Below are 57671 nucleotides of genomic sequence, written 5' to 3'. Positions count from 1 at the left end.
AAGACGCGATTGCCATTAAAGACAACTTCCGGGAGCCTATTGCTCGTGGGCGCGGCGTCCGCCACGGCTTCCCAAGCAGTCCGTTCGATCGCGTGCAGGCGCTCGTATTCTGCGAGAGCCTCAAGCAGCGGATCATCGTCCGCGACGACGCCAGCAATGGCAGGAAGCCCTGCGACGGGCGCAGCGGCGAGGCCGGCGAGCATGGCCCGCCGCGATGGTGTATGAGACAGTTTAGCCATGATGTGAAGCTCCGTTTGCGTTGTGGTCAGGCCGGGAGTGGGGTTCGCGAGATCTCTTCCCGGCCGCTTATCATGCGGTCCCTCTTGAAGTTCAGGCCGCGAATGATCCGGCGAGGCGGCCGGAATGCGTGGTGTAGAGGCGGCATAGGGGCATGCGCGGCGCAGGCCGGTCGGCAACGCAGGAACGGACCGGAAGGCCGACGTTGCTTTCCTCGCGCAGGCGAGACGCCTTGGCCTTCTTCCATTCGGAGGACAGCGCCTTGGCGAACCATTCCCGACAGGAGCCGCCGACGCTCTGGCCAACTCCTCTTCCACCTCGTCAGCCGGCTCTATGAGCGCACCTCAGTGATCGTCACAACCAATCTCGCCTTCGGCGAATGGCCCAGCGTCTTCGGCGACGCCAAGATGACGACCGCTCTCCTCGACCGCCTCACCCATCACTGCGACATCGTCGAAACCGGCAACGAAAGCTGGCGCTTCGAAAACCGCGCCTGAGGCCGACGCGCCGCCCAGGCCGCTGCCGTAGTCGGCGTAACTCCGGTCGGGCTACGCCCTCCCTCCGTCACGCCGACTACGGCACAAAACGCATGCCTGAAAAGGGGTCCCTTTTCGGCGCCGATCTGGGGTCCCGGTTCAATGCTGATTGACAGCTTGGGAGCGGGCATTGGCGTTCGCATATCCTAGGAGAGCACAATGAGATTGCCGAGCCTGTGGTCCCGTCAGGACATAGACCCCTTTCGTTCGCTCCGACGCGAGATGGAAGATGCGTTTCGTATCTTCGATACCGGTCTTCCGACCCTGAGTGTCGGAGCGAAAGCGCCTGCGATTAACGTCGCCGAAACGGTTAACGCCATCGAGGTGACGGCCGAACTTCCCGGCGTCGAAGAAAAAGACATTAAAGTAGGCTTAGAAGGCAACCGGCTCACCATCGCCGGCGAGAAAAAAGAAGAAAGCCAAAGGGACGAGAAGGAGTGGCACGTCGAGGAGCGCAGCTACGGCTCGTTCTATCGCTCAATGTCCTTGCCATTCACTCCCGCTGACGGAGCCGTGGAGGCGCATTTAGACAAGGGCGTTCTCCACGTCACCGTCAAGAAACCTGCCGAAGCCGCTAGCGCCGCCAAGACAATCGAAATCCAGGCCGGCCAGCCTCCGAAGCAATCCTGATTGGAGGGCGCAAGACAAATACTCGCACGCGAGTAAATCTCGCGTGCGCTCAGGCAACTGCGTCGTGATTCCTTCTTGCGACAAGCAGGATTGCGCCACCCGCACAGTTTGCAACTCCTCTGAGGTCCCCGCGAGTAGCAGGCGCTGGATTGACGCCGCCGCGGTAAGCGACACTCGGCGGACACATGAATTTCGGCGGCGTCGATTCTGCTGGCGATTTTTCGCCTAAAGGGCCTATGCCTGAAGCGCTTTCATGATTTTCCGCTTAGCCCGCCCTCAGCTGTTGACGGACGAATCGGCTGAATAAACCCCGCTCCTTTGGACTATTTATTGAGGCGTCGCGCTTTTTTTGGCGGTCCGGGACGCCGAAAACCAAGACCCTGTCCGTTTCTAGCCTCTCCAGGAGATCAAGAAACCGATCTGGAAGCGGCTCACCAAGGATGTCACCGTACATGGCGCGGAGCTGTTCGCCGATTAGGTCTTCGACCTTTTGGGGGAGCAAGCGAGGTTGACCCATCTGACACCTTTAGGCGACATAAATGACAGACTCAGGGTCAGCTCGGGTTGCGGCCACAATATGAAGAAGTGACAGTGGCGTGTAAGTGAGCGCCGATTTTTAAAATTTATGACAAATTGGCTGCGGGTATGGGCATCTAGACTAGCAAAGCACGGCGTTGTGGGTGATTGCTGCGAAGGCGGAGCTCAAGCTGAAGTGTTGAAAACGAAGACTCCACAATTATGATGCGGCGCTGCCCGCCAGTCGCTGTTTCAAGCCACGCGCCCGCCGCGGACTTAGCGACGACCAACGTTAAGCTGCCGAAGACTGAAACCGAGGAGAGCTTTGCGCGACGATTGTGGCGCGCGCATTTGGAGGCGTCTATGTTGAACTTCGTCGTCGCTTTCGCCATCTTGTTCCTTGCCGCCTCGGCCAGCGCCAAGGCGGACGAAGTAGAGATCAAAGGCTTTCACCAGAAAATCAAAGCTGAACTCTCGGACCTTGGCCAACTCGCCGAGCTCAACGGCAAGTACCGTATCCGCGTGACGCAGACGACCATCGACCCAGGGGGCTACATGCATGCGCATCTTCACCTCGGGCCGGGGCTGCGCTGCGTCCTTTCCGGGGAGATGACCTATACGCTCGGCGGAACGCCGACCATTTACAGGGCGGGCGATTGTTTCGCAGAGACCGGCTCGGTCGCCCATGAATCGAGCAACACTGGCGCAGCTCCGGTCGAACTTCTGACCTTCGAACTGCTGCCCGCCAGCGCGCCGGAAGGCAAAGGTTCGGCGATCCCGGTTCCGGCGAAATAAACCAGAACCCCGGGATGGTTCAGATGCAAAGGGCAAGTCTCGTTGTCGCAGCTGCGTGCACCGTGCGAAATGATAGACCTTTGAGATGAGCGGGAAGTTCAATAAATGAACCATAAGCATCGGACAATTCTGCACGCCTTGTTCGCGCATCCAATGAGTAGCAACATCGATCCAAAGATCGTCAAGTCAATGTTGGAAGAGCTGGGAGCTGAAATAACTCGTACTCGGCACAACCATTTATTGGTGACGCTGAGCGGCTTTTCCCATGGATTCCACGACGTCCATCATAGCCTTCCAAAAGACGAAATTGCCGCCCTGCGCAAATTCCTGACGGACGCCGGGATCGATCCTGCGCGCGACTATCCTCTTTAAACCAGCGGTGAGCGACAGGTCACGACATGTGATGGCTCGTCGGGGCCTGTCGCGCCTCGTCGAGGATCGTCGCGATCAGACGCGGTGCGTTCTATTATGATTTACGACGGAGAAGCTTTGCCAGGTCGTGCGCGGCGGCGAGCAAGTCGTGAGATAGACGCCACCACAAAAGCCGGAATGGCGCATGTGCATGCGTTCGCCGAAAATATTCCTCTCGCTCCTGGGAGGAGCGCTCCCAGTGCCGATACGTGCGCGCCATGAACTCGTCAAAGGATTCCTGCCGTGGCGGTGGGGAAGTGCTCGCGGAAGAGCCCGCCGGCCGTCCGCATCGGGCGAGCGCGTACTCATAGGCTGCGGTCAGTTGGACGAATGCTTCGTGCGATCCGCTCTTCTTGTCGGGGTGTCGCTCGTGCGCGAGCAGCCGATACGCCGCCTTGATCTCCACGGCCGTCGCAGATCGCGCGACGCCGAGGATACTGTATGGATCGGTGCTCGTCATGCTACCGACGGTGGGAAACGTTTCTAATTGCCGCGCACGGTTAGGCGCGCATCCGTCTGCAATGGGACCGCGAGAAAATTGTTTTCGTTCGCGACCATGACGGTGATCGTAACGGGCACGGTCGTCATGCCCGAAACGTCACTCGGCTTGCAGCTCGTGTTTTCCATCACGATCGTTCCTGACACGCGCGCCTTGTCGGGAACGAAGCGCATGACACGATCGCGATACGATTTGTTGCGCTGCAACTGGATCGCCAGTGCGTCATCGAATAGTTCGAGCCCCGAGCCGCTTTCGACCTCTGAGCAAGGACCAGCTGAGATGCCCCTGCGCTTAACGGCCAAGCTCAGAGGCATGCCTGAATTATTTTCAATAGTGTATGCAATGCGAGCGGCAATAGGAATTGGATCGCCTGTGGGCGTCCCTTGAATGTAGAGCGTATTGCTTTGCGCCAGCATGCTGTTGACGGTGAGCTTCAGCGCGTCGGCCTTGAGCCGGTTAGCGAAGCTGTCCGGCGTGATGTCATCGGCAAAAGCTAGCGACGGAAGAAGCGCAAATAAAACGGCGATGATCCGCGTGTGATCCCCCTCAAATATCGGGGAAGGGAAGCGCGGCTTTGCTAACGAGTCAAGGCGTCAGAAGCCGCGCGCACAGCAGACAAAAAAGGAGCGCCCGAAGGCGCTCAGTAAAGATCGATCGAAGGCACGTCCTTCTCGTCCATTAAGAGGCGAGCACGTTCACGCCGTTAATGGTGATATCGGCGAGGAAGGCGACGACATTAGCGACGCCATGCGCGGAAGCCTGCAACACCTGCAACGGGTCCCGCGCGACATAGGCCATCGCCCCGTTCCGGCATGGGCTCGACACGCGCAGCCTCAATTGTGCCGTCGGCGTTCCAAAACATCAGAAGGTCTGTCCACAGAGCATCAAGCTGATCTTCCCAACGGGAAAGAACCCTTTTTTAAAAGGCTTGCGGGGGAGCGATGCGCCTTCAGATGCGTCGAGTCGATCATGATGCGCTTGGACTTGGGGCGTTCGCCGACGACCGCCGCGAAGATGCGGTCGAAGACCCCGAGCCGCTAGCGGATGAACCGGTTGAAGAGAGTCTTGTGCGGCCCACAGTCTTTGGGCGCATCCATCCGTTGCAGACCATGCTTGATCACATAGACGATTCAGCTGACTACCCGACGATCGTCAACCCGCCGCACTCCGTGCGCCAACGGAAAATACGGCGATATCCGTGCCATCTGGCGCGCGCTGAGCAAAAAACAAATCATTCATCAAAGCCTCCATCTCGGAGACTTTGAATCGCGCCTCAATCAAAATTGATAGGTCCTGAGCCTAGCTGTCGGTCTGTTTGACCTTTGAAAAGTCAGCCCGCCTGAACCGCACACCGACGCTCGCCGCATCTTCTCGCTCGACGAGCCCGAAGGCTCGGACAAGTATTCATGGGCCTGGCGCTTAAAGGCGCTCATACCCTCGATTGTTATGGATGACGAGGCAGAAGAGGGCGGCTCAACACAAGCATGGGCGCATGGCACACTTGAAGCCAATTTTGGCAAACTTGGCCCCCTGTGGGTGATCAAGCCTTCGTTAAATCTGTGCAACATAGCTCATCACGAGCGAGAGCGGGTGAGAGTATTACTATGCAAACAGGCGCTAAGAGCCAGCGGCTCAATGGAAATGTCCTATACGCGATAGCTGTTGCAATCTGGATCGTGGCGATATGGGTCACCGCATTTTACGTTGCAAGTGCAGCTATAGCAGATGAAAGCGCCGGTGTCGGAGGCAATAGCTTTCTACTTGGCTCTACCATGGCGACAGCCGGGGTCCTCACTTTCTTTTCGATTCGGGAGTTTCTTGGGGCGTACAGGCAATGTCACGTGACGGAGGCTTCACGTCCTGTCGGCGCTGACCGCTGTAATCCAGATCAAGCTAAGGAGAAAGTCCAATGACTAAGCCAGGATTGTTTGTTGCTCTTGAAGCCAAGGTGGGAAAAGAGAAGCAATTAGCTACCTTCTTGAGAGACGCGCTGCCACTCGTCGAGGCAGAACCAAATACCGCCAGCTGGTTTGCAATCCAGATGAGCCTGTCAAGGTTTGGTATTTTCGATACCTTTCCGGACGAGAAGGGGCGCGAGGCCCATCTCTCTGGAGGAGTAGCCAAAGCACTAATGGCGAACGCTCCGGATCTCCTGGAGAAGCCTCCATCAATAGAAAAAATTGAGATCTTGGTTGAAAAACTCCCCAACCGATGACCAAATGAACGAGCGTCAACGCCGGACCAGTAAACCGGAGGCGGAATTGGTGTCGGGGGCGGCGCTGTGCTGACCCCAAGCAGGCTGGCTATGGAAATTGTCGTGCTCGGCTTCAACGGCTGCCTAGGAGCCGGATTCGTTGGCTCAGTCGATATGCTGAAGCTCAGCTCGCTAATGATCAGCAAAGAGGACAACCGTCAGCCTTTCAAGACTTTGACGGCGAGTTTTAATGGCAAGCCATTTGAAGATAGTAGCGGGCGCGCTCTAAGTGTAGAAAAGAGCGTCACTGCGATCAAGGCGTCAAGCGCGATAGTGGTACCTGGCTATCTATGCGACGACAATGCTGACTTCCTGTCAACGCCGCAGATTGGTACATTGGCCGCGTGGCTTCGCCGTCAACATGCACTTGGTGCTTTGGTATGCGCTTCGTGTAGCGGCGTGTTTATTCTTGGCGAAGCTGGGTTACTTGATGGTCGCCGTTGCACAACCACGTGGTGGCGTCACGATGAATTGAAAAGCCGCTATCCGCGAGCCGACGCTATATGGGGCGCTCCGCTCATCGAGGACGAGAGGATAGTAACGTCGGGCGGGCCTTTATCGTGGGTTGACTTGTGTTTGCATGTCATTCGTTCGCTGTGTGGTGGAGATGCTGCAAAGATAGCTGCTGATTTCGCGGTCGTCGACACGGCCCCCTCGACGCGCTCGGTATATGCTCCACTTAGTCATTTTGCTGCGGCGAACGCCTTCTTGCTTGAAGCGGAGCACGTCGTCCGGCTAGCTGGAGAGGACCCTATGACAGCGCAAGACCTCGCACGCGCACTTGGCATGTCGAGTCGGACTTTGAATCGGCGGCTAAAAGAGGCGACCAGCGAGACGCCAAAGCAATTTATTGATCGCGTGCGCTTCGAAACCGCTCGAATGCTACTTGAGACGACAAAATGCTCGCTGAAGCAACTGGCTGCAAGCTCTGGGTATTCGGATGCAGCGAGCTTTCGACGAGCATTTTATCGATACTCCGGCATGACGCCTGGGGCTTACCGTACCCAGAGTCGCAATCGACAAACTTAGGCTCCGGACCCATAAAGAGTCCCATCGGTTCGAATTTCTGACTCGGGGCTTCGGAGAGGGAGGCAGCTAATGATTCGCAATTTTTTCTGGCTTGACTGTCACGGAACGCACGTCAAAGACAGTTCCGTAAGCGTCGAATGCGTGTGCTGCCACAGTCACCCTCCAGCATGAGCCACGCCTATGTTCGAACTTCTTCCGCTCGAGCACAATGTGCCCGCTGAGAGGGGCTCGTTTAGCGACGTGGGCGCTCCGGTCTGCTTTGTTCGCGTGCAAATAAGGTCATATCTCTCGGCGGGAGGCGAGAGGGGCCTGTCATCATCACTACAAACCTCACCGAATGAATCACGAGTACACGTTTCACGCAGTCCCTCGGCGCGCTTTTATCCATGCCCTATAGGCACCTGGGGTCATTCCAGAATACCGCTGAAATGCGCGGCGAAAGCTAGTTTGATCTGAGTATCCTGAGGTCTGCGACAACTCTTTAACGGAATGTGCAGTCGTCTCGAGCAGCGTTCGAGTGATTTCAAAACGTACTCGATCGATGAAGCCTTTCGGAGTTTCTCCTGAGGTTTCTTTAAGGCGTCTGTGGAGCGTCCTCTCTGAGGAATTGAGCGCAACTGCGAGTTGCCGGGCTGTTAGCGGTGCATCACCGGCCTGGCGAACCACCCTCTCAGCTTCAAGCAAGAACCGGTTGGACGCTGCCAAATGTCCGGGAGGGACATAAATGGTTTGAGTTGATGGCGTCGTGTCAACAACCGTGAAATCTGCAGCCTCTTTCGCGGCGTCACCACCGCAAAGAGAGCGAATGACGTGGAGCGAAAGGTCGATCCATGAAAGCGGCCCGCCCGCAGTTACAACACGATTTTCTTCAATAAGAGACGCACCCCACGCGACCTGTGCGCGTGGATAATTGGCCTTCAAATCATCGTGCCGCCACCACGTTGTTGTGCAACGGCGACCATCAAGTAGCCCAGCCTCGCCAAGAATGAAGACCCCGTTGCAGGAGGCGCACACAATTGCGCCAAGCGCATGTTGATGCCTCAACCAGGCCGCGATTGCACCAATTTCGATAGAGAGTGACAGACGATTATTACCATCACATATGTAAGCTGGGACGATGACAGCGCTGCAAGACTTGATCGAATCAAGGCCCTTATCTACCTCCTGCCGCCTACGGTTTCCGTCATCAAAAGGCGCGCCATTAAAGCTCGCGGTAACGACTTCAAACGGCAGCGGTCTACCTGGCTTCGTGAGCATCCGAAGACTCATCGTAAGCATGTCATAGGGACCCAGAAACGCAGACCCGATGCAATCGCGATAGCCAAGGACAACAACATCCATTGCGACGCCCTGACGTTTGGCAGACTTTGTCTCGAGTTTGGCAAACTCGATGGCAAGCCCGGTATTCTTATTGTCAAACGAGACTAGCTGTAATCGATCTCAAGGTCGAGCACATTTCCCTCACGGGAGGAACCAAGACCGCCCGGATCAATCGGAGGATGAAAAATGAGTGTGACAACAGAAGTTGCGGGCCGGTCCCGTGCAGAAGTGGAAAAAGTTGTCGACCTAAGGGGAATGTGGATCGGGCTCGCCGTTCTGAACGGGTTCTATCTGATCGTGCGCATATACGAGCAGATTTACGGCTGGCGGGCTGGCCTCGATTCATTCGCGCCGGAGTTCCAGACCTATTGGATGAGCATTCTGTGGACGGAAATTCCGCTGGAGCTCATCTCAGGCATCGGCCTCGCCGGCTGGCTCTGGAAGACGCGCGTGCGTGACATGTCGACCGTGACGCCGCGTCAGGAGATGAAGGCCATCGCCGACAATGCAGCCTGGCTCGTCGTCTATGCGGCGGCGATCTATTGGGGCGCGTCTTTCTTCACCGAGCAGGACGGCACGTGGCACATGACGGTGATTCGCGACACGGACTTCACCCCGTCGCACATCATCGAGTTCTACATGAGCTATCCGATCTACTCGATCATGGCGATCGGCTGCTTCTTCCATGCGAAGACGCGAATCCCCTACTTCTCGAAGGGCTATTCGATTGCCTATCTGATCGTCTCGATCGGACCCTTCATGATCATTCCGAACGTTGGCCTGAATGAGTGGGGCCACACGTTCTGGTTTATGGAAGAGCTGTTCGTTGCGCCGCTGCATTGGGGCTTCGTGTTCTTCGGCTGGATGGCGCTCGGCGTGTTCGGGGTCGTGATCCAACTCCTGCTGAACATCCATCGTGTCATCGGCAAGGAAGGCGTCGAACTGCTGACCGGCGCGTAAGGCTCAAGATTCTCGCGCCGCGGCCGCGTTTGGACCTCCTGACGAACGACGGCGCGGCGCGGGAGGGAATGCGAAAAACTCCCAGAATCGAGCTCATTTCGTCGCCTCTCGCCGCCTTCTGCGGCGGGAGGCGATGGACGTCAGACCAAAAATTGCGGCATTCTCGAATCTAGAGACGCGGTGCCGGAAGACGAGTGGAGGCATGCTCATGATGAGGCTCCTATTGATTCTCCTCGCGGCGATCGGCTTGATCGCCCGCGCGGACGCACAGGCGGTGCGCAGGGATTCCGCCAAGGCTTTCCAGAAAGTTCGCGAATGCGCGACCCAGATGGGGCCTAACATCATAACCTTCAGCTTCTATCAGCCGACGCAATCGCGAAGCCAGTTCTGCGAGGACATTCCTGAGACAGGACCGACGACCATCGTGGTCGACACGATGCAGGACGAATTGCGGGACATGATGGTGGAGATCCGCATCGTTGAGGCGGACCCGAAGGGGGACGACGAGGCTGCGCCGAACGAAGCCTACCTGCCGCCCGCGCAGTTCCAGACCGGCGTTATCCAGCTCGAACACGACTTCAGGAAGCAAGGCGACTATGTGGCGCTCGTGCGGGCGCGCAGCGAAGATGGGCGCAAGGAATACAACGCCCGTTTCCCCTTCTCGGTCGGGGAAGCGTTTCTACGCGATTGGACTGCGGTCGCCGTCGCTACCGTCGTAGCGCTCGCTCTGGGCGCGGGCTGGTACGCGCATGTCTTCGGCAAGCGATCGTCGAAAAAGACCAAGCTCCGCCACGCGTGATGGCGACCGTTTGCTCCCTTGGAGCGAACGGTCTTCGCGCTGGATCGTATCGCGAGCGCAACGAAGCAATCCACTTTTTAGTGCGACTCCTGGATTGCTTCGTCGCTTACGCTCCTCGCAATGACGGTCTTTGCATTCCAAAAACGGCGTGCATCTATGTCGACGCTGTGCCCGGCTCCTCGAAGGCCAAAGCCGCTCCCTGCCGCATGGGCGTCGCGCCGGCCGCCAGCACGTAGCCGAGGCGGTCGAGGCTGGCATGCCCTTCTTCTCGATCTCGGGCTCCGACCTCGTCGAAATGTTCGTCGGCGTCGGCGCGTCGTGTGTGCGCGTCATTGCCGCCGCCAAGGCCGGCGGACAAACTCGGCACGGTCGCCTATGCCGATACGCACCAGGAACATTTCCTCGGCTATTCGATCCGGCACCAGACGATCTCCAAAGCGACGTAGCAGACGATCGACGCCGAAGTGCGGCGGCTGGTGCAGGAAGCCTATGATGAGGCCAAGCGCATCTTGACCGAAAAACACAGGCAACTCGATACGCTCGCGAATGGGGTGCTCGAGTTCGAGATGCTGACGGGCGAGGAGATGAAGGTTCTACCCGAGGGCAGGCTACCGCTGCGGGAGTCCATGGAAGTCAGGTCACCAGATGATAGGCGGCCAATAGTCGATCCATCCGGTTATGACTCGAAACTGCTTCATTATTGCTCATATCGTAACTGCATTTTTCCCGAATCTCATCCTAGCAGGCTTAATGGCGTGGGATGTGCTACCGGCCGTTCATCAGTGAATCCGTGCCGGACATCCCAACGCCGGCCGGCGTCGTCGCCAAGACGGAAACGCCGCGCCGCGTCCTTTTCGAGCTCTCGCTGCAGAACCAACGGCCCGTGATCGGCGGGCGCGGCACTTCCGCCGAAGCGATCATCGAATTGGGGGGAGGAGTCAACGCGGCGGGGGCGATCGAGGGTGACAAGCCGATGGCGGACGAGGCCATCATCGCGGCGGCGCCTGACATGGTCGTGATGATGCGTCGCGACGGCACGGCCTCGGAGGAGAACCATGGAACTCAGAGGAGTTAGGCTCCGTTAGTACGCCCTTGGCGTCGGCACTCGACGGGATTCTATGTAGGCTACGTGCTCGCCACCATTGATGGACGACAATCGTCAGCACGCCGCTGCGCGTCTACTTTTGGTCAAGCTCCTGTTCCAATTTCTCCAATAGCGCTTGTAACTCGTCGGGCAGCGGTTCCCCGATGATCTCTGTGAGCTTAATCCGTAGCTCCTTGCCGATTTGCTGGAGACCGGCGAAGGGCAATTCCTGGAGTTCGCGAGCGAGCGGGTCGCTTCTTTGGTTGTTTTTTTCTGTCATCACGGCCCGCCCGAGGCCGCAACTTTTCTGCGGTGGCTTTGTTCCATGATTTCTTAACAGTCGGATTCGCGCCATGTTCGGCCCGGTCAAGGCCAGGTTGCTCGGGCCGGCGTCCAACCCAGGCGCGCGCAGTATGCTAAGCACGACGCCACTCCGTACCGAAGACAGCTTGCCGCCGGCGGCAGTCGTCTATGACCGCCTCGATCGGCAGCGCGTCGCGCAGCTCCGCCGAAAAAAATCCAGCGCGCACAAATTCGCCAAAAGGCTGCAATCCGCGTCGCGCCATAAGGTCGCGGAGAGAGCGGTAGGCTGCGGCCGCCACGGTATGGATCGCCAGTTCGTCTTCTTCCGCAAACCAAAAGCGGATCGCGGCGTCCAGTTTCTCCTGGCAGCGGCCGCGTTCGTCACGGGCATGCCCGCGCCGTCAGCGTCCAACTACATGCCCTTGCTCAACCAACGATACGCTATCCCCAAGTTGGATTTGCCAGACGCAACATCGCCTCGCCTAACCCTTGGCGGCGATCGCAGCGACGCAGACGGAGGCAAGTTTGTCCCTTCGGGTTAGGGCGCGCGTGTGGCGGTGAATGGCGCTGCGATAACCGTCGTCGCCCGCGCAACGCCATAAGGCGGCAGTTTCGCCAGAATGTCCGCGCCCGCCGGGTAAACAGCGACTTGACCGCCGGTTGTCAGAAGGCGAGAGGCAGCGTTACGCGTCGGTTAGCGCATGAATTTTGGTCACGCGTCTTGCGCGCGACTGGCGATTGCCTGGGCGTGTTTCTTTGCCGCTGCGCTCGCCGAAGGATGCGCCTACGCCGCTGAAGAGCCGACAAAGACTTGAGTCGGCGGGTTGCCTGACGATTCCGACGAAGGCGCCCGTCTGTAACGGGATAATGCCGCCCGGGGATTCCGGGATAATGGCGCCCCCCTTTTACGAGATGATCCCGCCCGGGCGCCGCGTTCGTTGACCGACGAGATTTGTCTCACCTCCGATTGTTTTTGGTCAAGTCGTTTTGGGTCCTTTGGCGCGGGCGCGGCGCAGGCTCTCGCCGACGAGTTCTACGCGATGCGCGTTGTGCACGAGGCGGTCCAAGATCGCGTCGGCGTAGGTGGGATCGCCGATGACCTCATGCCATGAGGTCACGGGAAGTTGGGATGTGACGATCGTCGATCGTCGCCCATAGCGCTCTTCGAGGATTTCCAGGAGATCGTGGCGGGCGCCGGCGTCGAGCGGCTCGAGGCCGAAGTCGTCGAGGATCAGGAGATCGGCGCGGCCGAGGGATTTGATAAGACGCGGTGGCGCCCATCGCCGCGCGCGAGTGCAAGGTCTTCGCAGAGCTTCGGCCAGCGATGATAGACGACCGAGCGATTGTCCCGGCAAGCCTTCTGGCCGATGGCGCAGGCGAGCCAGCTCTTGCCGACGCCGGACGGACCGACGAGGGCGAGATTGTCGTGGGCGTCGATCCATTGGCCCTCGGCTAGCTTCTGGAACAGGGCGCGGTCGAGCCCGCGCGCGGCGCGGTAGTCGACATCTTCGATGCTGGCCTGCTGGCGGAGTTTTGCGGCGCGCAGCCTGGCCGTCAGCCGCTTGTCGCGTCGAAGAGACGCTTCTCGATCAAGCAGCAGCGCGAGCCAGTCGTTGCGGTCGATCCCTTTCGCCTCATCTGTCTCTGCGAGTTCGGCGAAAGCCTTGGCCATTCCGTAAAGGCCGAGGGCGTGAAGCTGGTCGAGGGTGGGATGTTTAAGCAAGTCGCTGTCTCCTAATGATAGTAGCGCGGGCCGCGGATATTGGGGTGAAGGATCGGAGCCGCGTCCGCGGCGCGCTTTGCCGCCGGCTTCCGATCGAGCTTGTTGTCGAGGATGGATTTGACCGAGCCGTAGGTCTTCGCGCCGATCTCGATGGCGCGCTCCGCCGCGGCCTCGACGCGCTCGGACCCGTAGGGGCCGACAAGGCGGACGATGCCCAGACAAGCGCGATAGCCCTGTTCGGGATGAGGCCGCGCCTCCAGAATCTGCTCGCAGAGCGCCGCCGTCGCCGGGCCGATCTTGCGGGCGTCCTCGCGGATGCGTTCAACGGTCCAGCCGGCATAGCGCCGGTGGCTCGACGGCATGTGCTCGGGAATGGTCGTGTGCTTGCGGTTGCCGCTCATCCGCAGATGGACGGCGATGCGCTCGCTCTTGCAGAAAATCTCGACGCCGCGGACGGTCAGGCGCGCTTCGACCTCCGCCCGGGCGAAGCGATAAGGCACGGAGTAATAATGCGCGTCGATCTCGACGTGATAGTCGATGCCGACGCGGCGCAAGCGCCATTCGCAATATTCGTAAGGCTCGACTGGAAGCGCCTTCAATGCCGGGCGGTCGATCTCGTCGAACAATTGGCGACGGGTGACACCGAGCCGGCGGATGGGGCGCTCCTCGTTGAGAGTTTTCAGCATCCCGTCGATGGCGGCGTTGACCTCCGCGAGGCTGTAGAAGGTTTTGCGACGCAGCCTGCCGAGCAGCCAGCGTTCGACGATCAGCACCGCCGATTCCACCTTCGCCTTGTCGCGCGGTTTTCTGGGCCGGGCCGGCAAAAGCGCGGCGCCGTAATGCGCCGCCATGTCGGCGTAGGTGCGGTTGACCTGTGGATCGTAGAAGCAGGCTTTGACGATGGCGGTCTTGGCGTTGTCCGGCACGATGAGCTGCGGAACGCCGCCGATCGCCTCAAGCGCGCCGACATGGGCGTCGATCCAGTCAGGAAGCGTCTGCGTCCAGCTCGCTCTCGCGAATGTGAGGCTCGACGCGCCCAGCACCGCGACGAATATCTGCCCCATGCGCACTTCGCCGGTGAGCCTGTCGACGACGACGGGAACGCCGTCGCCGGCGTAATCGACGAACAGGCGCTCGCCGGCGGCGTGGGTCTGCCGCATGGTCACCGACAGCGTTTTCTCGAAGGCGCGATACAGCTCGCAAAAGCGCGAATAGCGATAGCCGCCGGGGTTCTCGGCGATGTATTCGTCCCACAGGATCGTCAGGGTGACGTGCTTGCGCTTCAGCTCGCGATGCACGTTTGCCCAGTCCGGCTCTTCGACGCGCCGGTGACCGCGCTTGCTGCGCCGGTTGGCGTAAAGCGCCGCCTCCAGCGCGTCGTCGTTCATTCCCTCCGGCAGCGGCCAGGAGAGCCCGGCGCCCTCCGCGCGTTCGAGCGCTTCCCGAACCGTCGAACGCGGCATGCCGAGACGCCGGGAAATCTCGTGCGCTGAAACCGACGCGGTCTTCAGCCGAATAATCTCGCGCGCCTGGCGCATCGTAATCCGCTCCGCTGGCATGAATCGCTCCCCCTTGGATTGCCAAAGGAGCGACTTGATCAGGCCAACGGCCGCGGTGAGCCACTGCACGAAATCACCCGGGCGGGATCATTCCGTTGCAGGGGGCGGGATCATCTCGGAATCGGGGGGCGCCATCATTCCGTAACGGGTGGGCGCCTTCATCTCGTTTTAGGGGGCGCCATCAAGCGGAATCAGCAACGCTGCAACTCCGGGAGCCAAACCACGCCTATCCGAACACGTGCGAGCGCATCAAGCTCCGGGACAGACGGCAAGGGGGCAGCTCGCGGAAACTAGAGGAGCCGCTATGAGAGACGAATGACGACCCGCGCCCACATGTTCGCTGGGTGGGCGGGGGCGTTATTGGTGGTCTTGCTATGCAGGTCTTGGCGGCCCTTAGAACACAATCGCTGCGGTTGTCGTGAAGCTCGTTGGCGGAGCTGCTTAGGGTTTTTGTTCTAGTCGGGGCTGAGCCGGCGAGCCGGCGCAGGGTCTTTCGAGCCTGCGCCGATACATCAGGCGAGAATGACTGGCTATCGATGCCTACGGCTCATCCAGTCGGCGCGTGCACGGCCGGCACTCGCTTAAACTCGCGCGTTCAGCGTCACATAGGCCGAGCGCGGGGTGCCTGGCGTGTTGTTGTTGTTATGCTCGAAGACATAGTACGTAAGCGCTTAGCCGATCCCCTTCTGCCGAAAATGTTCTGATCATGCGAAGAAGCCCCTGCTTTCGAGGGTGGCTGTAATGACCAGAGACGTCAAAATGGACGCCCAAATGGGCGTCTCGAAAGAAGGCTACGCGGGACGGATTGAGGTGGTTGCCGGCCCCACGGGCCGTCGGCGACGCTCTGAGGCGGAGAAAGCTCGGATCGCCGCCGAGAGTCTGACGCCGAACGCCATCGTGGCCGATATCGCTCGCCGATACGGAGCGACGCGCTGGCAGATCTACGATTCATAGTACCGCGCGCCAGCCAGATTCTCGACGTTGAGCTATCCCGAGACATTCTCGCTCAACCTGATGAACAAGGCGCCGTCCACGCGCGCGTAAACGGGCACCACGACGAAATTGTCGATCGCCGGATAGAACTTGGAATTGTACCACGCCGGCGCCGACGCCCAGAACGCCAGGGCCCGCCGAAGCCGCTCACGTCGTTCACGTCCTGGTAGCCGGCGAGCCGACCTAACCCAGACCGCCGTAAATTGCCAACCAAGAGCATGCTCTTGCCGGTGCAGGCGCCGGCAAGAGTCTCGCCCGCCATGCCGCTCAGGCCAAGCGCGTCGTCGAGTTCTCGATAAGGCGACCACGCCAACATCAGAGGTCACGACCGAACCCCGAATTGCATCTTTTAGACGGCGGTCAAAATCGAGCCTGAGAGCCTCTCCATCCGATTCACCCGCCGCGTTCGTCATCGCCGCCTCACTCAACGAGCCTAACCTTCTAAAAATTGCTATAAATGACGAATTGTACAGTGAAATCAGAGTTCATCCGGCGAGTGCGGGCCAAAATGTTTGCTCTCATAACGCGGGCGAGAGTTCCGCCAATGACAGATGCTGTGAGTGTGGCAAAGTGGTGAGAGAACAGCCGGCGCTGTGGGAGTGGTGACTGCCCCCGCACCGAATAGTCCTATAGCCCTCTGCTTAGGTCGTATATGGCGGCATCTCAATTTTTCGCTCGGGGTCCAACCTGGCTTGCTTCAGTCGCAGGGAATTGACGACGACGCTTACAGATGACAGCGTCATCGCTGCGGCGGCGATCGTTGGTGATAAGAGTAGCCCGAAGATCGGATAGAGCGCGCCAGCGGCAATGGGCACGCCCGCGGCATTATAAATGAACGCAAAGAACAGATTCTCGCGGATGTTGCGCATCGTCGTCTTGGAGAGGCGTCGACCACGCACGATGCCCCCGAGATCGCCCTTCAGCAAAGTCACCCCCGCGCTTTCGATCGCGACATCGGTTCCGGTTCCCATGGCGATTCCGACATCGGCAGCGGCCAGTGCAGGGGCATCATTCACGCCGTCTCCCGCCATGGCGACGATTCGACCCGCCTCGCGCAAGCTGGTCACGACTTTGCTCTTGTCCTCAGGGAGGATCTCAGCTTCGATCTCGCCGATTCCCAAGCGTTTGGCGACGGCCCGCGCCGTTGTCCAGTTATCGCCGGTTAGCATCACGACATCGACGCCATCTTCGCGCAGCGATTTCAGCGCGGCGTCCGTCGTCGCTTTGATTGGGTCAGCGATGCCGATGACGCCGGAAATTCTTCCGTCTATGGCGACAAAGATAGCAGTCGCGCCGTCTTCCCGCAGGCGTTCAGCGTCGCTATCGAGCGGCGTCGCATCGACGCCGAGCTCCACAAGGTATCGACGATTGCCGATCGCGACCACATTGCCTTCGACCCGACCGATGACGCCCTTGCCCACGGGGGAATCGAAATCCGTCGCACCTTTGAGCGCGAGCCCGCGCTCGGCTGCGGCCTGAACGATTGCGAACGCCAGGGGATGCTCGCTGGCGCGTTCAAGACTCGCCGCCGTCGCCAACAGATCTTCCTCGGAGATCCCGGTGACGGCGAGGATGGCCGTGACGCGCGGCTTGCCTTCGGTGAGCGTCCCGGTCTTGTCCACCACCAGCGTGTCTATTTTTTCCAAGCGCTCCAGCGCCTCGGCGCTTTTTATCAGCACGCCCGACTGCGCGCCGCGTCCCACGCCGACCATGATCGACATCGGCGTCGCAAGACCGAGCGCGCAAGGGCAAGCGATGATGAGAACGGAGACCGCTGCAACAAGGCCATACGTCATGCGTGGTTCCGGTCCCCAGATTGCCCAGGCAAGAAATGCAATAACGGCGATGAGAATGACGGCGGGCACGAACCATCCCGCCACTTGATCGGCGAGGCGCTGTATTGGCGCGCGGCTTCTCTGCGCGGATGCGACCATCTCGACAATCCTTGAGAGCACGGTGTCGCGGCCAACCTTCTCCGCGCGCATCACAAAGCCGCCAGTCTGATTAAGCGTGCCGCCGATGACTCTGTCGCCTGCAATCTTCGTCACCGGCATGGATTCGCCGGTGACCATGGACTCATCGACCGAACTGCGGCCCTCGACGAGTTCGCCGTCCACAGGAACCTTTTCTCCTGGACGGACGCGCAGGCGCTCGCCGACCTTCACAAGATCCAGCACAACTTCTTCGTCGGATCCGTCAGCGTTAATCCGAGTCGCCATTTTTGGCGCGAGATCGAGGAGCGCGCGTATGGCGCCGCCGGTCTGTTCCCGCGCGCGCAATTCAAGAACTTGTCCAAGCAGAACAAGGACGGTGATAACCGCCGCCGCCTCGAAATAGATCGGGACAGAGCCATCGAGGTTGCGGAATGCCGGCGGGAAGAGCGACGGCGCCAATGTTGCGATGACGCTGTAAATCCAGGCGATGCCCGTTCCCATGGCGATGAGCGTGAACATATTCAGATTACGTGTCACGAGCGATTGCGCGCCTCGAACCAAAAACGGCCAGCCAGCCCAAATCACGACCGGCGTCGCCAAAATAAGCTGAAGCCAGTTCGACGCCTGCGGCGCTAGCAAGTGATGGAGATTGAATAAATGTCCGCCCATCTCCAAGACGAGCACCGGCGCCGCCAACGCCAGCCCGATCCAGAACCGCCTAGTCATGTCGACGAGTTCGGCGTTCGGTTCGGCTTCGGTCGAAGCGACGAGTGGCTCAAGCGTCATGCCGCAGATTGGACAATTTCCGGGCCCGATCTGACGAATCTGCGGATGCATCGGGCATGTGTAGATAACGTCCGCTACATGGGATGGGTCTTGATGCGCATCCTCGATTGTGACACCGCCACGGGCCGTCTTCGATTCCTCATGCGAGGCGCGATCATGCCGATGCTCGTGGGCCACTCGGTTCATCCTTCCTTGCGCCGTCAGAAGCGGCATCGTAATTGATCTAGGCGTCCTTTGCGCAAGGTCGATCGTCGTTGCTCACTCGGCAATACGGCCGCCCCGCTTCCAGAAATGGCGGTTCCTTCAGTCACGGCCTCGACACCATTGGCTGCGGAGGCTCCCGCTCGACCGATGTCGTCGTGTATCGTCGCTCGAAAAGATCAACAACGCAAAGTTTAACGGCGGAACTGCAAGTCACTGGATGCGGTCCGCCATTTTGCTCGACGGTTTATGAGGGGCGCGGACTCCTTGGATGATATCACGCCGATGAGACCTTCCGCGCCTCGTACTGTTGCCTAAGGAACACGGCCCGACAGCAAATCGATGGTCGGACCGTTCCATTATTGTCGACGACAATTACCGTACGTCAGCTTCGCATCGAATATGCGTTCAATCACGAAGCTCTCTCCATCAGCGACAGACCCACACCCATTTTCCATGATGGCGGTGCCAGCACACATTATGTCTGTGTTGGCCAGGAGTGCTCCAATCACGATGCATGTGACGGCCATGCCCGCCGGGGACCATTCCGTGAGTCTGCGGGTCGTGCTCCTGGAGCTCTTGGGCCATCGCGGGAACGGATAGGGCCAGCATCGTCGCTAAGGCAATAGAGAGTCTAAGCATTAGTCTTTCCTCCTGTGAAGATTGTTGTGCATTGTTCTATGGAGCTGCGTGGATAGTTCCCCCCAACTCCTGTTTGACCTCTCCTTTTTGAGGCAGGCCAAACCCCTTGATCAGCGCATAGATCGCCGGAATGACAACGAGCGTCAGAGCCGTCGAAGACACCATCCCGCCAATCATCGGAACGGCGATGCGCTGCATAACTTCTGACCCTGCGCCAGTGCTCCAGAGGATCGGCACAAGCCCCGCCATGATTGCGACGACCGTCATCATCTTCGGCCGCACGCGCTCGACCGCGCCGAGCATAATCGCTTCTCGCAAATCGGCGCGAGTGAAGATCTTCCCTTTGGCCACGCGCTTGGCCGCGACCTCGCGCATTGCCGCATCGAGATAGATCAGCATCACGACGCCGGTCTCGGCGGCGACGCCAGCAAGCGCGATGAAGCCGACCGCAACCGCGACGGACATATTGAAGTTCAAGAGCCACATCAGCCACACGCCGCCGACCAGCGCGAAGGGCAGCGACAGCATGACAATCAATGTCTCGGTCAAGCGGCGGAAATTCAGGTAGAGCAGCAGGAAGATGATGAGCAGCGTCACCGGTACCACGATCTGCATGCGCCCTCGTGCGCGCTCCAGATATTCGAACTGACCGCTCCAGACGACATAAGCGCCTGCCGGGAACTCGATCGCATCGACGACCGCCTGGCGCGCTTCTTCGACAAAGCCGCCGAGATCGCGGTCGCGGATATCAACGAAGATGTAGACTGTGAGCTGGCCGTTCTCGGTGCGAATCGAGGTCGGGCCACGAACGAGTCCGACACTCGCCACTTCGCCGAGCGGAACCGTCCCGCCGCCAGGTAGGGGAATCAGCACTTCGCTGGCGATCGCTCTCGGATCGGAGCGGAAGTCGCGCGGATAGCGGATGTTGACGCCGTAGCGTTCGCGTCCTTCAACCGTCGTTGTGACGGTCTCGCCGCCGAGCGCCGTGGCGATTATCGCTTGCATGTCGCCGATCATGAGGCCGTAGCGCGCGAGCATCGCGCGATCAGGAACAATATCGAGATAATAGCCGCCGATGACGCGTTCGGCGTAGGCGCTCGAAGTTCCGGGCACGCGCTTCAAGACGGCCTCGACTTGGCGCGCGAGCCCCTCCATTTGCGACAGGTCGCGGCCAAAAATCTTGACGCCGATCGGCGTTCTGATCCCGGTCGCCAGCATGTCAATCCTGTTTCGGATCGGCATGGTCCAGGCATTCGACACGCCGGGGAATTGCAGCGCCGCGTCCATTTCGCCAATGAGCTTGTCGATCGTTATTCCAGAACGCCACTGATCCTTCGGCTTCAACTGGATGACGGTCTCTGACATTTCGAGCGGCGCCGGATCGGTCGCCGTGGAGGCGCGCCCAGCCTTGCCATACGCGGTGTGAACTTCGGGGAAGGATTTGATGATACGGTCCTGCTTTTGCAGGAGCTCGGCGGCCTTGGTGACCGAGAGCCCGGGCAGCGTCGTCGGCATGTAAAGGAGCGCACCCTCATTGAGAGTGGGCATGAATTCGCTACCGAGCTGGCGGGCCGGAATGATGGTCAGCGCTAGCGCGCCCAGCGCCAGCAGAATAGTGGCGACTTTCGCTTTGAGCACCAGACGTATGATCGGCCGATAGAGCCAAATGAGCGCGCGATTGATGGGGTTCCTCGTCTCGGGAATAATTTTTCCGCGCACGAAGACGACCATCAGCGCCGGCACGAGCGTCACGGAAAGAAGCGCCGCCGCCGCCATGGCGAACGTCTTGGTGAAGGCGAGCGGGCTGAACAGACGCCCCTCTTGCGCTTCGAGCGTGAAGATGGGCAGGAACGAAACCGTAATGATCAACAGGCTGAAGAACAGCGCGGGGCCAACCTCAGTCGCAGCATCGATCAATATCTCGATACGCCGCTTGTCGGGCAGCGCGCGCTCCAGATGCTTATGCGCGTTCTCAATCATGACGATGGCGGCGTCCACCATTGCGCCGATAGCGATGGCTATGCCGCCCAAACTCATGATGTTGGAGCCGATTCCCAGCGCCTTCATCGCGGCGAACGCCATGAGTACGCCAACGGGAAGCATGATGATGGCGACGAGTGCGCTGCGCACATGCATTAGAAAGACGACGCAGACGAGAGCAACAATGACGCCTTCTTCGACGAGTGTGCTCCTGAGCGTCTCGACGGCTGCATGAATGAGCTGGGAGCGGTCGTAAACCGAGACGATCTCAACGCCCTTGGGCAAGCTTGTCGCCATCTGCGCAAGGGTCGATTTGACATTGTCGATCACTGTGAGCGCATTGGCGCCATAACGCTGTAGCGCGATGCCGCTCGCAACCTCGCCCTCACCATTGAGTTCGGTGACGCCACGCCGCTCGTCGGGGCCGAGCTCGACGCGCGCGACATCCTTCAGGAGAAGTGGTGTGCCGTTTTCGACGCGCAGGACAATACTTTTCAGGTCGTTCACGCTGCGCAGATAGCCTCGTCCACGCACAATGAATTCAAATTCGGAAAGCTCGACCGTGCGACCGCCTACATCGGCATTGCTGGCGCGGATGGCGCCGCGCACTTTCGACAGCGGAATGCCGAGCGCGCGCAGTCGGTTAGGATCGACAACGACATTATACTGCTTGACGAAGCCGCCGACGCTCGCGATCTCGGCGACGCCTTCGGCCTTGGCGAGGCCGTAGCGGATCGTCCAATCCTGGATCGAGCGCAATTCGGCGAGCGTCATATCCTTGGCGATGAGCGCATATTGATAGACCCAGCCGACGCCCGTCGCGTCGGGACCGAGAACTGGCGTCACGCCCGCCGGCAATCTCTTACTCGCCGCGCTCAAATATTCGAGGACGCGCGAGCGCGCCCAATAAATGTCGACGCCATCCTCGAAGATGACGTAGACGAAGGATACGCCGAAGAATGAAAATCCGCGCACCACTTTGGAGCGCGGAACGGTCAACATCGAACTGGTGAGCGGATAAGTGACTTGATCCTCGACGACTTGCGGCGCCTGACCGGGATATTCGGTGTAGACGATCGCTTGCACGTCGGAGAGATCGGGAATGGCGTCGAGCGGCAGTGTGCGCAAGGCATAGACGCCGCCTGCGACCGCGAAGGCAGCGCCCACGAATATGAGCAAAAGGTTGCGCGCCGACCAGGCGATGAGACGCGCAATCACTTGCCCGCCTCCCCTTGGTCGAGAGCTCGTAACGCCGCCTTCAAATTGCTTTCGGCGTCGATGAGGAAGTTCGCGGCCGTGACGACGCGTTCGTTTTCGTTCACACCGCTCTTGATTTCGACGAAGCCTTCGCCACGCCGACCGATCTTGACTTCGCGTGGCTCGAAGCGCCCTTCGCCCTTGTCGACAATCGCCACTTGCCGCTTCCCGGTGTCGATGACCGCGCTTTCTGGCGCCGTTAGCACTTTTTCGTTGCCGCCGGCTGCGATCTCGACCTCGGCGTACATGTCTCCCCGCAGCAACCCATCGAGGTTCGGCAGTTCGATCCTGACGCGCGCCGTTCGTGTCTCCATATTGAGATGGGGATAAATCAGAGCGACTTGCCCCTTAAAGGCTCGATCTGGGTAAGCCCGTGGCCGCACATCGACCTTTTGTCCGGGCTTGATCAAGGCGATGTCCCGCTCGGCGATGTCCGCCAGCACCCAAACTAGGGAATGATCGACGATGCGAAACAGCATGTCGCCCGGCGCGGCGCGCATGCCGTTAATTGCCGCTCGCTCCAAGACATGGCCGTCTTGCGGCGCGGGCCATGCAATCACACGTGGAACGCTGCGGGCGCGCCCGATCGCGGCGATGGCGCTTTCGTCGAGGCCGAGATTGACGAGCCGCCGCTTGGCTCCCTCCAGACGCTGGGCGTCGATCCCGCCGCCACGCCGCATGTTGAGGACGGCGACATATTCGGCGGCTGCGCTCGAAAGATTCGGCCCATACACGCGCATCAGCGTCTGGCCCTTGCGAACATAATCGCCCTCCGCAAACTTCCCGACCGATTCGATGAAGCCTTCGAAGCGCAGGGAGACGATCGAGATACGTCGCGGGTCGAAGTCGATCCTGCCCGTCGCTCGAACAGGGACGCTCAGCGTCCGGCGTTGGACGGGTTCGGAGCGAACGCCGGTCTTTTGCAGCTTTCCGGGGCTGATCGTGATGGTCGTGCCGTTCTCCGCCTCGTCCTCGTAGACGGGTACGTAATCCATTCCCATCTCGTCTTTCTTGGGAACGGGCGATGTGTCAGGCAGGCCCATTGGATGGCGATAGAAGCGCACGCGTCGTTCGCCACCAATCTTGGCGGAGCCTGCAGGAGGCTTGTCCTCGAAACTCACATCCTCGCTGGCGCGCACCGGCAGATAATCTTTGCCTGCCGATGTCTTCTTGGGCGTCGAGGAATAGGCTGGGCGACCGTCGGGATCCCTGTAGTAAATGATCGGGCCTGTCGTTGCAGGCGGCTTACCCGAGATACTAGGCCCGGCGTCACCCAGCGTTCCTGTAGGTGTGACCCATTTGAAACGTCCCTCGGCCAGCCAAGCGAGGCTGGCCGCGACGACGACAAAGCCCAAAAGAATTGCGAAGTGACGGCGAGTCATAGAGAGCCTCCCGCCAGACGTTCAAGCTCCGCGTATCTGGCTTGCTCTTCGACTTTGAGCTTAAGGATTTCGAGTTCGATCGCTCGCAGGCGTCGTTCGGCTTCCAGAGACGTCGCCAAGTCGGCGGCTCCGGCCGCAAAGCCGCTTCGCGCCGTCTCCACCGACAGCCGCGCCGGACTGAGCTGGCGTTGTTCGACGATCCGGATCGCCTTGCGCACCGCCTCCAGCCCGAACCACGCTTCGGCCACATCGCCGTCGAGCCGGATTCGGATGGCGTCGTAGCGCATCTGCGCGGCGCCGAGCCGCGAACTGGCGGCGCGCTGTTCGGCGTCTTTCGCTTCATATTGCAGCGGCACCTTGAATCCGAGCATGAACATGCCGCTATTGTCGCCGGTGGGACGCTGCACGAAATTCGCGCCAACGGTGACGTTCGGATAGTAATTCAGGTCCGTGAGTTCTTTAGTTCCGATCGCTGCGCGGACCTGCGCGCCGGTCGTGGCGAGGGCTGGATTGGCGACTCTCGCGAGCTCCTGAACGCCGGCGAGCGTCAGCTTTGTTTTCAGCGGCCGAAAGCCTTTGGGCATAGCGAGTGGCTCTTGCGAGCCGCGACCGACCAAGGCATTTAAGCGAGCGGCGGCGGCCTTTGCCTCGCCTTGACGGCGCGCGACCTCTGTTTCAGCCGTCGCCGCCTCGATCTCGGCTTTGATCACTTCCTGCTGGTCGACCGAGCTCGCGCCATAACGCAAGCGCAGGAGCGCGAGAATTTCGTCGAGCCGGCGCTTTAATCCAAGCGAAAGGTCGATCGCCCGATGCGCGGCGCCGTATTGCGCATAGGCGGCTTTGACGCGGGCGATCAAATCTGTGGCGACGGCGCGACTCTGATGCCTCGCAGCCTCGGCGTCGGCCTCTGCGACGCCGCGCTCCAGATCGAGTTTGCCCCAAAGTTTGAATTCCTGCTCGAAGCCGATCCAACGCTGGCCGATGCCGCGTCCATTCACATCCCATGCTTGCAGCGTTACCGTCGGATCGGCCAGCACGCCTGCCGCGCCCACTTTATGCGCTGCCGCATCGGCATCCAGCGCGGCCGCCGCTAGTTCAGGGCTTAGCTGATTTGCAAGGGCGACGACGCTTTCGACGTTGGCGCCGGGCAAGTTTCGCTCGGTTGCCGAAAGCGATGTTGAGCACATCAATACCGCCGCCGATTCCACAAATGAGATGGCGCGAAGGCGCCGTCCTCGACTCATGGCGCCACCTTTAGAATTAGTCGGCCTTGGACCGTGCCGCTCTCGCCCTGCACCTTTGCAGCGAGTGATATCCGCCACGTTCCCGCATCAGTCAGATCGACCTTGAATCGATAAATTCCGGGATCGGGGCTTTGCGCCGGTTCGATCATGCTGGTCATCGTCTCCATGCCATCTGGAGCCATATCGAGACGCATCGCGAAGATCACCGCGTCTGGCGCCGGCTTGTCGTCGGGCTTATGGACGAGACGTACCGATACGATCGCTTGCCCCGTCTTGAATTGCGCTGCGACGAGTCGGAATTCGTAGTCGTTGATATTGGCGCGGGCGAACGGCGCTAGGCCTAGGATGGCAAGCGCGACCAGCGCGAATAAGCGCGCCTTGCTCGAGGTCACGAGCATCATCAGATTCTCTCCGTATCCCATTAATGCGCATGGTCGTCGGGCGGATTGCAGCCGCGCTCAATCCCGACGAGGGACGTCATCGCGCCTCACGCGTCGATGCGACAACGGCGCTGGTTCCTGCGGGAATGGGATCGTGGATAACGATCCCCCTCGGCTAGCCGCAGCGACCGCTTGAGGTCGCGCCAAATCTGCTCCGGGCGCAACCGTGAGCGAGATTGGACTTTCGGCTTTAGACGATTGGAGGCCGAAGAGCGGGCGGGCTTCGCAATCCACCGAGCTCAATGTCGTCGGAGGGAATTAGCGGCGGCGCACACACCCAAAGAACGGCATCAACGAATGGTTGAAACTGCGGAAGCGCTGCTTGACTGGGCCCGCAGAGGATCTCAGCGCACACGGGGAGTGCTGCGCCGTCATGGCCGTTGTGGTCGGGACAATCGTCCATGCTCATTTCGATGCAAGCATGGTTCATCTTCGCGGCAAAAGCTCCGCCCGCCCCAGCTAAAGCTGTAGCGAGAATAACCACAGAGATCAAAAGGCGAAGGCAGCGAAGCATTTCTCTACTCTGTCAGCCGCAAACTACCATGGCAAGCGCCACGCCCAAACCATTTTCTGATCCGGCGAAGGTCGGCTACGGACGGTGTGCGCCCGGATAGCTGGACTCCGCTAGATTGTCTCTCGCCAGTGGCTGGCCGGAATAGGATTGGACTTGAAAAGCGTACTAAAGCGTGAAGGTGCTGAACTAAAACTTCGGAGCGGCATGATTTCGTGCTCATACCGTCGACTGTCGACCTATCGTGCGATGAGATTGTTGAAGAACTTTTGGCGCAAAGTTGTTTCATGCGCATGCCAGATACCGGCGCAAAGACCATCGTCGCTTGTCTGGCCGTGACAACGACCCAAATCGGAGCGATAGGCGATGCCCATAAGAAGGGCGAGAAGAAAGCGCCCGAGATCGACCGAAGGCGAAGGAAGGGCAGTTGCGGTGTTTGCCTGGAATGCGCCCTCGGCGTCCTTTCTCAAACGCGGTCCCCTGAGTTCCTGCCCCCGCGCACGCGAATCGGCCGTGTTCATGTTCCAAATCCAGCGACAGAGCTTCCTTGGTTAGCTCGGCTCGCCGACGTCCTTGTGATTTATCAGAGAAGATGCGCGTTCAGTAATAGCCTTAAGAGGAAGCCGAAGTTCGAAGATCAACCCGTTTGGGTTAAAATCGATCGTTGCTTGTCCACCGAACGGCTTTCCCGACTCGAGTAAGATGGTATTGCCGAATCCGTTCGCTGTCGGTCGAGGATGGATGGGCGGCCCGCCGGCTGGCGACGACATACGACGCCAGCCCCGTTTTTGCACGCGCAGTACAAGCGTGATGAATCTGTAGCCCAGAGTTTTCGAAAAAGGCATCTCGCTCTCTTTTTTTGTCCGCACCTAGTCCCTCACATCGCCCATCCTACGCCTATCGATGATGCACTTGGGTAGCGCGGCTCGAGAGAAGATGCCAAAGACGCTTAGGCTCTGCCTATGACAGAAAGGGTTCTTTCGATGTGGGTCAACCCCCGAGTTTCTTACGAGGACAAATTGAAAGCCCTCACATTAGCTTGCCTCCAAGCCAATCCGGAGCTGGTCAAAAGAATTGAAAGCCGTCCAAATTGCGCTGCAAGCGCGAGCGACGTAATCGGCATTGTCGACATTAAGGTGCTGCTTATGAAGGACGTCTCTGATCGCAGGTGCCTGTCAAATATTGAGACCCTGTCGTGTTGGTGGAATTTCAAGAAAGACGCGTTGAGTTCTCAATCAGACGAATGCATCGGTTTTTTATATGAAACTCTCCTCTATCTCACACGCTAAATTCAGATTCGCCATTCTGAACGAATCCGGGGCACGGCCAGGATCGCGGTCCTTTTTGTGGTGCGCATTGCGAGCCGGCGGGAATGGTCGATGGTAAGCAGCAGCGCCTCGTGCTGTAAATTAGAAGAGGTCGGCGAGTCGGACCCCTCAGAGGTTTGCAGACAGCTTTTCGTTGGCCCGAGCCCATAGGCCGCAGCTCGCGCGGCAACGCGTCAATGCTACGCCCTCGCCACGTCGGCCGCAGGGCGTCGGCGTCGTCATCGAGGCGGAGCACAGCTGCACGACGCTGTGGGGGTCAACACGACGGACTCGCTCCTGACGATGAGCCGGCTGCTCGGCGTGAACCGCGACCACTCGCGCACCCGCAAGGAATTCCTTGCCATGGTGCAGGGGAGGCGAGCGCTGCGCCTAGCAAGTTGTGGAAATTAGCGCCGCGCCGGCGGCGGTACTTGCAAGGCGCCCAGACGAGTCGATGTGATTTATTGGCAAGAGCGCCGGCGCAGCCATAGCTCATGGACGGGATTGTGGTCGCGAAGAGCTGGCGCGTTTAGCCAGGAGCGGGTCTTCGTGGACCGCGCCGTCCCCATCCAGGACGAAGCGCCAAAGCAATATTCCGCGCCGGAAGGTGAGGCGAGTTTTGCCATAATCCTCGCCTTCTCCCCGCTCGCAGGTCGCCACGATTGTTCCCCGCTGCAGTTCCGTGCGAAAGGCTTCGACGGAGAGTCCGAATTTTGGCGCAACGAAAGTCGCGTCCACAACGAAGTCTTCGCCGTCACGGACAATGTCCGCACATCTGGGATTGGCCATCCTGTCCTCCGCTCGCCGGGTCAAGGCCGGCACCCAAAATCAAGTGCCGTTGCTTTATAGCCGACGAGGCAGGGTCGTGTCGCGGCGAAAGAGGCGTGCTTCGATTCAGCGGTTCATCAAAACGCCTTTAGGCTCGGCTTCGGCAACAATGGGGCTGACCTGAGCTTAAAGGAGGTCGATTTTCGCTGGACCTACATCTCATCGCCGCTCAATCGCCGCCACGTGCCGTCCGGCTGAACAGCCGCGCGATCTTGCGTGCTAACGGCGCGCGTGAGCGCCGCAGAATGCGCTTCTCCGCTCTTTTCCTGCGCACGCGCCGCGGCCTTGGGCTCCAAAGCGCGCCGCAGACGCCGATACGCTCAGCGATCACCGCGTCCTGCCTTGGAGTGAAGATGACTCCTGGGAGCAGGTTGGAATGAAATCGGCGGAACGTGAGAATAGCATGGCTCTGCTCCTCTTCGAAATCTCAGACCTCATCAAAACTCACTCAGAGGGCTTATCTCATGAACAGGAACACCTTGGCGATTATAAGGGACTGGGTTGGGCGCTGGTCAGACGAACGTTTCGCCGGGGCGCTCAATCGAATGGTCATCCCTCCGGCAAGGGCAAACCTCAAGTGCGCTCCCGTGCGTCGCGCGCGGTATCCAAGCCTATAATCTTCAGAATGGCTGACGATGACCGAGGCGGCTCAGGCGTCGAGCATAATGAAAGATAGGTTGAGCCATCTTAGCAAGGCTGGCTATTTTCGCCCGCGGCAGGTTGTTTCCGCAGTGCGTAACAAATCCGTGTTAACAGGACCGATGAAATGGCGGGGCTCGAAAAGGGCGCCCGTATCGCATCGCCAACGAGAAGACGCTTCCAGTATTTTACTACGCACGCACCATGATGGGTGTCATCGCAGCTTCGACACGCGTTGTTGTTTTGGATGCTCCGCTTGAGACAAAAGAGCTCAGCCTCTCACAAAGGCGAGTCCAGTCTTGAGACGTCGATCTGCTCGTCGTGCATCCCGAACAGCCTGCCGTCCCGTAGCTGATGGATGTGATCGAAGCGATCGAAAATCTTCTCGTCATGCGTTACGGCGATGATCGCGGCGTCGTGCTCGACCGCGAGCTTGCGCAAGAGGTCCATGACGATGCCGGCGCGCTTGGAGTCGAGGGCGGCCGTTGGTTCGTCCGCGAGAATGATGCGAGGGCTGTTCGCTAGCGCCCGCGCGATGGCCACCCGCTGCGCTTCGCCACCGGAGAGCTTGGCCGGCATCGCTTTTGCGCGGTGGCCGATCTCGAGATAATCGAGCAAAGCCACGGCCCGCTTGCGCGCATTAGCAATGTCGACGCCGGCCAATTGCAACACGATCGCCACGTTATCGGTCACATCGAGGAACGGCAGCAGGTTGTGGAACTGGAAGATGAACCCGATCTTGTCGAGCCTGAGACGCCGCAAATCACCCCGAAGCCGGCGGCCATCGCGGACGACCAGTTCGCCGTCGAGCTCCATGCACCCCGAGGACGGATCCAAAATGCAGCCGATGATGTTAAGGAGGGTGGTCTTGCCGGAACCGGAGGGGCCAAGCAGCGCTACGACCTGTCGGGGGTAAACCTCTAGCGAAACATCGCGCACTGCATCGACGCGGGTTTCTCCCTCGCCAAAGTGTTTTGAGATGCGATCCAGCCGAACAAGCGGCGCGCCAGAGCTTGTGGTTTGCATCTCAGCCCCCAAGCGCGGTCGCCGGATCGACCCTGAGCGCGGCGCGGACGCCAAGGACGCTCGATAGAAGGCATACTACGAAGACAATGGCTCCCAGAATGACAACATTATCCGGCTCCAGCACCACACGTCGTGGAAAGTAGTCCTGAATATTGACGATAAGTGCGCCACCGATTGCAAATCCGATGAAGCCGAGCGCCATGGCTTGCTGCACGATCATCCCGATGATCGTTCTGTCGGGCGCTCCAATCAATTTCAAGGTGGCGATCTGCTTCAGTTTCTCCATGGTCATCGTGTAGATAATAAGCGCGATGATCACCGCGGAGACGACCAGCAGCAGGCCTGTAAAAAGCGCGATTTGTCGGCGCGCACGGTCAACGAGCGAAAGTGTCAGAATGTTCTCTTGAGCTTCCTGGGTAATGGCCGCGAGATGCTTCCACCGCTTGATTGTGCTAGCGACGGCCTCCGAAGAAGAGTTCGGATGCAGACGCGCCACGACCGCATTGACGGTGTCCCGAGTTGATCCGCCCTCGCCACGAGCGAGTTTGAGTCGCGCCGCCGACGGCGCGAGATCGAACTGCAGTTTCTGCGCGTCCTGCAGCGTGACGTAGACGGCCGGGTCGCCTCCCGAACTGACCTGGTGCTGCGTGAGACCAACCACCGTGAACATGCTTCGGCCGAGCGCGACCCGATCGCCGAGGACAAGACCGGCAGCGCGGTCGGCGACTATCTCATAGTGGCTGCGAGCAACTCCGCGACCTTCGATGATTACTGGCGGACCGCCTGGTCGCGTCGGCTCGTAACCGATGACGTAGAGCCGGAGCTTGTTGCCCATGTGCTCACTCTCTACCGTCTGATACGTGACGCTTCCGGCGGCGTCCACGCCCGCGATGCGGGCGATCGCCTCCCGCGTGTCTCCTGGAATGCGAGATATCTCCGCGAAGGGACCGCGCGTACTGGATTCCACAACCCACAAATCGACAGCCGGCGCTCGGGCGATGGTCAGCGCCTCAACGACGAGCCCGCGATAGATGCCGATCATTGCGAGCACGACTCCGAGCAGGAGGCCAAGTCCCAGGCAGGTCAATAGGAACCGACCGAGATTGTGCATAATGTCGCGATATGCAAGGTTCATTTCTTGCTGGCCTCGATCGTCCAAATAAAGCGGCCTTCGCGTAAGCCGCTCTCCAGGTTCGCCACGACACGCGCATCTCCGGGCAGGCCATCCACGATCTCAAGACGCGCGTCCTCCGTGCGATGTCGGAATTTTACCAGACGCCTCCGCAACCGGCCGGACTCGACCGTCCATACCCGGCCTTGCCGTCCGTCGTAGCCCTGCACGACGGCCTCTGGAACGAGGATCGCTCTATCAAGCTGAGCGACGGTGATCCAGACCTCCACCTGCTCGCCGAGATAGACTCGGAATGGCGGATTGTCGCCCTTAATGAGAACGCGCCGTTCCTCCGTAATGCGATCGCTTTCGAGGCCAATGCGGGCGACCCGTCCTGTGAACGCATCCTGCGGACGCGAGCGAAGGCGTGCATCGACATGTTGCCCTTCCTGGATAAATCCCGCGCGCGCTTCGTCGACATGAGCGAGACCCCAGTACGTGTCAGCCGCAATGAGCGTGAAAATTGGATCGCCAGCCTTGACGACAGAGCCCAGTTCCTTGTGGCGCTCCATAATCACGGCGTCGTAGGGAGCCGTGAGCGTCCTATGGCGCAACATCGTTTCTTCGAACTGATACTGAGCTCGCGCATCGGCCAGTTGCGCCTTCGCGCTGGCAATCTCGCTATCTGCAACGGCAACATCGGCGCGGGCTACGGCCTCGTCTCTGAAAGCCTCCTCTGCGACTTGCTTTGTGACGATGCTTCGCGCAACAAGCGCCTGCTTGCGCCGATTGGCTTCCTGTCTTTGCGCCATCACCGCCCGCGCCCTCTCGAGATTGGCATCCGCCCGGTTGATGTTCGTCTCGGCGATCAAGAGCGCAGCGCGCGCCTTTGCGACCTTGGCCTCTTGTTCGCTACTGGCGAGGCGCGCGAGGACCTGGCCCTTCGTCACGCGGTCGCCGTGGTCCGCGTGCAGTTCGACCAGCGTGGCCCCCACTTCGAAACCGATTTTCGACATCACACGGGCCTCGACCGTGCCAAGCCCAAAGACTCGGATCGGCACGTTCTTTTCAATTGACGCGACCTCGACGGCGATCGGACGGTTCGCGTAAACGATTAGAGCCACGGCGATGGCAAACAGTACGCCGGAGGTCGCCAGGGCGTATCTAGCGATACGCCCGCGAAGCGCTGCGGCATACAAGAGGCTGGCTCCGGTCTTTTCGCCAATAGACGTGTCAGGCCCCCTGGCCGATCGTTCGGAGGACTCATTCATGATCAGTCTCCCGGTCGCATAGAGTTCCGCTCCAATGAGGGACTATCGTTCATTCATTGCCGCCACGTCGGAGATCCTCCAGCCCTCGGCCAGCGTGCGAATGCGTTCCATGCCGGCCGGCAGTGGCGCGTCGCTCTCCCACTTCCTTGTCACGTTGAGCATGGATCGAGCCCGATTGGCCTGATCGGTAGTGTTTTCGCCATGTCGCGTCGGAGCCTCCCGACATGCCGAGCTAGAACGCCAGCGCGGCTCCCAAGTTCGTTCCCGCTTGCCATGAACTTGCGCGCATCATCGCCTGATCTTTCCTCTTGGAGTTCTTGCATTCAGCGTCTCAGCATCGGAGGCGCCTGACTTCACGCCACGGAGGTAGATGCCGAGAACTCCATGAGCATGGGTGCGAACGCCTTTGATGTCGCCCGACAGCAATGATTGCATCACCAGACCCTGGATCATCCCGATGAACAGGATCGCCGCCGCATGCGTGTCCAGATCATTGGCTGCTTCTCCAGCCGCCTTGGCCTCCTCAAGCTTTTTTGCAAGCCGCTCGGCATAGCGCTTGATGAGCATCCGTGCGATTTTCGTGGCGGGTGCGGCTTCGGCGCGCTGCAATTCACCGAACATCATTCGAGGCACGCCAGGATATTCGATCACGAACTCGATATGACTCATGAACATCGCTCGCAATCCGTCCATCGGCGAGCATGCGCCTTCTGCCGCATGATCAATGCGATCCAGCAAACGATTGGTCACCCACTCCATCACCGCCTCCCAGATCGCATCCTTCGTGGGGAAGTGACGAAACAAGGCGCCCTGCGTCACGTTCATGTGCTTAGCGATCGCTGCTGTCGTGATCTCGCTGGGGTTCTGCGCGCCGGAAAGTACGACAACTGCTTCGACGGTGAGTGATCGGCGCTCCTCGGCCGGAAGATACTTGGACTGCATGCTGCGGCTTGGCTCGGATAATAGTAAGCAATTACTATTATTGGTTAGCCGACTGCGTTGTCAAGGGACAGGCCTTCCTCTCCCGTGGCGTCGCGCTTAAGTAGAGTTGGATACGTTAGGAGCGCGGCGAGCGGGAGCTGATTACTCACTTTTCCGCTGAGCGGAACAAGCGGAGAACCGTGGCATTGATCCTCTCCATAGAGCGTTGGCTGGAAAAAAGGGGACGCCATGGCTGAGCTGCCCAGACGGCGATCAGGTTTTCTGGTTCAGCGAGATCTTAATCGAGCGATCGGAGACGTGGGATATAGGGCCCCATTAGCGTAACCGCCCCCATAACCAAGCTCTATCTTGATCTTTGTGGCTACCTTTTCATATCGCAACGCTTTACAGAGTTGCGAGATTAGGGTCGCCGACATTTCGCCGGGACCAAAGCGCTACGGCCGATGCCGCCAACTTGCCAGTTGCGCGAAGAAAGCCTTCCCTCCGGAGCTAGAATGCGCAACTTTTTTCGAACACTTGCGCCCGAGCAATTCGATGCGAGCGTCGCAATCCGCGCCGACGGAAGCTATTTTTATTCGTACGACGGCATTCTTATTTTCGTGCCCGCTCTTATTCAGGCCTGCCGAGCGGGTTTCCTGGAAGCACGCCTGGAGGCCCGACTTAAACATGCCGCTGCGCAATTGCGCGACGAAGGCTTTCGATATGCCCAATATCTTGCCCGAGGACGTTACGCAGTATTCTTGGAGCGATCGGTCGCTAGAGGCCAATCGTCCTGTTTCCCATCACGCGAGATGAAGGTGTTTTGCATTCAGCCGCAAGCCGACGGCGCTATCGTGATTGGCGGCTCTCGACCAGACGCTAACGCCCCATGTCAACTTTCCGGAACAGATGCAGAAATCGACGGACGGCTCACCGTCAGGTTAGAAAAAGGCGTCAATGTCGTCAAACATAATGCGCAGACCAAGCGGTCGAATTTGAACCATTTCCTCGTCTACCAATGGCGCATTAAATCACCAGACGCCGACCCGTTCATGGTCGTCCAGCTTCCAGAATTAGGTCGATAAGTCTGATAGCGCCTTGGTAACGCTCATCTTCGACTCGCCGGGCTGCCACGACTTCAGAAAATCGATCCAGCCCCGGCTCAACCAGGACGCTGCCGTTAGTTGCGTGCCATTTAAGCATCGGGTTTCGTTCTGGCGCGAGCGTATCGTCCTTTTACACCGATGCCCCTCATACAAGACGAGTAGAGGATCTCTCGAGCAGCGGCCATAACGCGGACGTATGCCGCCAATCACAGTTCGAGCACGGCATCATGAAGGCAATAAGCCCTTGCAGAAAGGTACAAATCTGATGACGCGCTCAGTCGCGTCGAACCAAAGCAGAGTAGCATCTAAGGCGGAGAGGATCGAGCTACCGAATTCGTTGACAGTGGACTGATGGCTATTTCGACGATGGCCTCCGCCCCGAGGCTGTTACAACTTTGGGCATGGCGCTCCGCGAACCAATGTCCAACGCCCCGTTTAACCTTGCTAAGAAAATCGAGACCGCGGTCGTCCGCCAAGTGACCGAGATCACATATCAAGTCCGCAATAGCATGCGCCTCGACAGTGCCGCACTCCTGTTGAAAAACGGCGACTGCATTAGCGCCGGCGGCTATGTGATTGGCCTTATTCATCGTTTCTCCAACCTGACAATTAGCTGGACCCTTGGAGCAGGATATCAAGTCGGGAACTTGCACAATCACAGAGCGATAGGAGCTGATCAGCGGTCAGTGCTGTTACGGCCCCACCTTCAAACGAACGATGAAAGCGGCGAGTCTGATCTCCTGATTTGGAGATAAGGCTTATGTCTAGACTTGATCTTTCGCTTGAGCCGAACGGCTCCGGGTTACGGCGCATCGAGGTGATCACTGGAGCTGGTGGTCGGCGCCGGTGGTCCGAAGGGGAGAAGGCGCTGGCAGTCGAAGGGAGTCGCTGGCTCCTGACGCGGTCGTCTCGCAGGTCGCGCGTCGACATGGCGCTACGCCACAGCAACTGTTCACCTGGCGAAGGGAGGCGCGCCGGAGGGCAGAGGCGGCGGGTTGCAATATTCTTCATCATTCCCCTCCGTTCATTTCTGATGCGGCAACTCAACTATGCCGAAAAAGGGGGGAGCCATTCCATAATCTTACGCTAAAGCGCTGATGGAGGTTCGCTGGTATCTCGGGATGGAGTTGCGCAGATAAGCCGGACCGCTGCGCGAAGGCCCTATTGCGCACCAAAGGAGCCGGCGATGAAGAAGCATGAAATCGTCTTGGCGCAGGCCCATGCGACGCTGTTCGATCTGCCCAACCGCCCCGTCCCCGACGGCGATCTTCGGCGCCATAATTTAATGGTCCCAGCGCGGAAAGCCGCGTGGGTCGTCGGATGCAAAGAAATCTCAATTGGCAACTATTAGCGAAACGCAGAATGCCTCACATGGCGCCTTGCGGAACGTCTCGGTGATCCAGACGAGTCATCGAATACCGTATGATACTGGTTGTGACAGGCAACAGTAGCGCTCCTCCAAGTATGGCTACGATCATGATCGCTATCCACGTCGTCCTGTAGTTTGCGAGCGCTTCTTCGGGCATCAACCCTTGGAAGGGCGGCATCGCTCCAATGTCAATGATGAGGCCTAGAAAGGCAAAAAACAAAGATAGCACGATCATTTGCGCAGGGGGATTCTTCGCCCAGGCATATAAATCGGCTCCAGAAGTGCGGTTGCTTTCATTTTTTGTTTCTGCAGCGCTATTTTGTGCATCATCTCCGACAAGCTCTCCGCACCGAAACACGCCGACTTGCATTCCGCCATTTTCAACACTTTTCGCGCCAGTTCCGTTCACTTGATTTGCGGAAGGCGGAACCCCGGGGCGGCTAAGGAACACGTCGTCGGATCGCCAAGGTAGTTCAATGGCGTTTGCCGCCGGCGGAGGCGTGAGTAGGAAAGTGGCGAGCGCAAGTAGGTAGAAAACGTGGTTCATGCCATTGGGTCCTGCTACTTGGAGTTATTCGCCGACTCGGAGATCGCCCATCGTGCCGAATGCATGACGCCTCTTAGATGTGATGAAAAGACGAAATCTTACTTAGAGTCGGACTCAAATTCACATCTCGATTATCCAGGGCGATGCGTCGATGGATGCCTCCGATCTCTGGAGAGCCTTAGCGGCGATTGAGCCAAGCGAGCGTTCGTTCGACCAACGCCGTGCGCGAGGATGAATTCCAAGGTATCGATTTCGGAGGACCGCAAGCCTCGCTCGCGCTATTGCGGAAGCGAGCGGTGTGGTGCCCCCTTAGCATCGACAGTCACGCGGGAAAGGCAATCCGTTCTCAGCCGCGACGTTCACTCACACGCGCCAATCACGTCACCCTTTTATAGCGGGCGTTGCTTGCTATTACCGCACCGAGCGGCTTGCGTGTCGCAGCTTTCGTTGACAACGAAGGAAATTGGTGGATCATCGCGCCTGCGAGGGTGGCGATCCCTATTCCAGGCGGTATGCCCAAGCATCGCGGACGGCTCTTCAAAGCCGAGGATTCCGGATGCCGTCTTTATATCGACGTCTGTCTATGGACTTGACCGCTCGGCTCTACATTTGGCGGCGTGCCCCGGAGCGTCTGTTGTCGCGCCAGCAAAGCTGCGCGCGCAGCACGCGGCGGCTTTCTCATTGCGCCTCGCCTTGAACGCAGGCCGGCGGGCGCTTCGAATCCATCCAAAATCAAAAGGAGAAAGCACTTGGTTTCCGCGATCATTCGCATTGTTCTCTTAACGAGCGCCCTGGCGCTTGCAATAGGCGCGCCGCAGCTGCGCGCCGAACCTGCGACGCCCATCAAGGGGACCGCCTATGTGACCTCGTGGTTCGGCGGCGTCGTTTCCGTTATAGATCTCGCATCAGGCGCACTGAAGAAGAAAATCCCAGTCGGCATCCACAATCATAACGTCACGCTGCGTCCCGATCAGAAACAAGCTTGGGTCACGAACAACAACGCGGGGACCTTATCCATCATCGATACGCAAGCAAACAGCGTGATCAAAGCGCTGCCAACAGGAAAGGGTCCGCGACACATCTTTTTCAGCGCCGATGGCAAGGAAGCATACGTTACGAACGAGTTCGACGACCGGGTCGAAATTTTTGACGCGCAGGCGGGTGCATCGCTTGGCGTCGTCAAGGTCGGCGCGATGCCGCATTTCGCGCTCGCTTCAGGCGACAGGCTTTTCGTCTCCAATTTCGGCGGCGGCGACGTGACGGTGCTCTCACGCGCAAAACGCCAGGCGCTCGCGACGATCGCTGTCGGAACAGGGCCGCTGGGCCAAGGCGCGACCAAGGACGGCAAGCGCGTTTATGTCGCCTGTCACAACGCCAATCTCGTCGCCGTGATCGACGCCGAAAGCCTTCGGCGGATCGCGGATATCGAGACCGATGCGGGACCGGTGCAAGTCACGGTCGCGCCAAATCAGACCTTCGCTTATGTCGCTAATGACGGGGCGGGCACGGTGCAGAAAATCGACCTTGCCGTGAACAAAGTCATCAAAACGATCTCCATAGCGCCGGACGCGGGTAGTCACGGCGTCGGCTTCGCCGGCGACGGTCGCTGGCTCCTCATCACCAATACGGGAGCCAACAGCCTCTCGATCTTCGACACGCAGACGGATGAGATTGTGAAGACAATCTTCGTTCCGACAGCGCCTGAAGGCGTTGCGGTCCGGCGTTGAATAGCATCTTTTTTGCGAAACGGGGGAGACGCTCGCAATTCAATGGCGCCAGACTGCCCGAATCAGTCTTGTTCTCTTTAGCTATAACGGCGCTTCGAAATTCCAAGGACTATCGTCCATGCCGCGGGCGCCGTTTAGCAGCTTTCCCTGCCCGCAGCGGATCAGAGACTTAGTTGCGCCGCAAAAAATCCCAGCCGTTCATGAGGATGGCATTTCCCTAAAGTGTTGCTACATTTGGCTGCGGTACGCGTTTGTCACGCACCCGCGTTAATTTCTCCTGAGCCGTGATGGAAATTATGCAACGATCCAATGCAGAGTGGCTGACGGCGCTTCAGGAGAGCGGTCGAGACCAACAGTTGGCGCTTGCGGACCTTCGAGCACGACTGCTTGCGGCAATTCGGGCCTATTTGGCGAAAGGCTACGCCACGCAAGAATCAACGCGTTCAGATGAAGCGCAGCACCTTGCTGAAGACTGCGCACAAGAGGCCATTCTCATTATACAATCAAAACTTGGAGACTTTCGCGGCGAAAGCCGCTTTATGACTTGGGCTTATTCAATCGCAATCAGAGTCGTGCTCGGAGAGCTGCGCCGCCGTCGCTGGCGAGAAGCTACGATCGAGCGCGCTCAGCTTGGACAGACTTTGCCGGCTTGGCCGATTCAAGAACCGGGGCCGGAGCGCAGTCTACAGCAGCGCGAAGCGTGGACTCTACTTGCGCGACTTATCGGCGCCAAGCTTACTCCCTTGCAACGGACCGCACTTGTCGCTCACGCTTTTCAGGGGATGCCCTTGGACGAGGTCGCCGAATGGTTGGGTTCTAATCGGAATAATCTTTACAAACTCATCCACGATGCGCGTAAACGGCTCAAGCAGGCTTTGCTCGAAGAAGGCGTGACGCACAAAGATCTTATTGCCGTGTTTGACGAGCCAAAATCGGGAACCCATCTCCATTCGGAGGGTAAGACTTCCTCCGTTCAACGCATCTTATAGTCAGTCGTGCCGGAACCCGACATGAAACACAAAGACTTTACCCGCCTCATTGACACCGTCTTCGCCGCTAAGAGCGGAGAGGAGATGCTGTGCACGGAATATTTTGATGAACTTCCACGTTACGTCGACATTGAGGCATCCGGTCAGGACGCCGGAGCCTTATTGCCCGAGGTTAAACACCATATGCATCAGTGCCCCGAGTGCGAAGAGGTTTATCTCGCCCTTCTGAGACTCGTGAACGCAGAAAAAACTTTTCCTTCGAGGTAAGACCTCAGCGTTCCGTCGCATCTAAGTCGTATCGGATCGAACTGGTTGGCGCGCGCGATCGGATCGATCGCCGGCATTGTCCCCGGTTCTCCGCTCGAAGGAGTGTGATGCGATGCTAAGAACCTGGGCGCAGTTGGGGATTTCACGTTCGTTCGCGTTTTTGCTCATGTGGCCAGCCGCGCTTCTCGCCGCTAGCGCAGCCTCTGCCGCCGACCAACATTTGATCACGCTCAAAGCAAGCGCAATGCCGTCGGGTCAGCTGGCCTATGAGATGGTCAGTCACAAGGTCAAATCTTCCACGGGAAAAGAAAGCGACCTTACGGATCGGTATGCGAGCGGTCCTACCATCCCTGGTCCCACGCTCGTCATGAAAGAGGGGGACGTCGCCGAGGTGACTCTTCAACATGGCATCGCCGACTCGGCGTTGCCGGTCAGCATCCATGTCCACGGCGTGCACTTCAAGATCGACAGCGATGGCACCATGAAGGTTTTGAATGGCGTCGCCGACGAAGCTGCGTTCCCAGACAAACCTTACACATACAAATGGACGGCCGCGCCTGGAACGGCAGGCACGTGGGCCTATCACGATCATGCATTCGGCAATCCGATGCTCGGAGCCGAGGACAAGGGGCTGTTCGGTACGCTCATCATCAATCCGGCGAGCGGGAAGGTTCCTGCGCTCATCGACGGCAAGATCGTCGACGTTGATCTTGCCGATGTGAAACGCGAATTCATCATCTGGATGCATGAAACGACCTTTTGGGGTCAGGAGCTCAATCATATCATCGAGGGCGGCAAGGAGATTCCGTTATGGACTAATCCGACCGTCGGCGCGCGCCTGGGCGAAAAGGTTCGCTTCCACGTCATGGGGATTGGCACCGCGTTCCATACTTTCCATCTCCATGCGCATCGCTGGATCGAGCCCGGAGCAACCGCCGGCGTTGACACCGTCAACATCGGTCCAATCAGCCGCACCTCGTTCATCGTGAAGGCCGGCGAGGGTGTTGGCCCCGGCGACTGGCACTACCACTGTCACGTTATCCAACACATGCAGTCTGGAATGATGGGTGATTTCCGCGTCATCGAATGATCAATGGCGGAACGGGGGAGTTAAAGGCATGAACCACGCAACAATCATGAACCGCGTATCCTTTCTGACGTTGGCCGTGGCGACGACCTCGCTTGCTGCGCCGCTGGCGGCGCAGGCGAAAGACGCCGTGAAATCTGACGACGTCATCATCAGCCGCCCCGGGGTCCTACCGTCGGCCGTGCTGGAGATGACCGACGAGCCCGGCAAATGGTTCAAGGATCCCAAGAGCGGCGGCTCGCTCGTTGTGGTGAAGCCTGGCGAGGCGGTGCTCATCAAGATGACGGACACCAATACGGATCACACCATCACCAGTCTTGCCTGGCAGCCTGGCGCGGACAAATTCCCGGTCGATCAGGAGAAGCCGTCGAACGCCAGCGTTACGCAGACCTTCGACAAACCGGGGCTCTATGTCTTCACTTGCAAGGTCCATCCCTACATGTTCGGCGCCGTTGTCGTCGACGATCCGAAGACGGAAGGGCTGGACATCGGCGGCGAATTGCAGCTCGTGACCGGCGCCAAAGTTCCGACGACAAGCGACATCGCCAAGAAGCTGCTCCGCACCTTCTTCGTCGCCACGACGCCGGCGCTATGGCGCGACTATCGGCAGCCGAAGTGGGAGGTGAAGCTTCCCGATCTCGGACTCAATCTCGGCGGCGCGCAGATCAATCTGAGCGCGCTCAGCCTTTCGGCGCCGAACACGCTGCTGACGCCCAAGACGCCCGGCGTCGGCGAGGTCTGGGTCAACACGCAGTTTGAAGGGGTGAGCGGCAAGACGAAGTTCGGAACGGCGACGCAAATCGACGCGGCGGATTGGACGCTCAAGAAAAAAGTCAAGGGCGTCGAGCAGAATATGAACAACCCTCACAATATGTGGCCCGATCCGACATATAAATACATTTATCAGACGGAATGGTTCGACAAACGGCTGACCACCTTCGACCGCGAGAGCGGAAAGGTTCTTAACACGCAGGTCGTTGGACAAAATCCGTCTCATGTGATGACGAGCCCGGTAAACGGCATGCTCTATGTCGCCATCAATGGCGAGGACCGCGTGGCGAAACTGTCGCCTGGCGAATTCCCTTCGGCGATGGGCAACATTAATGTCGGCCCGCATTCCGGCCCCCACGGCCATCACATCACCGACGACGGCAAATATATGATGACGCCGAACGCGCTGGCGGGAAGCGTTACCGTCGTCGATCTCGCGACCGAGAAAGCGACGGAAATTCCGACCGGCGGCGTTATTCCGATCGCGATCTGGAGCGACATGAACCATAAGGGCTATGCCGCCAATCTGCTCGGCACGCCCCCCGCCATGCTCTCCTCATTGACGGTCATCGACATTGACAACAAGAAGAAGGTCAAAGACATCGACCTCGCTGCCGATTACGACCCGATCAGCGGCGCGCACAAGGGCGAGGCTTATGGCCTGCTTCCGATCCAGACCCCGGTCAGCCCGGACGGCAAATACGTCGTCACGGCGAACACATTGAGCGCCACAGTCACGATTGTCGACGTGAAGACCGACAAGGTGGTGAAAAGCCTGCCCTGCGAAGCAGGCTGCCACGGCGTCAACTTCGGACATAAGAAGGGGGGCGGCTATTACGCCTATGTGGCGAGCAAATTCGCCAATGACTTGATCGTTATCGACATGGATAAGCTCGAAGTCGTAGGCCGCATTCTGCTCGCGGATTCGAAGGACGGTCAGATCACCGCGCATAACGGCATGGGCGGACAGGGCGTGCTGCCCTTGCCGATCGTCGAGCGTGGCATGCTGGCGCCCACGCTAAAACTCGCGGGAACGGGCAAGTTGAGCGCCGAAGTCGAGGGATGGCTCAAGCTTTTGAACAAGGAGCAACGCGGCAACTGAGCCACTGCAAGTCAGCTCCGATGGATAGCCCCAAGCAGGGCTTCCATCGGGGTGATCAGTTGTTACCGCAACAGACGCAGCACCCGCCGAATAATGTTAGGAGATGCGCGAATGATCGAGCGTCAAGCCAACAAACTGAATATCTAGTTTCGGCCCATGCAGATCGATTTCGTGACGGCCCGAGTCGTTTAATGGGTTTGGACAACAACTTTAGCGGAGTCCGAAGGTCGAAGCGTACCCAGGCTGAAGCTGAAGCGGCTGTGCGGGTTCTTATCGAATGGGCAGGCGACGATCCGAACCGCGAAGGTTTGATCGATACGCCTGAGCGGGTGGCGCGTTCTTATCGCGAATTGTTCGCTGGCTACGCCGCCGATCCTCGCGAATATCTCAAGCGCACGTTCGAAGAAGTGGGCGGTTATGACGAGCTGGTCGTATTGAAGAACATCCGCGTCGTTACTTTTTGCGAACATCACATGCTGCCGGTGATCGGACGCGCGCATGTCGGTTACCTGCCGACAAACAGGGTCGTGGGAATCTCCAAACTGGCGCGGGTCGTGCACGGATTCGCGCGTCGATTACAGATTCAGGAGAAGCTAACCGCTGAGATCGCCGAAGCCATCCAGGAAATTCTCGAGCCGCAAGGAGTAGGAGTGGTCGTCGAGGCCGAACACAGTTGCATGACCTTGCGTGGCGTGAACACGCTCGGATCCACATTGACCACTAGCCGGTTACTCGGCGTAATCCGCGACGACGCCCGCTCACGAGAGGAATTCCTCGGCATGGTGCGCCGAGCCTAGAATTTGGACCAGCGGCTGACGAAAGAAGCATTGGGAGCGGAACGCCATGGAAGATGGCATTCTCTAAGTTCTCCCGCTTGTAATTTTGCCTCGACCTGAGGGACCGGCTCTAGATGGAGACCGTTGCACGAGCGTTGTCGCCGATAATAGCTCGAGCCTTGAATCTGGAAGACGGGGGGTTTCCAAATCTGGAGATCCGCAACGGTGAGTCTCGTTGGAACGATAGTTGCTTGTGCGGTAGAAATGCGCGCTGACCTGATCGTTATGCAGACCGATGGTCGCGATAGCGCTTTGGACTCGATCATCGGGAGCACAACCGAGCGCGTCATACACGAAGCGCCTTGTCCTGTATTGGCGATTCCGCGAAGCTCCCTAGATGACGTGAACCGAGAGCGTCTGTTTGGAAGGTAGCGGCGACTCTTGAACTCGCACTGGGCGCTTTCCTTTACGATGCGCCGCGCCGGCCGTTTCGCTGTTGAGTTCTAGGAGGGCGTCGTGGAAAGCGCGCGTAAACTCTGGATCTCGCTCGTCGCCCTGTTGGCGCTTTCCTTCGCCGTGCTTTTGCTCATTGGCCGCGAAATCAGCGTCAAGGCGCCGCCATTGCCGGAGCGCGTCGTTACGGAAAGAGGCCGAACGGTCTATACAATCGACGACATCCAGCGCGGCCGGCAGGTATGGCAGTCGATCGGCGGTATGCAACTCGGCTCCGTCTGGGGCCATGGCGGCTACGTCGCGCCGGACTGGACCGCCGACTGGCAGCACCGGGAACTCGTCGCCATCCTGGACGCCTGGGCGCGCCGCGAGTTCGCGGCCGGCCGCTACGCTGATCTCAGCGAGGAGCAGCAGAGTTCTCTGCGGGGACGGCTGCGCCCGATGATGAGGCGAAACACGTTCGATCCGAAAACTGGGACAATCACTGTGTCTGAGGAGCGGGCTCAGGCGATCGTCCTCGTCTCTAGCCACTATGAGAGCCTATTCGGCGACGATCCGCGCAGCGCGGAGCTTCGCGAGAACTACGCAATGAAGAACGGCACTGTCGCCGACGCCGAGCATCGACGGGCGCTATGCGCCTTCTTCTGGTGGACCGCGTGGGCCGCGACCACGGAGCGGCCGGGAAGCCACGTCACCTACACCAACAACTGGCCGAGCTAGCCGTTGATCGACAACCGCCCGCCTGCAACCACCTTCATCTGGTCTGCGTTCAGCGTGGTTTTTCTGCTTGCCGGCATCGGGCTTCTCGGCTGGCACCGCGCCGTCAGTCATGCGCGCGGCGGCGAGACGTGCGACGTGCCCGCGCGTGATCCGATGCGCAACGTGAGGGTCACGCCGTCCATGCGCGCGACCGCCAAGTATTTTTGGGTGCTTCTTGCCCTGTTTCTCGTCCAGATCCTGTTTGGCGCCATAAGCGCCCATTACCAGGTCGAGGGGCAGCTGTTTTACGGCTACCCGATGGCGGAGATCCTTCCCTATTCGATCACCCGCACCTGGCACACGCAATTGGCCGTGCTGTGGATCGCCACGGCCTGGCTGGGCACTGGGCTCTACATGGCGCCGGCGATTTCCGGCTACGAGCCGAAGTTCCAGGCGCTCGGGGTGAATGTGCTCTGGATCTGCTTGCTGATCATTGTCGTCGGCGCCTTCGCGGGCCAATGGCTCGCGGTCATGCAACGGCTGGGATTGGAACACAATTTCTGGTTCGGGCATCAGGGCTGGGAGTATGCCGATATCGGGCGTTTCTGGCAGTGGTTCCTCTTTATCGGACTGCTGCTGTGGCTCATCCTCGTCGGCCGCGCCTTGTGGCCGGCGCTGCTGGTAAAAAATGAGTCACGCTCCATCGTCGCTCTTTTCTTCCTCTCGACCGTTGCGATCGGCCTGTTCTACGGCGCGGGGCTGATGTGGAACGAGCATACGCATCTGTCGATGGTCGAGTATTGGCGGTGGTGGCTGGTGCACTTGTGGGTCGAAGGGTTTTTCGAGGTGTTCGCCACCGCCGTCGTCGCCTTCCTGTTCACCCGCCTCGGCCTGGTCGCAGTCAAGCCGGCAACTTCGGCGGTGCTGTTCGCGACGATTGTCTTTATGGCCGGCGGCGTGATCGGCACACTGCATCATCTCTATTTCGCCGGCACTCCGACGTCGGTGCTGGCGCTTGGCGCCAGTTTCTCCGCGCTGGAAGTCGTGCCGCTCGCCTACATCGGCTTCGAGGCCTATGAGCATTGGCGGTTTTGCGGCGCCACGCCATGGATGCAGCGCTATAAATGGCCCGTGCTGTTCTTCATCGCTGTCTCCTTCTGGAATCTCGTGGGAGCCGGTCTGTTCGGTTTCCTGATCAACCCGCCGCTCTCGCTCTATTACATGCAGGGGCTCAACCTGACACCGCTGCACGGCCACACGGCGCTGTTCGGCGTCTATGGGATGCTCGGCATCGGCCTCGTGTTGTTCTGCCTGCGCGGAATGATGCCCGAACTCGTCTGGAACGAGAAGATCCTCAGCATCAGCTTCTGGTGCTTCAACGTGGGGCTGGCGATGATGGCGTTGTTCACGCTCCTGCCGCTCGGCACGCTGCAACTCCTTGCCGCGATCAATGAAGGTTATTGGTACGCCCGCTCTGAGCAGTTCATGCAGCAGCCGATCGTCGATCTTTTGGTATGGATGCGCGTGCCGGGCGACACGGTCTTCTCGATAGGCGCATTGGCCTTCGCCTGGTTCGTTGTCAGCCTGTGGCTCCGGCCGCGCCGCCAGCCTCATGAAGTGGAGCAGGAGGACAGGGAACTGGAGGCGGGACCGGCGAAGCGTGCGGCGTGATCCGCCACTTGCATGGAAGCCTATTACTTCGAGATTCGCGCCGTCCACGTCGCGGCGGCGCTGGCGAGCGGCGGCTTCTGCCTTATGCGGGCGCTCGCTTTGAACTTGCTCGCGGCGTCATGGCCACCGTCGCTGCTCGCGCGGCTTGCCTCCTACGCTATCGACACCGTGCTCTTCACGGCTGCCCTCATGCTGACGGCCGTCACGCGTCAATACCCGTTTGTTGACACTTGGCTGACCATGAAGGTCGTGGTCATGCTGCCGCTCTATATTTTTCTGGGTTACTGGGCGCTCCGAGCCAAGGCGTTCAAGTTGCGGTTGGCGGCGATGGCCGGCGCGATCGCAGCTTTTCTTTTCATTTATAGCATCGCACGCAAGCATAGCCCGCTTGGCATGTTTGCCCTCGGGTGAGAAACGTCGGCAAGCTTGGTCGACCTTTCCGGGAACTGGCCTTTAGGCGGTTTGATGCAAGCGCCTCGTCGTCACCATCCCGAAATAGAGCACCACGAAGAGGCCGTAGGCCAGGCTCCACATCCCGCCGGCGACCGCGAGGGCTGCGAAGTAGTGCTCGCCCATGAAAGGCGCGCCGATGCGCAGGATGGCCGCCAAAGTTATGGCGACGTAGATCGCGGCCGTCCACCGATCTGCGAGGAGCGGGCGACCGGTGTGGCCGCGCGTTGCGCGGGTCATCACCGCGAGCGTCATTGTTCCGATGGCGCCGACGGTGAGGGCATGCAGAGGCGCGGCAGGACCCGCGACTCCCCATAGTTCATTGCCGCCGATGAGCAGGAAGCCCAAGGGCACCCAGCCATAGCCCAGATGCAGCACGAAGAGCATCGGTTCCGCGCGCGTGCTGACGCCGCGCCAGCGGATAAGACGTAGAAAGAGCGCCGCGCCGGCGATAATGAGCGGAGCCGCGGTAAGTCCGGCGTCGGGAAACGCGACCCAGGCGACGAGCGCCACGAGCGTCGCCGCGAGCGCGAAACGATCGAGCGCGCCGAAAGGCGCGGGCTCCACTTCAGCTGGCGAATTCTTCGCCAGCCAGTTGCGGGTGAAGCTCGGCGCGATGCGCCCCCCGATGATGGCGATGAGCATGATGAGGGTCGCGACGCCGACGCGGGCCCCGATGGCGCCCGTCGCGGCAAGGTCCATCGCTTCGAGATGCGTGAGCAGATTCCCGAAGAACAGAAGCGCGAGAGCGGCGACCATGGGCAAGTTGCGCCAGTTTCGCCCCGTGGCGATCTCGCGCGCGACAACGAAGATAAAGACCGCCGGGAAAGCGAGGTCGAGCGCCGCGGAGACAAGCGCAGGCGCACTATTCGAAGTCAGGACGGCGATGCGGCCGAGAAGCCAAAGGGCGACGAGGCCGGCGAGCGGCGCGCCTTGCAGGGGCAGCCGACCGGTCCAGTTTGGAATGGCCGTCAGCAAGAATCCCGCGACGACGGCGCCGCCAAAACCGAAGGCCATTTCATGCGCGTGCCAGAGAGAGGGCGCGAAGCGTGTCGGCAGTTCGGCCGCCGCCTCCAGATAGGCGATGGAGAGCGGCAGCCCGACAGCGGCCCAGAGCGCGGCAAAAAGGAAGAAGGGGCGGAAACCCGCGGAAAGAAAGATCGCCACAGGGTTTTGACTCGCCTGAGCGCGATATCGCGGAATTGGAGGCATCGTTGACTTCCCCTTTGGAATTGATGATGGGCTGGCGCTCGGTCACCAACGCACACATCGAGCGCGCAGGTCGCGAGCCTCTCGTTAGAAACCAAGCGGAATGTCACAGAGGGGAGGGGAAGATCAATAGGCCTTCTCTTGCGACACCATTCCTTCTTCTACGCGGATTCCCCGCAGATCGCGAAGGCGTTGCAGGGAAAGCGTCGCGCGCCACGGGTGTGGGCTGCGCTGGGGTTTTTCGCCCTTGTGACCGCGACGATATAGATATCGACGACTTCTTCCGCGAACCGCCGCGGGCAGCTGAGCGATAGTGGCCGAATTCGATAACGCGATGGCCAAGCCGAACTCGCGTCACTGCCACTCGTGGTCAAACCGCGGCGCTCCCTGATCAGTGGTGCAGGATCCGTGCAACCTCATGATGGCGCTCCGGCCAGCGCGACGCCCATCATCGACTCGGTCGTCACGAGCTCCATCAGCTGCGCCTCAGTAAAATCCTCTGTCGCTGCTGGCCTTTCAGGAATTACGAACCACCGCGCCGTCCCGCTGCTGTCCCACACCCCGATCTCCGTTTCCTCGGGCAGGTGGACGCCAACCTCGGCGAGCACTTTCCGCGGCTCGCGGGCCGCGCGGGCGCGAAATACCGGATCCTTGTACCAGTACGGCGGTAACCCCAGCACCGGCCATGGAAAGCACGAGCAGAGCGAGCAGATGATCAGATTGTGCACCCCGGGCGCGTTGGCGACCGCCCGCAGGTGCTCGCCTCGGCGCCGGCCATTCCCTCGGGCAGGTCGAGTTCGGCAATTGCGGCCGGGGTGTCGGCCAGCAGCCGGGCCAAGAAGCCCGCGTCGGTCCACGCCCGCACGACGATCTTCTTGCCGTTGAGCGGCGTCATCTCCGATTCGAAGTAGGCCAGCACCTTATCGACGGTCTGGGGCGTGATGACGCCGTTTTCGATCAGAAGCGATTTCAGCGCAGCGACTTTGGCCGCGCTGGACTTCTCGCGGTCCTGCGGATACTTGAACTGGCCGCTCATGCAGGTTCCTCCAAGTATGCCTCGAACAGTTCGGCGTAAAGCGTCTGCGCGCCGGGTTCCGCGCGCGGGACCCCACAATTCGGTCGGCGTGAACTCGACGATGTAGACGGGCATTGGATCGCCGATGCCGTCGCCAGTGTGCCAGAAGTAGGCGTAGTCGCCTTCGAGCACCTGCGCCACCGTGCCGCTCCGCCCCCGCAGATAGCCGGGCAGGCGAGTGTGCGCGCCAGCTGGGACATTTGCGATCCGGACCCGCTGCCCGACGGCGAACTTCGGATGCGCGACGTCGCGCCGCGGGCTGTCGCCGCTGCGTAGATATGCGATGATCTGCTCGTCGATGGCTTCAGCCCGATCGGGTCCCCCTGGCCGAGCGCCGTCCGGCCTGGCCGCTTCGCCACGCAGTTCGCTTGTCCGCGAGGCTAATTCGTCCTCGCGCAGGTATCCCTTGTCGACGAGGAATGGGGATGCCGCTGAGCCACTTCTCGTAGTAACGGAATTTGAAGTAGTCGAATGGATCCATCGTCTCGGCGCCAGCGCGCAGATCCGCCCTGTCCACATGTCGCGGAAGCGGTCGGCACGTCGGCGATCGCGCAGGCCGGCACGGACGAGTCGAGATGGCCCGAGAGAGCCATCATCGCCACATAGATGCCGAATATCCGATTTCCCACTGCCTCGGCAGGCTGGTTCAGAAAAAAGGGTCAATTCGGATCTGGAGCGCTTTTCCGACGTTGTCCAAAATAGGCTCAGAGTTGTGGAAGGCAAAGGCCGCAACACGCCGACGGTGGAATGGGAGGATCCAGGGGCGACGCGCGCGGAAGATGCGGAGCGGCGGCGCATGAGCGCATGACGAATAAAGAAGTTGTCGCGCTGGTTTTTCAAGGCGGCGGCGCGCTCGGCGCCTATTAGGCGGGCCCGTTCGGGGCGCTCGCGGCGGGGATATTGTCCGAAGGGGCTCGCCGGCATTTCGATCGGCGCGATCAACGTCGTGATCATTTGCGGCAATCATCTGGAAAAGCGCGTCGAGCGCCTGCGCGCCTTTTGGGAACGCGTGATAAGCAGGACGCCCCTTCCCTTCAATCTGGACGGATTCCTCGGTCCCATTTTTGCCAACGCCAGCGCAAATCCCCTAGTGTCCTGTCTCTTAAATATCGACTATTATTGGTTTGCAATTGATTTGCATGATGGAGGGCTGCGATGGCGCGGCCGATCAAGCGGCTTGAGACGGAGCCAGCGGTAGCGGAAGAGTTGCGACGTCGGTCGCGTTCGAGAACCTGCTTGGTGCGTGAGCGCGAACGGGCTGAGATCATTCTTTTGAGGGTCGAAGGCATTGGCGTCGCCGAAATAGCGGCGCGATTGAAGACGACGGCGAAGCGCGTCTCGACCTGGTCGAAACGTTTCGAGACGCGCGGGCTTGCCGGCCTCGAAGAAGCGGCGGGACGTGGCCGCAAGCCTTCGTTGCCCGTGAAAAAGATCGAAAGCGTCGTGGCCGAGGTCACCCGTCCGCCGAAAGGCAGAAGCCGTTGGAGTGTGCGCAGCATGGCCCGCCACGCCGGCGTCTCGCCGAGCAGCGTGCAACGCATCTGGACGAAGAACGACTTGAAGCCGCATGTCGTCGAGACGTTCAAGCTGTCGAACGATCCAAGGTTTGAAGAGAAGTTTTGGGACGTGATCGGACTCTATCTCGATCCGCCCGAGCGGGCGCTGGTGTTGTGCTGCGACGAGAAGAGCCAATGCCAAGCGCTGGAACGCTCGCAACCCGGCCTGCCGCTTGGCCCGCGGCATCCGCGCACGATGACGCACGACTACAAGCGTCATGGAACGACGACGCTATTCGCGGCGCTCGATTATCTTGAAGGAAAGCTGATCGCCCGCACCGAAGCGCGCCACACGCATGTCGAATGGTTGCGCTTCTTGAAGCAGATCGAGCGGGAGACGCCGAAGGGCCTTGACATCCACCTCATCGCCGACAATTACGCCACCCACAAGCATCCGAGGGTGAAGGCGTGGCTTGCGAAGCGCCCGCGCTTCAAGATGCATTTCACCCCAACATCGTCCTCGTGGCTCAATTTGGTCGAGCGGTTCTTTCGCGATCTCACCGAGGACGTGATCCGCTCGGGCAGCTTCGCCTCGGTTCAAGAACTGGTCGACGACATCAATGCTTATCTCGACGAGCGCAACGCCAATCCGCGTCCCTATAAATGGAAGGCGAAAGGCGAGGCTATCCTTGAAAAAATCCATCGGGCCCGCGCGGCGCTCGACAAGCCGACGCCGCTTGAGTTTTTGGGCGCCAATTGAGAGTCAGGACACTAGCGACGGTTGGCGCGCCCGGTTTTTAGGCTGCGTCTACCGCCTCCGGCCCTCTTATGCCCTATTCAGCGTCCGGCTATCCCACCTCATATCTTCCCTTCCGAATAGTTCCATCAAGCAGGCTTATGCGGCTGAGGTACGGGGCTCTCGACCCGCCGCTACTCTTCGCTGGCCAGCCCTTCCGCTTTACAGCGTTCGAGGACACCGGTCACGATGCGGTCGCACCGCTCGCCGGCGAAGGCGAAAACGTCGCTTAAGCCCGCGTCCATCTCCTGGGCAAGGCTTTCGCGCAACAGGCTGCGAGCTCGGAAGAAGCGCGTACGCACCGTCGCCTCGGGGATCTCCAGCGCCTCGGCGATTTCTTCGACGCTCATCTCCTCGATCGCGCGCAGCATGAACACCGTCCGGAAGGCCTCCGGCAGAAGGTCGATGCGCGCCTCCAAGAGCTTGCGCATCTGAACCCGCATCATCGATTGTTCTGGGCTACGCTCAGGCTCATCGTTCAGCGCTGTCTGGGCTTCAGATTCATGGGGCGTCATGGCAGCTTCCAAAGGAATGATCTGGGCACTCTTTCGCCGCAAGCGGCCGAGCGCTTCATTGGTCGTGATCCGCACAAGCCAGGTAGAGAGCTTGCTCTCGGCGCGATAGTTTCCAAGCGCGCGCCACGCCCGCAGATAGGCGTCCTGGACGACATCCTCCGCCTCCGCATCATTGTGCACGATGCTACGCGCCGTACGGAACAGAAGCTGGTTGTGCCGTCGCATGATGGCTTCGAACGCCACTCCGTCACCGTCAGCGGCGCGCGAGATCAGCTCTGCCTCCGGCGTGGTTTTCGAGAAGCTATTTGCCGCCTGACGCTGAAGTGATTGCATTTTCGCCTCCATTCATTGAACAGGTAGGCTACCGGCGTGCCTTTGCCGGCGCTGCCGCTATAGGGATCGCGCGCGCCGCGTCTTCCGGATCGCGCAGCAATTCCATCATGCCCGCGACCATCGCGAAAGCGATCAACGCGTCGATGAGTATCACGGCTCCTTTCCGGGCGTACGGGCAATGGCGGGGCGCCGTTCCGTCGTCGCCCTTGGCGTTGTCCGACTAATTCTCGAACTTCGTTGGGAAGGCGGCGATCAAACCGTTGGTCAGGGCATCGGCCAGCATCATCATATGAGCTTCGGCCTTTCCATATTCGGCGATGCCGTCGGCATATTTGCCCTGCAAAAGCCCCGTGGCGTAGACCACAGTTGTGTCGATATGCCCCTTGAGCATGTCGCGTACCGTGGTTTGCGGCCAGTTCTTGTTCGCCTTGGCGAGAAAATCGGCAATTTCCTGCGCGTTTGCGTAGGCGGCTGCGACGGCCTTGTCGGTGGCCGGCTTGTCGCCGGCCTTGGCGGCTTTCACGACCTCGACGGCTGCGCCGATATGCTCCTGAAGCAGCTTGGTGAGCGCGTTACCAGCTGCATCGCCATAGAAGGGCTTGATAGCGTCGCCGATATCGGCCTGGTTCTGCATCAGCCGCGCTGCGGTGGCGTCGAAAGATGGCGAGCCGTTGGCCAAGGCCGTGACTGCCGCATAGGTCCATTCCATATGCTGAGCCCACAATTCACGCATCGCATTATTGAGCGCGAGTCCGCTCGGGCTGCGAATGATCTGCGCGGCTTCGGTGTGCGAGGTGTTAACGGAATAGGCGGCGGTCGGGCGGAAAACGGGAGTAGCCATAAGTGCGGCGGCGAAGCCCGCAAGGGCGAGGCGGCGATTAACGGCCCGGTGGAACATCTGCACGCGTGTCATGACGGTTCTCCTTGGTCGATCAGTTTGCGTAGCGGCCGGTGTGATCGACTCGATGCGGCCCCGTATATTCGATGCGACCCTTTCGCGCTGCGTTCCCGTTGCACGAGATTTTTTTGGGGGAAAAGAGAAAGCTTCCGAGCACGTCGAGCGGCAGAGTACGGTCAGCTCTAAAACATCCTGCGACAACACAAGCGCTGGATAGGCTCTCATTACTTCGTAAACGGGCTGCGGAGGCGCTAAAACTCATAGCGCCTCCGCTATCGCACCAGCGTGATTTTACGGGGGTTCCCGACGGTACGATATTTCTGTGCAGAGCGGTAGCTGCCGCTCAGTTTTTCTCCGCACTTGCGCCCTGTATATTAGATGCGACCATTCCGTGCTGCGTTCCCGATGCAGAAATATTTTTAGCTTTAGGCGTGTGGCCGGGTTTGTTCGCTTGGGCGCGAGCATCGAGGCGTTGCTCGAAGCTCTGGCGTCGAAGCGCTGCCAATGCTGCGAGCGGCGGACTACGGATAGATCACGGCGCCGTCAGGTTGAATGACCGCGCCTGGAGTGAGATGGGCCGGCTCCAGACGACCTTCCCCCATAATGTGGAAAACGGTCTCCCCGCTGGCGATAAGATAATCGGCGACGATGCGGCGGTGGCATCGCCACCATACGGCTTCCGAACACATGATGGTACAGCGCCGCTTGCGTCCTCTGTCCAAGAGGTGTTGGAGGCCTGCCTGAAACTGTGCAGTAAGCGCATAATCGGCGTAGTTGTGGAAACTCTCGTTCGTCCAGAAGGCGTTGACAGTCGGAGATATGCCGCGTGACCTTCCACGAAGGCCACCGAGGGCAGCCATATGTTCATAAGAGATGGCGACGGCCGCCAAGGCGCCGGGAAGCGTGTTCTTGTCGAACTGTGGATTGGTTCGTGACTTCGGAATCGTTCTGATGTCCGCGACAAGAGCGATATCGGCTTCGCGCAGTAGACCGATGAAAGCCTCGAGGGTTCGGTTGGAATGGCCGATGGTGAAAAACGGAAGCTTCACGCGCGGCCTTCGTTATGCATAGTCGAGCGCGCCGCCCTTATGCGCTGCGATGTGATCTGTCTTGTCGCTTTTGATTTCGTACTGGGGATCGTCTTTCGACGCGTGATGCGTGTGGCCTTTATAATCGAAATCTCTAATGTGAATGGCGATGATAGTCCCCGACACGCGTCCGGCCTCGGAGTTCCAGCTCACATGATCGCCGATCTTAAACTTCCTTGCCATCGCCGCGTCCTCCCGGTTCCAAGAAGCGCTTCTCCCAAACAGATGGATCCGAAGTCTATGCCCGGCGCCAGCACCACGGAAGCCTAGGTCGTCGGCAGCCGGAAGGTGAAGGTCTCCAGAAAATTCAGTTCGACGGCCGTGCTGGAATAGCTCGTGTAACCAACGGATATGTCCCGACCGATATCTAACTCGAAGTCACCGCTGCAGGTCGTGCGCACGACGCCGCCTTCAATGGCGGGCGCCCAGATGATCCCTCCGTCCACCACACGCTCAAGATGGTGAAAAACCGGATAGCCCTGGACGCTTCCACCACTCGCGGCGGTGTAGGTGTCTAGCCCGAGCATGAGCGCGTACGGACCATGTCGCACAACTGGCTGAGCGAGGCGCTTGGGTAACCCGGACGTTGGAAGGCAGCACAACGCCCTGATTGCTGCTGGCCTCGCGAATGGTGAATGCCTGCCGCAGCGCACCCATCGGACACAGCGCGATCCTTTGCAAAGGGGATTTCCCGGGCACCCAATCTGAATCCATTGCGCCGCGCTCCACGTCGTCGATCGATTGCCGCGTCAGACCGTCTGGAATACGATCCAGAACGACTTGCCGACCAAGAAACAGCAGATGACGACGGCGGGGACGAAGATGACTGCTGAATGGGACAGGTTCACGCTACGGAAATTGCCATGCTGAGGCTGATACTGATAGCAAACAGCCACGTTACCATTTTGCCAAGCCTTTGTATCAACCCGCCAATTTTGAATCCAACAACGGGCACGCAATTAGCCGATGAAGACGGCAAAGATGCAGCTTGCGTGATCGGTGAGCAATTTTCTGTCTTTCACCCAAGGATGGCGTCCTGTCTGATGTTCTTCCTGCTACTTTCACCATTGACAGGCTTAGGTCCGATTCAGTTATCCTTGTCCCGGCGATCGAGTTCGCGCTCAACCGCCTGCGGCTGATGACCCCTGCTCTACATTGTGTCGGAGTCCGTCGTTGCTCTAGTCGACAACCGCGGATGATGTCGCGTAATACCGCCCAGTAGCGATTATAGAACGGAGCGAGGGTGGCGATCATGGATAGGCCGGCCCGAATGATAGGCTGGCGATTCCTGCTGCTGAATGGCGCGGCGGGGGCGGCGAATGTCGTCATGCTCTCGAACGTTCCGGGCTACACGGTGCTCGCGCCCTATGCCGCCGGCAGTCTGCAGGGCGTGACGCCGAGCTTCGGCACCTGGGCGACCACCGACCACATGGTGGGAATCGCGCTCGGCCTGCCACTGTCGCGGTGGTTCTCCGGGCGCTTCGGCGACTATCGCGTGCTGATCGGCGCGCTCATGTTCTACGCCATCTTCTCGCTGATGTGCGCGGCGAGCGAAACCATCTGGTTTTTCGCGCCGATGCGATTTCTCCTCGGCCTTGCCGGCGGCGTCGCCCTTCCGCTCGCCCAATCCGTGACGCTTGCGCAATATCCGGATCACCAGCGCACGCTCGGCGTCGGCTTCTGGGGCGTCATGAGCATGGCGCCCTTCACCATCGGCGTATTCATGGGCGGCTTCTGGGCCGAATATTTCGACTGGCGCTGGCTATTTTATTCCAACGTCTTGGTCGTGATGCCCGTCGCGGCGATCATTGCCGCGCTGTTCTACCGGCGCGGCTTTCAGCGCCGCATGACGCGCTTCGATACGATCGGCTTCATTCTGCTCGCCGCGGTGCTGCTCGGCGTGCAGACGATTCTCAACATGGGCAATGATTTCGACTGGTTCGCGGAGCCTCTCCTCGGATGGCTGCTGCTCGTCGTGCTGCTGGCGCTGCCGATGTTCATCTTTTGGGAGTTCGGCGAACGACGGCCCGCGCTAGACCTGCGTCTGTTTCTGCATCGCAACTTCGCCATCGCGACTTTCTGCTCGATCGTCGGCTTCCTGGTGATTCAGGGCCTGCTCTCGGTGTTCATCGTGCAATTGCAGGTGCTGCTCGGCTACACGTCCTCGCTCGCCGGCATGGTCTATCTGATCATGATTTTTCTGGCGATGGCGGCCGCGGCCGTCGTGCATGAAATCACGAGGAACGTCGACGCGCGACTGATCGTGTTCCTCAACTTCATCGGTCTCGCAGTGACCTTTGTCTGGCTCGGACAATACGACAAGAACGCCTATTTCGATGACGTCAAGACGCCGATGTTCTTTTTCGGCTTCTCGCTCGCGATGTTCTTTGCGCCGCTCGCGACCCTCGCCATGACCGGGCTCGTCGGCGAACGACTGATCCGCGCGGCGGAAGAGCTCGCGATGCTGCGCACCGTGGCCGGCGCCCTGGGCATCTCGCTGCTCGGCGTTCTCTTCTTCCGCCGAACGCCGTTCCATCAGCTCGATCTCGCCGATCATTTCGGCGGACGGCGCTTCGCCTCGCTCGACCTGCTCGCCACTTTCCTGGATCGCATGCAGGCGATGGGCATGTCGCCCACCGCCGCGCAGAGCCGCGCGGCGCAGCTCATTCGACAGCAGGCGTCGATCCTCGCGCTCAACGACGTCTTTCTGTTCGGCGCAATGGCGTTCATCCTGCTCTCGGGAGTCGTCTGGCTCGCCTATCCAAGCTACGCGTCCAAGAAGCGCAAACAATCGCTCGCACGGCTTTCCGCCGAGGAACTGATGGAGCAGCCCTGAGAGACCGTTTGAGAATGGTTGCGACGGAGATAGGGGCGTGATTCAAGCTAGGGATGTGGACCCGAGCGAATCGCGCCAAGATGGCCGCCATTGAGAAGAAAACCAAACGTTACCCGACGGATTAGACCGATGAGGAGTGGGAGCGCGTTGAGCCGTTCCTTCCCTCACCTGCGCGCAGAGGGCGCAAGCCTTCGGTCGACCCACGCGAGGTTTTGAACGCCATCCGCTACATCGCCCGCGCCGGCTGCGGCTGGCGCATGCTGCCCAAGGATTTTCCGCCCTGGCAAACCATCTACTGGTGGTTTCGCCGCTTCATGCGCCGTTTTCTGTTCGAGACCATCCACGACGTGGCGCTGATGATCGACCGGGAACGCGCTGACCGCGATGCGAGCCCGTCTGTCACGCTGCGCTTAATTGTAAGAATGCGCCAGTTCGCGCCCGTTGCTGCAGCATCCAACGCAATGATTTCGTGCTGAGCACGGAAGGATTACGTAGCGGCGTGTTACGCAGAGTGGACGCGACGAGCGATTCAAATTTCATCCGCCGCCCAACGGTTCAGCGTGAACTGTTCAAACCGGCGGGCAAGTTGAACGTCACCGCTGATGGCTTCGCGCGCTTCGTTGACGCCAAAGCAAACAAGCGAGATTTGAAGGCGATTGCTCAAGAATCGAAGGGTGTTCAGCACGACTCTCTGTTCGCGATAGGAACCGGCGAGAATATTGTGGACTTCGTCGATAACAAGAACTTGAACACCGAGATCCGCAATGCGGACTGCACCATCTGCGCAATGTCTGCGCGCGGACGCTGCGGCCCGCCAAGAAGCGTGAGCAGTTCAGCATAGAAGCGGCGTTCTCCAGGTCGACTGGTCATCTCCATCGCGAGCGCAGGCGTTCGGAGCGCTCCCGTGACCGCATTGAAGCCCGGCGGGTGTTCATCACGGAATCGCTTCATGATCATGGTTTTGCCCATGCCGCTGTCGCCATAAATCGCAACGGAAGGCCTCCTCCTTCCCCGAGGATGGTCGAGCAGGAGCCCCAAACGGTCGAGGGCCTGTTTGGCCCGCGGATAGTCGGCATAACGCGCCACGCTCGATCTGCAGCGTCGGCGTCAAACCGCGCTTCCTGAAGGGTTGGCGAAAATCGGACTGGTTCAGCATATGCGCTCCTATGCGCGCATTGCGTGGGGTCGCGCCATCAATGGCCAAGCGTGACCCTTATGATCTGACTGCCACGCTTGCCTCAGCGCGCCTCGGCGCAATTTGGCCGGCGTCGCCTTCATCGCGA

General features: G+C 59.7%; 49 protein-coding genes, 9 pseudogenes and 1 riboswitch (1 of these 59 running past the window's edge). Of the genes and pseudogenes, 27 read left to right on the top strand and 31 right to left on the bottom strand.

The genetic code is table 11. The features are described 5' to 3' along the window. Positions 1-203: the 5' portion of a hypothetical protein gene (locus tag AC0X69_RS21520; RefSeq protein WP_109026941.1), read on the bottom strand. Its footprint begins 250 nt before the window's first position; 203 of the gene's 453 nt are visible here — the first part of the coding sequence; the start codon lies at positions 201-203; its stop codon lies beyond the left edge, outside the window. Positions 204-536: 333 nt separating this feature from the next. Between AC0X69_RS21520 and AC0X69_RS21515 the strand changes: the two are divergent. Next, positions 537-734, top strand: a pseudogene (locus AC0X69_RS21515) (ATP-binding protein); the annotation flags it as partial. Between the two features lie 198 nt (positions 735-932). Next, positions 933-1403, top strand: a complete 471-nt coding sequence (locus AC0X69_RS21510) for an Hsp20/alpha crystallin family protein (RefSeq protein WP_109026938.1) — start codon at positions 933-935, stop codon at positions 1401-1403. 265 nt (positions 1404-1668) lie between these two features. On the opposite strand, the gene AC0X69_RS21505 is transcribed toward AC0X69_RS21510, so the two are convergent. Next, positions 1669-1857, bottom strand: coding sequence for a NepR family anti-sigma factor (locus tag AC0X69_RS21505; RefSeq protein ID WP_245435103.1), 189 nt, complete (start codon positions 1855-1857; stop codon positions 1669-1671). A gap of 425 nt (positions 1858-2282) precedes the next feature. On the opposite strand from AC0X69_RS21505, the gene AC0X69_RS21500 reads away from it, so the two are divergent. Continuing rightward, positions 2283-2714, top strand: a complete 432-nt coding sequence (locus AC0X69_RS21500) for a cupin domain-containing protein (RefSeq protein ID WP_158273655.1) — start codon at positions 2283-2285, stop codon at positions 2712-2714. A gap of 105 nt (positions 2715-2819) precedes the next feature. Then, on the top strand, positions 2820-3086 hold the full coding sequence (locus AC0X69_RS21495; RefSeq protein WP_109026924.1) for a hypothetical protein: 267 nt from the start codon (positions 2820-2822) through the stop codon (positions 3084-3086). A 94-nt stretch (positions 3087-3180) separates the two neighbouring features. Here the strand turns inward: AC0X69_RS21495 and AC0X69_RS21490 are convergent, their stop codons facing one another. Further along, on the bottom strand, positions 3181-3585 hold the full coding sequence (locus tag AC0X69_RS21490) for a J domain-containing protein (RefSeq protein WP_192879626.1): 405 nt from the start codon (positions 3583-3585) through the stop codon (positions 3181-3183). 23 nt (positions 3586-3608) lie between these two features. After that, positions 3609-4040: a hypothetical protein gene (locus AC0X69_RS21485; protein ID WP_109026923.1), complete on the bottom strand. Its 432-nt coding sequence runs from the start codon at positions 4038-4040 to the stop codon at positions 3609-3611. Positions 4041-5533: 1493 nt separating this feature from the next. Here AC0X69_RS21485 and AC0X69_RS21480 point away from each other — a divergent pair. Continuing rightward, complete coding sequence (locus AC0X69_RS21480; protein WP_109026922.1) at positions 5534-5839, top strand: putative quinol monooxygenase; 306 nt, start codon at positions 5534-5536, stop codon at positions 5837-5839. Between the two features lie 90 nt (positions 5840-5929). After that, positions 5930-6907 (top strand): GlxA family transcriptional regulator, encoded by a 978-nt coding sequence (locus tag AC0X69_RS21475; RefSeq protein WP_109026921.1) that lies wholly within the window; start codon positions 5930-5932, stop codon positions 6905-6907. A gap of 357 nt (positions 6908-7264) precedes the next feature. Here AC0X69_RS21475 and AC0X69_RS21470 read toward each other — a convergent pair whose 3' ends face one another. After that, complete coding sequence (locus AC0X69_RS21470) at positions 7265-8248, bottom strand: GlxA family transcriptional regulator (RefSeq protein WP_109026920.1); 984 nt, start codon at positions 8246-8248, stop codon at positions 7265-7267. Positions 8249-8413: 165 nt separating this feature from the next. Between AC0X69_RS21470 and amoC the strand changes: the two genes are divergently transcribed. Beyond that, a complete protein-coding gene (amoC, locus tag AC0X69_RS21465) occupies positions 8414-9187 on the top strand; it encodes a bacterial ammonia monooxygenase, subunit AmoC (protein WP_109026919.1) in 774 nt (257 codons plus the stop codon). 208 nt (positions 9188-9395) lie between these two features. Then, positions 9396-9986, top strand: a complete 591-nt coding sequence (locus AC0X69_RS21460; protein WP_245435102.1) for a hypothetical protein — start codon at positions 9396-9398, stop codon at positions 9984-9986. A 154-nt stretch (positions 9987-10140) separates the two neighbouring features. On the opposite strand, the gene AC0X69_RS21455 is transcribed toward AC0X69_RS21460, so the two are convergent. After that, positions 10141-10353 (bottom strand): hypothetical protein, encoded by a 213-nt coding sequence (locus AC0X69_RS21455; protein ID WP_245435149.1) that lies wholly within the window; start codon positions 10351-10353, stop codon positions 10141-10143. A 97-nt stretch (positions 10354-10450) separates the two neighbouring features. On the opposite strand from AC0X69_RS21455, the pseudogene AC0X69_RS21450 reads away from it, so the two are divergent. Further along, positions 10451-10516 (top strand): annotated as a pseudogene (locus tag AC0X69_RS21450) (hypothetical protein); the annotation flags it as partial. Between the two features lie 230 nt (positions 10517-10746). Next, complete coding sequence (locus AC0X69_RS21445; protein ID WP_245435146.1) at positions 10747-11061, top strand: hypothetical protein; 315 nt, start codon at positions 10747-10749, stop codon at positions 11059-11061. A gap of 103 nt (positions 11062-11164) precedes the next feature. Here AC0X69_RS21445 and AC0X69_RS21440 read toward each other — a convergent pair whose 3' ends face one another. Then, positions 11165-11350, bottom strand: coding sequence for a hypothetical protein (locus AC0X69_RS21440; RefSeq protein ID WP_109026916.1), 186 nt, complete (start codon positions 11348-11350; stop codon positions 11165-11167). 73 nt (positions 11351-11423) lie between these two features. Here AC0X69_RS21440 and AC0X69_RS21435 point away from each other — a divergent pair, with 73 nt between their 5' ends. Further along, on the top strand, positions 11424-11915 hold the full coding sequence (locus tag AC0X69_RS21435; protein WP_124740578.1) for a hypothetical protein: 492 nt from the start codon (positions 11424-11426) through the stop codon (positions 11913-11915). Between the two features lie 435 nt (positions 11916-12350). Here the strand turns inward: AC0X69_RS21435 and istB are convergent. Together istB and istA are read right to left on the bottom strand one after the other, a co-directional pair. Next, a pseudogene (gene istB / locus AC0X69_RS21430) lies at positions 12351-13096 on the bottom strand (IS21-like element helper ATPase IstB). A gap of 11 nt (positions 13097-13107) precedes the next feature. Continuing rightward, positions 13108-14634 carry an IS21 family transposase gene (gene istA / locus AC0X69_RS21425; RefSeq protein ID WP_432431939.1) on the bottom strand — a complete coding sequence of 509 codons (1527 nt, stop codon included), beginning with the start codon at positions 14632-14634 and terminating at the stop codon, positions 13108-13110. A 762-nt stretch (positions 14635-15396) separates the two neighbouring features. Between istA and AC0X69_RS21420 the strand changes: the two genes are divergently transcribed. Further along, entirely contained in the window at positions 15397-15609 is a 213-nt protein-coding gene (locus tag AC0X69_RS21420; RefSeq protein ID WP_109026914.1) for a transposase, read from the top strand. A 190-nt stretch (positions 15610-15799) separates the two neighbouring features. Here the strand turns inward: AC0X69_RS21420 and AC0X69_RS21415 are convergent. The 12 genes and pseudogenes from AC0X69_RS21415 to AC0X69_RS21360 all read right to left on the bottom strand — a co-directional run. Then, positions 15800-16061 (bottom strand): annotated as a pseudogene (locus tag AC0X69_RS21415) (IS1380-like element ISCARN79 family transposase); the annotation flags it as partial. A 228-nt stretch (positions 16062-16289) separates the two neighbouring features. Then, a complete protein-coding gene (locus AC0X69_RS21410; protein ID WP_164479499.1) occupies positions 16290-18554 on the bottom strand; it encodes a copper-transporting P-type ATPase in 2265 nt (754 codons plus the stop codon). Between the two features lie 693 nt (positions 18555-19247). Then, positions 19248-22409 carry an efflux RND transporter permease subunit gene (locus tag AC0X69_RS21405; protein ID WP_482613574.1) on the bottom strand — a complete coding sequence of 1054 codons (3162 nt, stop codon included), beginning with the start codon at positions 22407-22409 and terminating at the stop codon, positions 19248-19250. Continuing rightward, positions 22406-23830, bottom strand: a complete 1425-nt coding sequence (locus AC0X69_RS21400) for an efflux RND transporter periplasmic adaptor subunit (RefSeq protein ID WP_482613572.1) — start codon at positions 23828-23830, stop codon at positions 22406-22408. Before AC0X69_RS21400 ends, AC0X69_RS21405 begins: the two co-directional genes overlap by 4 nt. Next, complete coding sequence (locus AC0X69_RS21395; protein WP_482613570.1) at positions 23827-25017, bottom strand: TolC family protein; 1191 nt, start codon at positions 25015-25017, stop codon at positions 23827-23829. Before AC0X69_RS21395 ends, AC0X69_RS21400 begins: the two co-directional genes overlap by 4 nt. Before the next feature lie 53 nt (positions 25018-25070). Continuing rightward, positions 25071-25472, bottom strand: a complete 402-nt coding sequence (locus tag AC0X69_RS21390; protein WP_245435141.1) for a FixH family protein — start codon at positions 25470-25472, stop codon at positions 25071-25073. Between the two features lie 792 nt (positions 25473-26264). Next, on the bottom strand, positions 26265-26546 hold the full coding sequence (locus AC0X69_RS21385) for a hypothetical protein (protein WP_109026909.1): 282 nt from the start codon (positions 26544-26546) through the stop codon (positions 26265-26267). Positions 26547-27824: 1278 nt separating this feature from the next. Next, the gene (locus AC0X69_RS21380; protein WP_109026906.1) at positions 27825-28121 is read right to left on the bottom strand and encodes a DUF6522 family protein; all 297 of its coding nucleotides are present in this window, start codon (positions 28119-28121) and stop codon (positions 27825-27827) included. Between the two features lie 957 nt (positions 28122-29078). After that, positions 29079-29825: an ABC transporter ATP-binding protein gene (locus tag AC0X69_RS21375; protein WP_109026905.1), complete on the bottom strand. Its 747-nt coding sequence runs from the start codon at positions 29823-29825 to the stop codon at positions 29079-29081. A gap of 1 nt (position 29826) precedes the next feature. Then, positions 29827-30960: an ABC transporter permease gene (locus AC0X69_RS21370; RefSeq protein ID WP_109026904.1), complete on the bottom strand. Its 1134-nt coding sequence runs from the start codon at positions 30958-30960 to the stop codon at positions 29827-29829. Further along, complete coding sequence (locus AC0X69_RS21365) at positions 30957-32207, bottom strand: efflux RND transporter periplasmic adaptor subunit (RefSeq protein WP_109026903.1); 1251 nt, start codon at positions 32205-32207, stop codon at positions 30957-30959. The genes AC0X69_RS21370 and AC0X69_RS21365 overlap by 4 nt, the downstream gene beginning before the upstream one ends. 288 nt (positions 32208-32495) lie before the next feature. Further along, entirely contained in the window at positions 32496-33149 is a 654-nt protein-coding gene (locus AC0X69_RS21360; RefSeq protein ID WP_109026902.1) for a TetR/AcrR family transcriptional regulator, read from the bottom strand. Positions 33150-33643: 494 nt separating this feature from the next. Here AC0X69_RS21360 and AC0X69_RS21355 point away from each other — a divergent pair, with 494 nt between their 5' ends. The 3 genes from AC0X69_RS21355 (at position 33644) to AC0X69_RS21345 (ending at position 35585) form a co-directional block, all read left to right on the top strand. Then, positions 33644-34213 (top strand): hypothetical protein, encoded by a 570-nt coding sequence (locus AC0X69_RS21355; RefSeq protein ID WP_109026901.1) that lies wholly within the window; start codon positions 33644-33646, stop codon positions 34211-34213. 867 nt (positions 34214-35080) lie between these two features. Continuing rightward, positions 35081-35332: a transposase gene (locus AC0X69_RS21350; RefSeq protein WP_246695852.1), complete on the top strand. Its 252-nt coding sequence runs from the start codon at positions 35081-35083 to the stop codon at positions 35330-35332. Positions 35333-35420: 88 nt separating this feature from the next. Then, the gene (locus AC0X69_RS21345; protein ID WP_154454016.1) at positions 35421-35585 is read left to right on the top strand and encodes a hypothetical protein; all 165 of its coding nucleotides are present in this window, start codon (positions 35421-35423) and stop codon (positions 35583-35585) included. Between the two features lie 16 nt (positions 35586-35601). Here the strand turns inward: AC0X69_RS21345 and AC0X69_RS21340 are convergent, their stop codons facing one another. Beyond that, positions 35602-36150, bottom strand: a complete 549-nt coding sequence (locus AC0X69_RS21340; protein WP_124740573.1) for a hypothetical protein — start codon at positions 36148-36150, stop codon at positions 35602-35604. A gap of 749 nt (positions 36151-36899) precedes the next feature. On the opposite strand from AC0X69_RS21340, the gene AC0X69_RS21335 reads away from it, so the two are divergent. The 9 genes and pseudogenes from AC0X69_RS21335 to AC0X69_RS21295 all read left to right on the top strand — a co-directional run bounded on the left by AC0X69_RS21335 (position 36900) and on the right by AC0X69_RS21295 (position 46103). After that, positions 36900-37877: a YncE family protein gene (locus AC0X69_RS21335; RefSeq protein ID WP_158273654.1), complete on the top strand. Its 978-nt coding sequence runs from the start codon at positions 36900-36902 to the stop codon at positions 37875-37877. Positions 37878-38164: 287 nt separating this feature from the next. Continuing rightward, positions 38165-38866 (top strand): RNA polymerase sigma factor, encoded by a 702-nt coding sequence (locus tag AC0X69_RS21330; RefSeq protein ID WP_245435097.1) that lies wholly within the window; start codon positions 38165-38167, stop codon positions 38864-38866. Positions 38867-38887: 21 nt separating this feature from the next. Continuing rightward, positions 38888-39133: an anti-sigma factor gene (locus tag AC0X69_RS21325; protein ID WP_109026897.1), complete on the top strand. Its 246-nt coding sequence runs from the start codon at positions 38888-38890 to the stop codon at positions 39131-39133. Between the two features lie 76 nt (positions 39134-39209). Beyond that, entirely contained in the window at positions 39210-40223 is a 1014-nt protein-coding gene (locus tag AC0X69_RS21320) for a multicopper oxidase domain-containing protein (RefSeq protein WP_210327161.1), read from the top strand. 28 nt (positions 40224-40251) lie between these two features. After that, positions 40252-42093: a hypothetical protein gene (locus tag AC0X69_RS21315; RefSeq protein ID WP_245435095.1), complete on the top strand. Its 1842-nt coding sequence runs from the start codon at positions 40252-40254 to the stop codon at positions 42091-42093. 191 nt (positions 42094-42284) lie between these two features. After that, entirely contained in the window at positions 42285-42890 is a 606-nt protein-coding gene (gene folE / locus AC0X69_RS21310; protein ID WP_109026895.1) for a GTP cyclohydrolase I FolE, read from the top strand. Positions 42891-43094: 204 nt separating this feature from the next. Next, positions 43095-43301 (top strand): universal stress protein, encoded by a 207-nt coding sequence (locus AC0X69_RS21305; protein ID WP_196399175.1) that lies wholly within the window; start codon positions 43095-43097, stop codon positions 43299-43301. A gap of 84 nt (positions 43302-43385) precedes the next feature. Next, positions 43386-45692, top strand: a pseudogene (locus AC0X69_RS21300) (nitric-oxide reductase large subunit). A gap of 12 nt (positions 45693-45704) precedes the next feature. Beyond that, entirely contained in the window at positions 45705-46103 is a 399-nt protein-coding gene (locus tag AC0X69_RS21295) for a SirB2 family protein (RefSeq protein WP_109026893.1), read from the top strand. Positions 46104-46145: 42 nt separating this feature from the next. Here AC0X69_RS21295 and AC0X69_RS21290 read toward each other — a convergent pair whose 3' ends face one another. The 3 genes and pseudogenes from AC0X69_RS21290 to nthB all read right to left on the bottom strand — a co-directional run. After that, positions 46146-47309: an NnrS family protein gene (locus AC0X69_RS21290; RefSeq protein WP_312029689.1), complete on the bottom strand. Its 1164-nt coding sequence runs from the start codon at positions 47307-47309 to the stop codon at positions 46146-46148. A gap of 458 nt (positions 47310-47767) precedes the next feature. Further along, a pseudogene (nthA, locus tag AC0X69_RS21285) lies at positions 47768-48387 on the bottom strand (nitrile hydratase subunit alpha). After that, a pseudogene (gene nthB, locus AC0X69_RS21280) lies at positions 48384-49046 on the bottom strand (nitrile hydratase subunit beta); the annotation flags it as partial. The pseudogenes nthB and nthA, both read right to left, overlap by 4 nt. 535 nt (positions 49047-49581) lie before the next feature. Between nthB and AC0X69_RS21275 the strand changes: the two are divergent. Beyond that, on the top strand, positions 49582-50682 hold the full coding sequence (locus AC0X69_RS21275) for an IS630 family transposase (RefSeq protein ID WP_482613568.1): 1101 nt from the start codon (positions 49582-49584) through the stop codon (positions 50680-50682). Between the two features lie 170 nt (positions 50683-50852). Here the strand turns inward: AC0X69_RS21275 and AC0X69_RS21270 are convergent, their stop codons facing one another. From AC0X69_RS21270 to AC0X69_RS21250, 5 genes are all read right to left on the bottom strand, one after another. Then, complete coding sequence (locus AC0X69_RS21270; RefSeq protein ID WP_109026971.1) at positions 50853-51566, bottom strand: RNA polymerase sigma factor; 714 nt, start codon at positions 51564-51566, stop codon at positions 50853-50855. A gap of 220 nt (positions 51567-51786) precedes the next feature. Then, entirely contained in the window at positions 51787-52479 is a 693-nt protein-coding gene (locus tag AC0X69_RS21265; protein WP_109026890.1) for a hypothetical protein, read from the bottom strand. A gap of 506 nt (positions 52480-52985) precedes the next feature. Then, positions 52986-53513, bottom strand: coding sequence for a DUF488 domain-containing protein (locus AC0X69_RS21260; RefSeq protein WP_109026889.1), 528 nt, complete (start codon positions 53511-53513; stop codon positions 52986-52988). 12 nt (positions 53514-53525) lie between these two features. Continuing rightward, entirely contained in the window at positions 53526-53735 is a 210-nt protein-coding gene (locus AC0X69_RS21255; RefSeq protein ID WP_109026888.1) for a hypervirulence associated TUDOR domain-containing protein, read from the bottom strand. A gap of 83 nt (positions 53736-53818) precedes the next feature. Further along, positions 53819-54079, bottom strand: coding sequence for an encapsulin (locus tag AC0X69_RS21250; protein WP_246716398.1), 261 nt, complete (start codon positions 54077-54079; stop codon positions 53819-53821). Positions 54080-54647: 568 nt separating this feature from the next. After that, positions 54648-54707: riboswitch (Fluoride riboswitch) on the top strand. Positions 54708-54822: 115 nt separating this feature from the next. On the opposite strand from AC0X69_RS21250, the gene AC0X69_RS21245 reads away from it, so the two are divergent. Further along, positions 54823-56388, top strand: coding sequence for an MFS transporter (locus tag AC0X69_RS21245; protein WP_245435089.1), 1566 nt, complete (start codon positions 54823-54825; stop codon positions 56386-56388). A gap of 53 nt (positions 56389-56441) precedes the next feature. Further along, positions 56442-56786 (top strand): annotated as a pseudogene (locus AC0X69_RS21240) (transposase); the annotation flags it as partial. Between the two features lie 131 nt (positions 56787-56917). On the opposite strand, the pseudogene AC0X69_RS21235 reads toward AC0X69_RS21240, so the two are convergent. Beyond that, positions 56918-57474: pseudogene (locus AC0X69_RS21235) on the bottom strand (TniB family NTP-binding protein). Positions 57475-57671 lie beyond the last annotated feature (197 nt).

It is taken from the genome of Methylocystis sp. Uni0008, from assembly GCF_056838045.1.
The sequence above is the reverse complement of the archived record's forward strand: the minus strand, read 5'-3'. Positions and strand labels throughout refer to the sequence as shown.

What these genes read in the sequence shown, in the direction of transcription:
- AC0X69_RS21510 (WP_109026938.1), top strand. Translation starts at nt 933, where the DNA reads ATGAGATTGCCGAGCCTGTGGTCCCGTCAGGACATAGACCCCTTTCGT.
- AC0X69_RS21505 (WP_245435103.1), bottom strand. Translation starts at nt 1,857, where the DNA reads ATGTACGGTGACATCCTTGGTGAGCCGCTTCCAGATCGGTTTCTTGAT.
- AC0X69_RS21500 (WP_158273655.1), top strand. Translation starts at nt 2,283, where the DNA reads ATGTTGAACTTCGTCGTCGCTTTCGCCATCTTGTTCCTTGCCGCCTCG.
- AC0X69_RS21495 (WP_109026924.1), top strand. Translation starts at nt 2,820, where the DNA reads ATGAACCATAAGCATCGGACAATTCTGCACGCCTTGTTCGCGCATCCA.
- AC0X69_RS21490 (WP_192879626.1), bottom strand. Translation starts at nt 3,585, where the DNA reads ATGACGAGCACCGATCCATACAGTATCCTCGGCGTCGCGCGATCTGCG.
- AC0X69_RS21485 (WP_109026923.1), bottom strand. Translation starts at nt 4,040, where the DNA reads ATGCTGGCGCAAAGCAATACGCTCTACATTCAAGGGACGCCCACAGGC.
- AC0X69_RS21480 (WP_109026922.1), top strand. Translation starts at nt 5,534, where the DNA reads ATGACTAAGCCAGGATTGTTTGTTGCTCTTGAAGCCAAGGTGGGAAAA.
- AC0X69_RS21475 (WP_109026921.1), top strand. Translation starts at nt 5,930, where the DNA reads ATGGAAATTGTCGTGCTCGGCTTCAACGGCTGCCTAGGAGCCGGATTC.
- AC0X69_RS21470 (WP_109026920.1), bottom strand. Translation starts at nt 8,248, where the DNA reads ATGGATGTTGTTGTCCTTGGCTATCGCGATTGCATCGGGTCTGCGTTT.
- amoC (WP_109026919.1), top strand. Translation starts at nt 8,414, where the DNA reads ATGAGTGTGACAACAGAAGTTGCGGGCCGGTCCCGTGCAGAAGTGGAA.
- AC0X69_RS21460 (WP_245435102.1), top strand. Translation starts at nt 9,396, where the DNA reads ATGATGAGGCTCCTATTGATTCTCCTCGCGGCGATCGGCTTGATCGCC.
- AC0X69_RS21445 (WP_245435146.1), top strand. Translation starts at nt 10,747, where the DNA reads ATGTGCTACCGGCCGTTCATCAGTGAATCCGTGCCGGACATCCCAACG.
- AC0X69_RS21440 (WP_109026916.1), bottom strand. Translation starts at nt 11,350, where the DNA reads ATGACAGAAAAAAACAACCAAAGAAGCGACCCGCTCGCTCGCGAACTC.
- AC0X69_RS21435 (WP_124740578.1), top strand. Translation starts at nt 11,424, where the DNA reads ATGTTCGGCCCGGTCAAGGCCAGGTTGCTCGGGCCGGCGTCCAACCCA.
- istA (WP_432431939.1), bottom strand. Translation starts at nt 14,634, where the DNA reads ATGCGCCAGGCGCGCGAGATTATTCGGCTGAAGACCGCGTCGGTTTCA.
- AC0X69_RS21420 (WP_109026914.1), top strand. Translation starts at nt 15,397, where the DNA reads ATGACCAGAGACGTCAAAATGGACGCCCAAATGGGCGTCTCGAAAGAA.
- AC0X69_RS21410 (WP_164479499.1), bottom strand. Translation starts at nt 18,554, where the DNA reads ATGAACCGAGTGGCCCACGAGCATCGGCATGATCGCGCCTCGCATGAG.
- AC0X69_RS21400 (WP_482613572.1), bottom strand. Translation starts at nt 23,830, where the DNA reads ATGACTCGCCGTCACTTCGCAATTCTTTTGGGCTTTGTCGTCGTCGCG.
- AC0X69_RS21395 (WP_482613570.1), bottom strand. Translation starts at nt 25,017, where the DNA reads ATGTGCTCAACATCGCTTTCGGCAACCGAGCGAAACTTGCCCGGCGCC.
- AC0X69_RS21390 (WP_245435141.1), bottom strand. Translation starts at nt 25,472, where the DNA reads ATGCTCGTGACCTCGAGCAAGGCGCGCTTATTCGCGCTGGTCGCGCTT.
- AC0X69_RS21385 (WP_109026909.1), bottom strand. Translation starts at nt 26,546, where the DNA reads ATGAACACGGCCGATTCGCGTGCGCGGGGGCAGGAACTCAGGGGACCG.
- AC0X69_RS21380 (WP_109026906.1), bottom strand. Translation starts at nt 28,121, where the DNA reads ATGGCCAATCCCAGATGTGCGGACATTGTCCGTGACGGCGAAGACTTC.
- AC0X69_RS21375 (WP_109026905.1), bottom strand. Translation starts at nt 29,825, where the DNA reads ATGCAAACCACAAGCTCTGGCGCGCCGCTTGTTCGGCTGGATCGCATC.
- AC0X69_RS21370 (WP_109026904.1), bottom strand. Translation starts at nt 30,960, where the DNA reads ATGAACCTTGCATATCGCGACATTATGCACAATCTCGGTCGGTTCCTA.
- AC0X69_RS21365 (WP_109026903.1), bottom strand. Translation starts at nt 32,207, where the DNA reads ATGAATGAGTCCTCCGAACGATCGGCCAGGGGGCCTGACACGTCTATT.
- AC0X69_RS21360 (WP_109026902.1), bottom strand. Translation starts at nt 33,149, where the DNA reads ATGCAGTCCAAGTATCTTCCGGCCGAGGAGCGCCGATCACTCACCGTC.
- AC0X69_RS21355 (WP_109026901.1), top strand. Translation starts at nt 33,644, where the DNA reads ATGCGCAACTTTTTTCGAACACTTGCGCCCGAGCAATTCGATGCGAGC.
- AC0X69_RS21345 (WP_154454016.1), top strand. Translation starts at nt 35,421, where the DNA reads ATGAAGAAGCATGAAATCGTCTTGGCGCAGGCCCATGCGACGCTGTTC.
- AC0X69_RS21340 (WP_124740573.1), bottom strand. Translation starts at nt 36,150, where the DNA reads ATGAACCACGTTTTCTACCTACTTGCGCTCGCCACTTTCCTACTCACG.
- AC0X69_RS21330 (WP_245435097.1), top strand. Translation starts at nt 38,165, where the DNA reads ATGGAAATTATGCAACGATCCAATGCAGAGTGGCTGACGGCGCTTCAG.
- AC0X69_RS21325 (WP_109026897.1), top strand. Translation starts at nt 38,888, where the DNA reads ATGAAACACAAAGACTTTACCCGCCTCATTGACACCGTCTTCGCCGCT.
- AC0X69_RS21315 (WP_245435095.1), top strand. Translation starts at nt 40,252, where the DNA reads ATGAACCACGCAACAATCATGAACCGCGTATCCTTTCTGACGTTGGCC.
- folE (WP_109026895.1), top strand. Translation starts at nt 42,285, where the DNA reads ATGGGTTTGGACAACAACTTTAGCGGAGTCCGAAGGTCGAAGCGTACC.
- AC0X69_RS21295 (WP_109026893.1), top strand. Translation starts at nt 45,705, where the DNA reads ATGGAAGCCTATTACTTCGAGATTCGCGCCGTCCACGTCGCGGCGGCG.
- AC0X69_RS21275 (WP_482613568.1), top strand. Translation starts at nt 49,582, where the DNA reads ATGGCGCGGCCGATCAAGCGGCTTGAGACGGAGCCAGCGGTAGCGGAA.
- AC0X69_RS21270 (WP_109026971.1), bottom strand. Translation starts at nt 51,566, where the DNA reads ATGCAATCACTTCAGCGTCAGGCGGCAAATAGCTTCTCGAAAACCACG.
- AC0X69_RS21265 (WP_109026890.1), bottom strand. Translation starts at nt 52,479, where the DNA reads ATGACACGCGTGCAGATGTTCCACCGGGCCGTTAATCGCCGCCTCGCC.
- AC0X69_RS21255 (WP_109026888.1), bottom strand. Translation starts at nt 53,735, where the DNA reads ATGGCAAGGAAGTTTAAGATCGGCGATCATGTGAGCTGGAACTCCGAG.
- AC0X69_RS21250 (WP_246716398.1), bottom strand. Translation starts at nt 54,079, where the DNA reads ATGCTCGGGCTAGACACCTACACCGCCGCGAGTGGTGGAAGCGTCCAG.
- AC0X69_RS21245 (WP_245435089.1), top strand. Translation starts at nt 54,823, where the DNA reads ATGATAGGCTGGCGATTCCTGCTGCTGAATGGCGCGGCGGGGGCGGCG.